This is a genomic window from Streptomyces sp. ISL-94 (genome assembly GCF_018614075.1).
GTDB lineage: Bacteria > Actinomycetota > Actinomycetes > Streptomycetales > Streptomycetaceae > Streptomyces.
In genome coordinates this window covers 1-57,063 of sequence record NZ_JAGGOZ010000119.1, presented here as the reverse complement: position 1 = coordinate 57,063, position 57,063 = coordinate 1, and the positions used below count along the sequence as shown (strand labels likewise).

General features: G+C 72.8%; 44 protein-coding genes. 17 read left to right on the top strand and 27 right to left on the bottom strand.

Features of this window, described 5'->3' with window-relative positions; translation table 11 throughout:
* Window positions 1-49: 49 nt before the first annotated feature.
* The gene (locus tag J7E94_RS31245) at window positions 50-454 is read right to left on the bottom strand and encodes a globin (protein ID WP_215020184.1); all 405 of its coding nucleotides are present in this window, start codon (window positions 452-454) and stop codon (window positions 50-52) included.
* 122 nt (window positions 455-576) lie between these two features.
* Here J7E94_RS31245 and J7E94_RS31240 point away from each other — a divergent pair, with 122 nt between their 5' ends.
* Window positions 577-1,614 carry a methyltransferase domain-containing protein gene (locus tag J7E94_RS31240; protein WP_215020183.1) on the top strand — a complete coding sequence of 346 codons (1,038 nt, stop codon included), beginning with the start codon at window positions 577-579 and terminating at the stop codon, window positions 1,612-1,614.
* Here the strand turns inward: J7E94_RS31240 and J7E94_RS31235 are convergent.
* The 14 genes from J7E94_RS31235 to J7E94_RS31170 all read right to left on the bottom strand — a co-directional run bounded on the left by J7E94_RS31235 (window position 1,595) and on the right by J7E94_RS31170 (window position 20,670).
* Window positions 1,595-2,617, bottom strand: coding sequence for an FHA domain-containing protein (locus tag J7E94_RS31235; RefSeq protein WP_374224521.1), 1,023 nt, complete (start codon window positions 2,615-2,617; stop codon window positions 1,595-1,597). The genes J7E94_RS31240 and J7E94_RS31235 overlap by 20 nt on opposite strands.
* Window positions 2,618-2,631: 14 nt before the next feature.
* A complete protein-coding gene (locus J7E94_RS31230) occupies window positions 2,632-3,957 on the bottom strand; it encodes a VWA domain-containing protein (RefSeq protein ID WP_215020182.1) in 1,326 nt (441 codons plus the stop codon).
* An 84-nt stretch (window positions 3,958-4,041) separates the two neighbouring features.
* Window positions 4,042-5,859: a protein phosphatase 2C domain-containing protein gene (locus J7E94_RS31225; RefSeq protein ID WP_251057493.1), complete on the bottom strand. Its 1,818-nt coding sequence runs from the start codon at window positions 5,857-5,859 to the stop codon at window positions 4,042-4,044.
* 3 nt (window positions 5,860-5,862) lie between these two features.
* Complete coding sequence (locus tag J7E94_RS31220; protein WP_251057492.1) at window positions 5,863-8,742, bottom strand: serine/threonine-protein kinase; 2,880 nt, start codon at window positions 8,740-8,742, stop codon at window positions 5,863-5,865.
* A complete protein-coding gene (locus J7E94_RS31215; RefSeq protein ID WP_215020188.1) occupies window positions 8,739-9,998 on the bottom strand; it encodes a hypothetical protein in 1,260 nt (419 codons plus the stop codon). Before J7E94_RS31215 ends, J7E94_RS31220 begins: the two co-directional genes overlap by 4 nt.
* A gap of 86 nt (window positions 9,999-10,084) precedes the next feature.
* Entirely contained in the window at window positions 10,085-11,092 is a 1,008-nt protein-coding gene (locus J7E94_RS31210; protein ID WP_251057491.1) for a glutamate ABC transporter substrate-binding protein, read from the bottom strand.
* 71 nt (window positions 11,093-11,163) lie between these two features.
* Window positions 11,164-12,561 (bottom strand): hypothetical protein, encoded by a 1,398-nt coding sequence (locus J7E94_RS31205; RefSeq protein WP_308345555.1) that lies wholly within the window; start codon window positions 12,559-12,561, stop codon window positions 11,164-11,166.
* A gap of 179 nt (window positions 12,562-12,740) precedes the next feature.
* Window positions 12,741-13,730: a BadF/BadG/BcrA/BcrD ATPase family protein gene (locus J7E94_RS31200; RefSeq protein WP_215020181.1), complete on the bottom strand. Its 990-nt coding sequence runs from the start codon at window positions 13,728-13,730 to the stop codon at window positions 12,741-12,743.
* Complete coding sequence (locus tag J7E94_RS31195; RefSeq protein WP_215020180.1) at window positions 13,721-14,995, bottom strand: 6-phospho-beta-glucosidase; 1,275 nt, start codon at window positions 14,993-14,995, stop codon at window positions 13,721-13,723. The genes J7E94_RS31200 and J7E94_RS31195 overlap by 10 nt, the downstream gene beginning before the upstream one ends.
* A gap of 5 nt (window positions 14,996-15,000) precedes the next feature.
* Window positions 15,001-15,840, bottom strand: a complete 840-nt coding sequence (locus J7E94_RS31190) for a carbohydrate ABC transporter permease (protein ID WP_215020179.1) — start codon at window positions 15,838-15,840, stop codon at window positions 15,001-15,003.
* On the bottom strand, window positions 15,837-16,778 hold the full coding sequence (locus tag J7E94_RS31185; protein ID WP_215020178.1) for a carbohydrate ABC transporter permease: 942 nt from the start codon (window positions 16,776-16,778) through the stop codon (window positions 15,837-15,839). The genes J7E94_RS31190 and J7E94_RS31185 overlap by 4 nt, the downstream gene beginning before the upstream one ends.
* Window positions 16,779-16,784: 6 nt before the next feature.
* Window positions 16,785-18,119, bottom strand: coding sequence for an ABC transporter substrate-binding protein (locus tag J7E94_RS31180; RefSeq protein WP_215020177.1), 1,335 nt, complete (start codon window positions 18,117-18,119; stop codon window positions 16,785-16,787).
* A 114-nt stretch (window positions 18,120-18,233) separates the two neighbouring features.
* Window positions 18,234-19,451, bottom strand: coding sequence for an ROK family transcriptional regulator (locus J7E94_RS31175; RefSeq protein ID WP_215020176.1), 1,218 nt, complete (start codon window positions 19,449-19,451; stop codon window positions 18,234-18,236).
* Between the two features lie 136 nt (window positions 19,452-19,587).
* Window positions 19,588-20,670: a mechanosensitive ion channel family protein gene (locus J7E94_RS31170; RefSeq protein ID WP_374224520.1), complete on the bottom strand. Its 1,083-nt coding sequence runs from the start codon at window positions 20,668-20,670 to the stop codon at window positions 19,588-19,590.
* Window positions 20,671-20,933: 263 nt separating this feature from the next.
* On the opposite strand from J7E94_RS31170, the gene J7E94_RS31165 reads away from it, so the two are divergent.
* On the top strand, window positions 20,934-21,470 hold the full coding sequence (locus tag J7E94_RS31165) for an HNH endonuclease (RefSeq protein WP_215020175.1): 537 nt from the start codon (window positions 20,934-20,936) through the stop codon (window positions 21,468-21,470).
* Window positions 21,471-21,780: 310 nt separating this feature from the next.
* Here the strand turns inward: J7E94_RS31165 and J7E94_RS31160 are convergent, their stop codons facing one another.
* Window positions 21,781-24,786, bottom strand: a complete 3,006-nt coding sequence (locus tag J7E94_RS31160; protein ID WP_215020174.1) for a beta-N-acetylglucosaminidase domain-containing protein — start codon at window positions 24,784-24,786, stop codon at window positions 21,781-21,783.
* Window positions 24,787-25,001: 215 nt separating this feature from the next.
* Between J7E94_RS31160 and J7E94_RS31155 the strand changes: the two genes are divergently transcribed.
* Together J7E94_RS31155 and J7E94_RS31150 are read left to right on the top strand one after the other, a co-directional pair.
* The gene (locus J7E94_RS31155) at window positions 25,002-27,272 is read left to right on the top strand and encodes a 4-alpha-glucanotransferase (RefSeq protein ID WP_215020173.1); all 2,271 of its coding nucleotides are present in this window, start codon (window positions 25,002-25,004) and stop codon (window positions 27,270-27,272) included.
* A gap of 56 nt (window positions 27,273-27,328) precedes the next feature.
* A complete protein-coding gene (locus J7E94_RS31150; protein WP_215020172.1) occupies window positions 27,329-27,568 on the top strand; it encodes a hypothetical protein in 240 nt (79 codons plus the stop codon).
* A gap of 168 nt (window positions 27,569-27,736) precedes the next feature.
* On the opposite strand, the gene J7E94_RS31145 is transcribed toward J7E94_RS31150, so the two are convergent.
* A complete protein-coding gene (locus tag J7E94_RS31145) occupies window positions 27,737-28,234 on the bottom strand; it encodes a MarR family winged helix-turn-helix transcriptional regulator (RefSeq protein WP_215020171.1) in 498 nt (165 codons plus the stop codon).
* A gap of 105 nt (window positions 28,235-28,339) precedes the next feature.
* On the opposite strand from J7E94_RS31145, the gene J7E94_RS31140 reads away from it, so the two are divergent.
* The 4 genes from J7E94_RS31140 to J7E94_RS31125 are packed head-to-tail and all read left to right on the top strand — an operon-like array spanning window position 28,340 to window position 32,573.
* A complete protein-coding gene (locus J7E94_RS31140) occupies window positions 28,340-29,728 on the top strand; it encodes an MFS transporter (RefSeq protein ID WP_215020170.1) in 1,389 nt (462 codons plus the stop codon).
* A 35-nt stretch (window positions 29,729-29,763) separates the two neighbouring features.
* Window positions 29,764-30,699 (top strand): EamA family transporter, encoded by a 936-nt coding sequence (locus J7E94_RS31135; RefSeq protein WP_215020169.1) that lies wholly within the window; start codon window positions 29,764-29,766, stop codon window positions 30,697-30,699.
* 40 nt (window positions 30,700-30,739) lie between these two features.
* The gene (locus J7E94_RS31130) at window positions 30,740-31,666 is read left to right on the top strand and encodes a DMT family transporter (RefSeq protein WP_374224519.1); all 927 of its coding nucleotides are present in this window, start codon (window positions 30,740-30,742) and stop codon (window positions 31,664-31,666) included.
* Window positions 31,667-31,676: 10 nt separating this feature from the next.
* A complete protein-coding gene (locus tag J7E94_RS31125; protein WP_215020167.1) occupies window positions 31,677-32,573 on the top strand; it encodes a LysR family transcriptional regulator in 897 nt (298 codons plus the stop codon).
* A gap of 207 nt (window positions 32,574-32,780) precedes the next feature.
* Here the strand turns inward: J7E94_RS31125 and pepN (J7E94_RS31120) are convergent, their stop codons facing one another.
* Window positions 32,781-35,384, bottom strand: a complete 2,604-nt coding sequence (gene pepN / locus J7E94_RS31120; protein ID WP_215020166.1) for an aminopeptidase N — start codon at window positions 35,382-35,384, stop codon at window positions 32,781-32,783.
* A gap of 148 nt (window positions 35,385-35,532) precedes the next feature.
* On the opposite strand from pepN (J7E94_RS31120), the gene J7E94_RS31115 reads away from it, so the two are divergent.
* A complete protein-coding gene (locus J7E94_RS31115; RefSeq protein ID WP_215020165.1) occupies window positions 35,533-35,763 on the top strand; it encodes a ribbon-helix-helix domain-containing protein in 231 nt (76 codons plus the stop codon).
* On the top strand, window positions 35,750-36,097 hold the full coding sequence (locus tag J7E94_RS31110) for a type II toxin-antitoxin system PemK/MazF family toxin (RefSeq protein ID WP_215020164.1): 348 nt from the start codon (window positions 35,750-35,752) through the stop codon (window positions 36,095-36,097). The genes J7E94_RS31115 and J7E94_RS31110 overlap by 14 nt, the downstream gene beginning before the upstream one ends.
* 54 nt (window positions 36,098-36,151) lie before the next feature.
* On the opposite strand, the gene J7E94_RS31105 is transcribed toward J7E94_RS31110, so the two are convergent.
* The 3 genes from J7E94_RS31105 to J7E94_RS31095 all read right to left on the bottom strand — a co-directional run bounded on the left by J7E94_RS31105 (window position 36,152) and on the right by J7E94_RS31095 (window position 41,668).
* A complete protein-coding gene (locus J7E94_RS31105) occupies window positions 36,152-37,180 on the bottom strand; it encodes an aspartate-semialdehyde dehydrogenase (RefSeq protein ID WP_215020163.1) in 1,029 nt (342 codons plus the stop codon).
* Window positions 37,181-37,524: 344 nt separating this feature from the next.
* Window positions 37,525-40,845, bottom strand: a complete 3,321-nt coding sequence (locus J7E94_RS31100; RefSeq protein WP_215020162.1) for a S8 family serine peptidase — start codon at window positions 40,843-40,845, stop codon at window positions 37,525-37,527.
* A 262-nt stretch (window positions 40,846-41,107) separates the two neighbouring features.
* Window positions 41,108-41,668, bottom strand: coding sequence for a CGNR zinc finger domain-containing protein (locus J7E94_RS31095; protein WP_215020161.1), 561 nt, complete (start codon window positions 41,666-41,668; stop codon window positions 41,108-41,110).
* 123 nt (window positions 41,669-41,791) lie between these two features.
* On the opposite strand from J7E94_RS31095, the gene J7E94_RS31090 reads away from it, so the two are divergent.
* Both J7E94_RS31090 and J7E94_RS31085 read left to right on the top strand, forming a co-directional pair.
* A complete protein-coding gene (locus J7E94_RS31090; protein ID WP_215020160.1) occupies window positions 41,792-42,250 on the top strand; it encodes a VOC family protein in 459 nt (152 codons plus the stop codon).
* On the top strand, window positions 42,250-43,158 hold the full coding sequence (locus J7E94_RS31085; protein ID WP_215020159.1) for a pyridoxamine 5'-phosphate oxidase family protein: 909 nt from the start codon (window positions 42,250-42,252) through the stop codon (window positions 43,156-43,158). Before J7E94_RS31090 ends, J7E94_RS31085 begins: the two co-directional genes overlap by 1 nt.
* Here the strand turns inward: J7E94_RS31085 and J7E94_RS31080 are convergent.
* Together J7E94_RS31080 and pepN (J7E94_RS31075) are read right to left on the bottom strand one after the other, a co-directional pair.
* The gene (locus J7E94_RS31080; protein ID WP_215020158.1) at window positions 43,134-44,096 is read right to left on the bottom strand and encodes a hypothetical protein; all 963 of its coding nucleotides are present in this window, start codon (window positions 44,094-44,096) and stop codon (window positions 43,134-43,136) included. The two genes, J7E94_RS31085 and J7E94_RS31080, sit on opposite strands and share 25 nt — an antisense overlap.
* A gap of 516 nt (window positions 44,097-44,612) precedes the next feature.
* A complete protein-coding gene (gene pepN, locus J7E94_RS31075; RefSeq protein ID WP_215020157.1) occupies window positions 44,613-47,174 on the bottom strand; it encodes an aminopeptidase N in 2,562 nt (853 codons plus the stop codon).
* A 139-nt stretch (window positions 47,175-47,313) separates the two neighbouring features.
* Between pepN (J7E94_RS31075) and J7E94_RS31070 the strand changes: the two genes are divergently transcribed.
* Entirely contained in the window at window positions 47,314-47,964 is a 651-nt protein-coding gene (locus tag J7E94_RS31070; protein WP_215020156.1) for a DsbA family protein, read from the top strand.
* A gap of 256 nt (window positions 47,965-48,220) precedes the next feature.
* Here J7E94_RS31070 and J7E94_RS31065 read toward each other — a convergent pair whose 3' ends face one another.
* Complete coding sequence (locus tag J7E94_RS31065; protein WP_215020155.1) at window positions 48,221-48,880, bottom strand: superoxide dismutase; 660 nt, start codon at window positions 48,878-48,880, stop codon at window positions 48,221-48,223.
* 202 nt (window positions 48,881-49,082) lie between these two features.
* Window positions 49,083-50,495, bottom strand: coding sequence for an amino acid permease (locus J7E94_RS31060; RefSeq protein ID WP_215020154.1), 1,413 nt, complete (start codon window positions 50,493-50,495; stop codon window positions 49,083-49,085).
* Between the two features lie 286 nt (window positions 50,496-50,781).
* Between J7E94_RS31060 and J7E94_RS31055 the strand changes: the two genes are divergently transcribed.
* Window positions 50,782-51,366: a biotin transporter BioY gene (locus J7E94_RS31055; protein ID WP_215020153.1), complete on the top strand. Its 585-nt coding sequence runs from the start codon at window positions 50,782-50,784 to the stop codon at window positions 51,364-51,366.
* A 79-nt stretch (window positions 51,367-51,445) separates the two neighbouring features.
* On the opposite strand, the gene J7E94_RS31050 is transcribed toward J7E94_RS31055, so the two are convergent.
* Window positions 51,446-52,879 carry an amino acid permease gene (locus J7E94_RS31050; protein WP_215020152.1) on the bottom strand — a complete coding sequence of 478 codons (1,434 nt, stop codon included), beginning with the start codon at window positions 52,877-52,879 and terminating at the stop codon, window positions 51,446-51,448.
* A 218-nt stretch (window positions 52,880-53,097) separates the two neighbouring features.
* Here J7E94_RS31050 and J7E94_RS31045 point away from each other — a divergent pair, with 218 nt between their 5' ends.
* Both J7E94_RS31045 and J7E94_RS31040 read left to right on the top strand, forming a co-directional pair.
* A complete protein-coding gene (locus J7E94_RS31045; RefSeq protein WP_215020151.1) occupies window positions 53,098-53,583 on the top strand; it encodes a ribose-5-phosphate isomerase in 486 nt (161 codons plus the stop codon).
* Between the two features lie 69 nt (window positions 53,584-53,652).
* A complete protein-coding gene (locus J7E94_RS31040; RefSeq protein ID WP_215020150.1) occupies window positions 53,653-54,456 on the top strand; it encodes an Fpg/Nei family DNA glycosylase in 804 nt (267 codons plus the stop codon).
* 34 nt (window positions 54,457-54,490) lie between these two features.
* Here J7E94_RS31040 and J7E94_RS31035 read toward each other — a convergent pair whose 3' ends face one another.
* The gene (locus tag J7E94_RS31035; RefSeq protein ID WP_215020149.1) at window positions 54,491-55,726 is read right to left on the bottom strand and encodes a GNAT family N-acetyltransferase; all 1,236 of its coding nucleotides are present in this window, start codon (window positions 55,724-55,726) and stop codon (window positions 54,491-54,493) included.
* Between the two features lie 117 nt (window positions 55,727-55,843).
* On the opposite strand from J7E94_RS31035, the gene J7E94_RS31030 reads away from it, so the two are divergent.
* Window positions 55,844-56,986 carry a PP2C family protein-serine/threonine phosphatase gene (locus J7E94_RS31030; RefSeq protein WP_215020148.1) on the top strand — a complete coding sequence of 381 codons (1,143 nt, stop codon included), beginning with the start codon at window positions 55,844-55,846 and terminating at the stop codon, window positions 56,984-56,986.
* Window positions 56,987-57,063: the final 77 nt, after the last annotated feature.

Here is a 57,063-nt window from a genome sequence, read left to right as displayed (position 1 = left end):
ATGCACCGCACCGGACGCCGCGCCCCGGCAAACCTTCCCGGCCACAGCACTAGCCTGCGGTGTTGATCATCGAGGCGGCGGCGTACGTCAGGTACTTCCAGAGCTGCGCCTCGTGCTCCTGCGCCAGGCCCAGCTCGTCCAGGGCCACCCGCATGTGCTTTAGCCACGCGTCGTGGGCGGCCGCGTCGACCTGGAACGGGGCGTGCCGCATCCGCAGGCGCGGATGGCCGCGGTGCTCGCTGTAAGTGGTCGGGCCGCCCCAGTACTGCATCAGGAACAGGGTGAACCGCTCCTCCGCCGGACCGAGGTCCTCCTCCGGGTACATCGGGCGCAGCAGCGGGTCTTCCGCGACCCCCTGGTAGAAGCGCCGGACGAGGCGGCGGAAGGTCTCTTCCCCGCCCACCTGCTCATAAAAGGTCTGCTCTTGAAGCGTGCCCCGCGGAATCTCATTCACCCGACCATCGTCTCAGACGCCCGGACGGAAGACCTGGGTCCCAGGACCCCGCGGGACCGGACAAGGACCGGGCAGGACCCACCGCATTCGCACACGCGGGCCGCCCGCAGGACAGTGGAGGCATGGGCGCACACACGCCACGTGCACCCCGTACGGCGCGCACCGGGGTGCGGGACCTGCGGGAGACCGCGCACGCCGCCCAGGTGCGGGAGCTGACGGCGGCCGGGGTGCTGGAGGACCCGGTCTGGCGGGCGGCGTTCGCCGCCGTGCCCCGGCACCTCTTCGTCCCCTACTTCTGGACCAGCCGCGGCGCCGGCCACGAACGGCTCTGGGAGGAGGACCAGGACCCCGAGCGGCGGGCCCGCTGGCTGCGCGGCGTCTACGCCGACACCCCGCTCGCGACCCGGCTGCGCGACGGCCGGCTGGTCTCCTCCAGCAGCCAGCCCTCCCTCATGGCGAAGATGCTGGCCGCGCTCGACGTGCGCGCCGGCGACAACGTGCTGGAGATCGGCGCGGGCACCGGATACAACGCCGCCCTGCTCTGCCACCGCCTCGGCGACGGCCTCGTCACCACCGTGGACCTCGACGAGGAGATCACCGAGTCCGCGCGCACACACCTGGCCCGGCTGGGCTACCACCCCGAGGTGGTCACGGGCGACGGGGCGCGCGGCTGCCCCGCCCGGGCCCCGTTCGACCGGATCATGGTGACGTGCACGCTTCCGCTGATCCCGCACGCCTGGCTCGGCCAGTGCCGGCCGGGGGCGCGGATCCTGGCACCGCTGTCGACCGGGCTGATCGCGCTCACGGCCCGGGGACCCGATTTCGCCGAGGGCCGCTTCCTGCACACCCCGGCCTACTTCGTCCCGCTGCGCGGGGCCACCGCCGCGCCGCCGCAGGAGCCGGCCGGGCTGCCGCCAGGGCTCCCGTACGAGCTGGTGGAGAACGAGCGCTTCCAGTTCATGCTCGTGCTGACCGAGGGCACACTGCACCCCCGCGAGGCCCTGGACCTGTGGCGTCGCGAGAACCGGCCCGCCCGGGAGCGCTTCGGGGTCACCGTCACCGACGAGGGCCAGTGGGCGTGGCTCGACGATCCCCAGGGCCCGTACGTATGGCCCCTGGGGGAGCCGGACCGGCCCGGGGTCAGCCGCGGCGGATGGTGATCGTCGTCCAGGCGCCGACGTGGACCCGGTCGCCATCGCCCAGCGGGACCGGCACGTAGGGCTGGATCGGCTCCTCGCCGCCGTTGATGGTGGTGCCGTTGGTGGAGTTCTGGTCCACCACCGCCCAGCTGAGGTCGGGCTGCTGGACGAGCACCGCGTGCTGGTGGGAGACGCCCGGGTCCTCCGGGGGTACCGACAGGTCGATGTCGGGGGACTCGCCGGTGGAGGCGCGGCGCCGGCCGATGGTGATCTGGCCGCCGGAGAGCGGGAGGTGCTGCTCCGGGGAGTACGCGGGCAGGTTGAGCCCGGCCGCCTCGGGGCCGCTGCGCTGCATCATCGCCATGAAGTACGAGCGGTCGGGGCCGATCGTCGCGCTCCAGGTGCCGCCCTGGGGCGCGAAGGACTGGTGCTGCTGCTGGGGCGGCTGCTGCTGCTGGTACGGCTGCTGCGGCTGCTGGTACTCCTGCCGCTGCTGCGGCGGGGGCTGCTGCTGGTACCGCGGCTCCTGCTCGGGCTGCTGCTGGTACTCCTGCCGCGGCTCGGGCGAGGGAGGCGGCAGCAGCCAGTCGTCCTCGCGCTGGAGCGGCTCGGCGGCCCGGTTGACCCGGGAGGGCCGCGAGCCCTGGTACTCGAAGTGGTCCTGCGAGTACGCCGGAGGCTTCTGCAACGGCGGCGGAGGCGGCGTGGCACCGGTCGCCTGCGGGCCCCCGTCCGGGCTGAGCGGAGTGTAGGAAGTAGGCGTACGCGTCAGGAAGTTGTACCGGCACTCCTCGCAGAACGGAGCCATGGCCTCGCGGGGGGTCCGGCACTGCGGGCAGAGCTCGGCCTGCGCGGTCGGCTCACCGGCGGTCGGGGGGTAGCCGTAGCCGTAGGAGGGCGCCGGGCGGGCGCCTTCCGGGGCCATGCGGTGGCCGCAGACCTCGCACCAGTCTTCGGAGGCGGACTGGTGCCCGTTCGGGCAGGTCGGCATGGCGGCGCTTCCCCCTTCATCTCCCTGCGTCATCACGTCAGGTCTTCTCAGGTCTTCTTCACTCGGACGGTCTGCGTCGATCGCGTTTCAAGAGTCATCTCGTCGGCATCGGCAACCTTGGCTTTCAGCCGCACAGTACCCGCCACCGCGTCCACGACATCCACCACCTTCGCCAGCAGTCTGGCAGTGTCGGCGTTCCCGGAAACACTCGCCAGCTGTACGGCGCGTCCCAGTTTGGCCGTGGCGCCGTCGACATCGCCCAGTTTGCGGGCTTCCAGGCCCTGCTGGATAGCCTGCGCGAGCTCCGCCTGCCCCGTGTAGTGGGCGACCTGCGGGTTGATGGCGGTGGAGGCGGCCAGGTCGTCCGTCCACACGGCGCGCACCAGACCCTGGGCCAGTACGGCGGCGGGCTCGCCCGCCGCTCCCGGCAGGACGAGCGAGGCGCGGGCGGCGAGCATCTCCTGGCCCAGCGCCGCACTCGGCACGCGGACGCACACGTGGTACTCGCGGGACTCGTCGCCCCATGATCCGGTCGGGTAGTCCCCGGCGCGCGGGCCCGCCTCGGTGCGGCGCCCGGTCAGGTCCTGGACGGTCGGCGCGACCTGCTTGACGTACTGGATCTCCACGCCCACCGGGGTCCACAGGCGCAGCGCGACGTCCGCGACCTCCTTGCCCATGACGTTCTCCATCATGCGCGTGAAGTCCTCGGCGAGGTGGGCCGGGTCGGCCACGATGTCCGCGGAGCCGAGCAGCGCGCTCGCGATGCCGGTGACCTCCTTGACCTCCCAGTCGGTGCCCACCCCGCGGGCGTCGCAGGTGAAGCGGCCCGCGCAGGCGTCGAGGGTGGCGCGCAGCACGGCCGGCTCCTCGTGCTCGTTGCGGCCGTCGGTCAGCAGGATGCCGTGCCGGATCGGGGCGGAGGACTGGCGCAGCAGTCCGTCGGCGAGGCGCAGCCAGGTGCCGATGGCGGTGCCGCCGCCCGAGCTGAGCCCGCGCAGCGCCTCCTTGGCCTGGGCGCGGGTGACCGGGTCGGCGACGGCGAGCCGGCCCTGGCCCGGGTAGACCTCCTTGGCCACGTGCGTACCGGCGACCACGGCGAAGGCGGTGCCGTCGCGCAGGGTGTCGACGGCCGCGGCCGTGGCCTCGCGGGCGCCGCGCATCTTGTCCGGCGGGTACTCCATGGAACCGGAGCAGTCGACCATGATCACGACGGCCGCCGAGCCCTGGGCGGCCGCGGCGCGGGTGGCCTGGGCGCCACCGGTGGAGGTGACCGTGACGATGGCGTGGACGTCCCGCCCGCCCTGGGGGAGGAACTCGTTCTGGTACACCTCCACGCTGAAGCGCGGGGCGCTCGGCTTGGCGAAGTTCGCCATCGGCTGGACTCCTAGGGTCCTAGAGGGCTTTGGGCGGCAGGCTGCGGCCGGGAACCGACCGGGCGGCCGGGGCCGGTCAGGCGGTCAGGCCCGGTCCGGGGCGTCCGCTTCCGCTTCCGGTTGCGGTGGGGCTTGCGGCCCGGTGTCGGCCTGCGGGGTCGCGGCGAACGGCACCACGGCCACGGTGACGTTGTCGTGGCCGCCGCCGTCGAGGGCGTGCCCGACCAGGACCTGGGCGCTGTGCAGGGGCCGGGCGGCGGCGTCCGAGGGCAGTACCTGGGCCATCTCCCGGGCGGACTCGGCGTAGTTCCACAGGCCGTCGGTGCAGACCACGACCACCCCGGGGTGGTCCGGCTTGAAGACCGCGGTGTGCGGTTCGAGGTCGTACGCATCCGCCCCGAGCCAGCCGGTGATGGCGTGGGCGCGGACATCGGCATAGGCCTCGGCCTCGCCCATCAGCCCGGCCGCGACCATCTGGGCCGCCCAGGAGTCGTCCTCGGTGAGGCGGCGGGGCAGCGCGGCGCGGTCGTCCGGGACCCAGTACGCGCGGCTGTCGCCCACCCAGCCGATGGTCAGCAATCCGCCGCTGACCACGGCGCCGACCAGGGTGCAGGCGGGCGCGTTCTGCGCGCCGGCGGCCTCCGGGGCCAGCGCGTTGACGGCGGCGGCCGCGGCCAGGATCGCCTCGCGCATCGCCTCTTGGGGGTGGGCGCCGCGGGGAAGCGCGTCGAGCAGGGCCTCGTTGGCGGCGCCGGCCGCGGCGGCCGAGGCCTCGTCGGGACGGCTGGCGGAGGAGACGCCGTCGCAGACGATGGCGACGGTGGCGGCGGAGCCATCGGGCAGGGCGGTGGCCGCGACGGCGAACGAGTCCTCGTTGCGGTGGTGGCGCAGCCCGCGGTCGCTGACGGCGGCGACGCTCCCGAGCTCCTCCTCCTGGTGGTCCCGCTCCCGTGGCTGGGCGTGCCCGCAGTGCTCGCAGTACCCGTCGGTGTCGACGTGCCCGGCCCGGCAGGCCACGCAGGTCTTGCCGCCGGAGCCCTGCGCGGCTTCGGCGGCCGCCCCCGGGCCGCCCTCGGTCGCGGTGGCGCCGTCCGCCGCGCCCCACGGGGTCCCCTCGGGGGGAGTCGTCGGTCCGGCGGGCAGGTCGTAGCGGGCGGCCGGCCCGTCGGCCGGGTCCTGCGGGGCGGTGCCGTACGGACTCGCCCCGTACGGGGATTCGCCGCCCGGGCTCCACGGGGTGCCCTCGGGGGGCGTGCCGGCGCTGCCGGCCAGGTCGTGCCGGGCCTCGGGCTCGTCCACCGCGGCCTGCGGGGCGGTCCCGAACGGGGTCGTCCCGTACGGGGTCTCGTACGGGCCGCCTTCGTGCGCGGTCTCGTACGGGGCCCCGTGCACGCGGCCGGAGCCCGCCGGGATGCCGCCCCTGCGCCGGGGGGCCCCCTCGGGGGCTTCGGCAGGGCCCGGCTCCGGCGCCGGCGTGGCCCAGTCGGCCGGGTCGGGCACGCGGCCGGAGCCCGCCGGGATGTCGCCCCTGCGCCGGGGGGCCCCCTCGGGGGCTTCGGCAGGGCCCGGCTCCGGCGCCGGGGTGGCCCAGTCGGCCGGGTCGCCGACCAGGGTCGGCGCCGCCGCGGCCACACTGCCCCAGCCGGGGGCGGGCTCGGCTGCGCCGTAGGGCCCCGCGGGAGCCGGGGCCCCGTGGCCGCCCGCGGGGGAACCCGTATCCGCTTCCGCTTCCTGCCCGGCGGCGCCGCGCGGCGAGCCCGTGGGAAGCGGGATCGTCGGGTGGTCCGCGGCCGCAGCCGGGGGAGGGGCGGTGACGGCGTAGCCGCAGACGCCGCAGAAACGGTCACCCTCCTCCAGGGGTTCCGCGCAGCTGGGGCAGCCCGACAGCCGATGCATCGACATCACTCACACCCACGTCCGGGGACGGAAACGGTTTGCCCGCTCCACCAGTTCGATCCTCTCCTCGCCCCGCTGCGCCAGCCGTGCGAGCACGCGGTACGAGCGCTCCAGTCCGAAGCGCAGGCCCCGCTCGTCCAGTTGACTGCCGAGCAGCGAGGTCCGGCCGGGGTCGGAACCCCGGCTACCCGACAGTACCCAGTCGAGGGCCGAGCCCAGAACTTCCGTCGCGAGCCGCTCGTGGCGCTCCGGATCCAGGCCCGACCGCCGCAGCGCCTCCACCTGGTCGGCGGCCGCCACCAGATCGGCGAGCAGCGGCTCCTGCGGGGACCGGTCGCGCAGACGTGCGCGTACGGCCGCCACCCGCGCGGCGGTGTAGTGGATGGACGACTCCGGCACGGATTCCAGCGTGCGCACGGCCTCGCCCCGCTCGCCGGCGGCCAGCTGGACCCGGGCCAGCCCGAACGCGGCGCTCACGAAGCCGGGGTCGGTGGTCCAGACGAGGCGGTAGTACTCGGCGGCGTTGTCCAGCTGGCCCAGGACCTCCGCGCACAGCCCGAGGGCCAGCTTGGGCGCGGGCTCGCCCGGGAAGGCGTCGTAGATCGCGTCGAAGGACAGGGCGGCGATCTCGTTCTCGCCGGTGGCCAGCGAGGCGATCCCGCGGGCCCACACCACCCGCCAGTCGTCCGGATGCCGGGCCTCCAGCTCCGCCAGGGTGCGGCAGGCCGCGGGCAGTTCGCCCAGCTCCAGCCGGGCCCGCAGCTCGCGCAGCCGCAGCTCGGCCGATTCGGCGGGTGCCGAGCCGAGCGCGCCCACGAGGTCGGCGGGCGCGGTGGCCAGCAGACCGGCCAGGAAACCGGCGTTCGGGTCGGCCGGGTCCACCAGCGGCACGGGCAGGGCCAGGGAGGTGTCCCGGGCATCGAGCGTGGTCGTCGCCGCCGGCGCGGACGGGCCGGCGGGCACGGGTGCGGAGCCGGCCCCCGCGCCCCGGGCGGGCACCGCCGCCGGAGCCTGCCGCGGCCCGGGCACCGGCGCTCCCGCCACATGCGTGGCGGTGGTCCCGAGCCCGGGCAACACGGCGCCCACGGCCGGGGGTCCGGGTACGGGCGTACCGCCAGGGGGAGTGCCCGGCCCGCCGGGCCACGAGGCCGAGCCGGACGCGGGACCGCCCATCGGCGCGGCGAACACCCCCGGCCCCCGGCCCGCCGGCGACCCGGGTACGGGGACGCCGCCCGTCAGGACCGGGGGGCCGCCCGGCAGGACAGCCGGGCCGCCGGCCTCCCCGCCGCGGCCGCGCAGGCCGAACCGGCCGCTCGGCCGGGAGACGACGACCCGCTCGCCGAGGAGGGACACCGCCCTCCCCGCCGGGTCGGCGAACAGGCGGTTGTCCGGGACGCGCAGTTCCGGGCCGAAGAGGGTGGACAGCTGCGGCCGCGGCCGGCCCGTCTGGAGGGCGACCACCTCCCGCAGCACGCCCGTCAGCTGGTCCGCCATCTCCTGCGCGGAGGCGAACCGCCGCCCGGGGTCCGGGTCGGTGGCCCGGACGAGCAGCCGGTAGAAGGACTCGTACCGCCGGAACACCTCGATGTGCTCGGGGTCCGGCAGCGAGTCCACGAACACATTGGTGTAGCCCTGGAAGTCGAAGGTGAGCACCGCCAGGGTGCGCGCCACCGTGTACAGGTCGGAGGCGACCGAGGGGCCCAGCTCCGCGACCTCCGGCGCCTGGTAGCCCACCGTGCCGTAGATGGCCGACTCCTCGTCGTCCATCCGCCGCACCGCGCCCATGTCGATCAGCTTCAGCTGGTCCTGCTGCTGGATCGCGTTGTCGACCTTGAAGTCGCAGTACAGGAGGTTCCTGCTGTGCAGGTGGCCGAGCGCCTCCAGCGCCTCGATCCCGTACGCGCACGCCTGCTCCACCGGCAGCGGATCACGCCGGCCGTCCGGCCGCCGCCGTTCGTTCGCGATCTCCTTCAGCGATTTGCCGCCCACGTACTCCATGACGATGTACCCGTCCAGCGAGCCGGTCCGCTGGTCCAGGTGCTCCACGAAGTTGTAGATCCGCACGATGTTGGAGTGCTCGATCTCCGCGAGGAACCGCCGCTCCGATATCGCGGCCTCCATCGCGTCCTGGTCCCCGGTGTCCAGCAGGCCCTTGAGCACCACCCACCGGTTGGAGACCGCTCGGTCCACCGCCAGGTACACCCAGCCGAGCCCGCCGTGCGCGAGGCAGCCCGCGACCTCGTACTGGCCGTGCACCACATCGCCCGCGTTCAGCTTGGGCACGAAGGAGTACGGGTGCCCGCACTTGGTGCAGAACCCTTCCGTCCGCCCGGGCCGCTCGCCCCGGGCCCGGCCCACCGGAGCCCCGCAGTCCGAGCGCGAGCAGAACCGCTTGCGCTCCGGGACCTCCGGGTTCTCCAGGACCGCCGCCGAAGGATCCGGACGCGGCACTTCCGGCATGGTGACCAGCCCGGCCCCGAGCCGGCCGCGCCCCGAGGACGAGGCCGCAGAGCCCGAACTGCGCACCGACACCGACCGGGTGGACGCCGTACCCGACAGCGAGCGCGACAGCCGGCCCGACACGGAGCGCCGGGACGACGACGAACGCGACGAACGCGACGAGCGCGAGGACCGTGCCGAGGCCGAGGACCGCGCCGAGCCGTGCGACCCCTGCGAGCCCATCGACCCCCGGGACCCGCCGGACCCCAGGGAGCCGCCGCGCGCCGCGCTGGTCATCCCCGTCGGCGGCGACACCAGCTCCTCCGCACCCGCCGAGACCGCGCCGATCGGCGCCAGCCCGCAGGTGTCGCAGTACAGCTCGCCGCCGCCCATGTCCTCGTACGTCCCCGGGCAGCCGGGGCGAACGCACGCGGTTCCGATCAGGCTCATGCGTCCTCCTTTCCAGGCGTTCCCGCGCCACTTCCCGTGCCCTGCAACGACTCCGCCGCCTGCTGCTGGTAGCGCAGCACGGCCTGCTCCGCGGCCCGCAGGTCGCAGGGCGCGCTCCACAGCATCCGCCGTGCCGTGTCGTACCGCTCCATCAAAAGCGGGTCCTCGGCGAGCCCGTGCCGGGCCACCTTGGCCTTGTACGCGTCCAGCCGCCCGCGCAGCTCGGCCCGGACGGCCAGCGGCGCCGTCACCGCGGTCAACGATTCGCGGGCCCTGCGCAGTTCCTCCTCGGCCCGCTCCTCCAGCGATTCCAGCAGCGGGGAGAGCCGGTGCCAGCGGGACTGGCGCCGGTGCTCGGCCGCCGCCGCCAGCTGCTCCTGCAAGACCGTCGGCGGGCCGCTCACCGCGGGCACCTCCGAGGCGGCGATCTTCGCCAGCACCTCGCCGCGCGCCGTCCGCGCCTCCGCCAGCGTGCGGTCGGCCCGCGAGAGCACGTCCCGCAGGGCGATCAGCCGCTGCTCGGCGTCCTGCCGTACGTCGAGCACGGCCTCGACCTCCCGCCGTACGTCCTCCAGCGCGAGCGCGGCCCGGTCGTAGCGCGCGGTGTCCGGACGCCCCCCGCCCGGCGCCGAACTCCCCGCCGCCGGCAGCCAGAACGCCAGCGGGTCGGCGATCACCTGCGCCCGCAGCTCCGCCAGCTCGGCGGTGATGGACTCCAGGTCGTCGCCCGAGGGGTGCTCACCCGGGCGCACCCCCACCGAGTGGGCCAGCGAGCGGGTGCGGTGCAGCTCGGCGGCGAGCAGGTCGATCCGGGCGGGCAGCGCCGACCACACCGCGTCGGCGGCGACCACCACGTCCAGCGAGCCGGCGTACAGCGCGTTCATCCGGGACACCAGCTCGGCGAGGGAGAGCCGTTCGGCCAGCGCGGCGCCCTCCACGGCCGCCCCCGCGATCAGCACACCGGGCCCGCGCAGCCGCTCGGTCAGCTCGACCAGGTCCTCGCGGTTCGGCCAGCGGCGCCGGTCCCGGATCTTCCGGGCGGCGGCCAGGGCCCCGCTGTAGGCGTCGAAGTACGTCCACAGCCGGGTGATGTCGGCTTCGGCCGCCGCCCACCGCTCCTTGGTGACCCCGGTCAGCCCGGCGCCTTCCAGCAGCCGGCGACCGGCGTGGTCCTGGAGGGCGAGCAGCGAGGTCTCGACGGCCTCGTGCTCCGCGCCCAGCCGGGCCAGGGCACGGTCGACGCCGTCCCGGTCCATCACTGCCGACTGCGCCCCCGGCGACCCTGGCTCCACCGACTGTGCCTCCGCTTCCGATTCTGTGTCCGCACCGGAACCCACCGGCCTCAGCCGTCCCGGTACTTGGGCGGGGGCGGCGCGGTCACACCGGGCAGCACCGGCTGGAGGTGCTTGAGGTACGACTTCATCCACGGGCTGTCGTTGCCGCCCGCGCGGTAGCCCTCCAGCACCTTGTTGACCCGGCGTACCAGGTCGGCGGAGTCCTTGTTCATCGCCACGCCGTAGAACTCGCGGGTGAAGGGCGAGCCGACCAGCTGCACCGAGGGGTCCTGCGCGGCCTGGCCGGCGGCGAGGGCGTTGTCGGTGATGATGCCGTCCACCTCGCCCAGTTGCAGGCGGACCAGGCAGTCCAGCTGGTTGGGCACGGTGACCGGCACCGAGTTGTACGACTGGGCCTTCAGCGTGGCCTCCGCCGTGGAACCGGCGGCGAAGCAGATCCGCTTGTCCTTCAGCGAGGTGTCGTAGCCGGTGATCGGCGAGCCCTTGGGCGCCAGCACCTGCTGCCCGGCCTCGAAGTAGGCCGTCGAGAAGGCGACGTCCTCCAGCCGCTTGCAGTTGATGGTCATGGTCCGCACGACGATGTCGACGCGGCCTTCCTGGAGCGCCGGGATGCGCTGGCTGGTGGGGATCGCCCGGTAGATGACCGCGTTCGGGTCGCCCAGGATGTCCTGCGCTATGGCCTTCACCAGGTCGATGTCGAAGCCGTCGAGGCGGCCGCCGTCGGACTGGTTGCGGTACCCCCAGCGGAAGCTGTTCTGGTCCACGCCCGCGACGAGCTTGCCCGCCGCCTTGATCCGCGCGATGGACGCCCCGTCCAGCCCGGACGGGCGCAGGCTGGCCTCCGGGTCCTGGCAGGTGTCGGCCGGAGCCGCCGGAGCCGCCACCATAGAGGCCGGCTCGCGGACCGTCACCGGGCGTCCGGTGTCCGGCGTCGCCCGGGCCAGCGGCAGCAGCACCGCCGCAGCCGTCATCGCGCAGGCGGCGGCCATCGCGCTCACACCGCCCCAGCCGCGCAGCCGCCGCGTCAGGCGCAGCATGCCGACCGCGACAGCCATACCTCCGCTCTCTTTCTCGTTCCCGTCCCCATGGCCTTCGGAGGTTCGCATCGCCCGTATCCGCATCGCTCTCACCTGTACTCCGAAAGCCTGCGCCCGATGCCGAGCAGCGCCGCCGCCGCGCCGACGACCGCGAGGGCCGCCGCACCTGTCACCAGACCGCCCAGGGCCCCGAGCCCGTCGCGGGCGGCCCGGGTGAACTGCTGCTGCTCGTGGGCCACGGCCTGCTCCAGCGAGGCGTCCACCGTGTCGAAGGCCGCCCCGCTGCTGTCCTTGTGGTCCTTGTCCCCGACGACCTGGGGCAGCGCGGCCTCGTAGTCGCCCTTCAAGTCCGCCTCCCGGGCCGCCGTGTGGCGCTGCTTCCACTGCTTCACGCCCTCCGAGGCACGGGTCAGGGGCGCCCGGCCGGCCGAGTCGTCGGCCAGCCGCAGCGCGGCCACCAGCCCGGAGTCGAGCTCCTTCATGTTCTTGGTGAAGTCCACGTCGTACTTGTCGGACTTCTTGTCCTCGGCCAGGACGGCGCCCCGCGCGACCAGCGTCAGATTCTCACCGGCCCGCGCCTGGAGCGAGGCGATCCGCGCGTCGTTGAGCACCTTCAGGGACTCCTGCCCGTTCGCCCGGGCCTCACTCAGCGAGGACCGCGCCACCGTGTGCCCCACGGCCAGCCACAGCAGTACCACCACGGACGCGGCCGTCGCGGCCAGCAGCCCGTGGTTGAAGACCCGGTTCGTACGCCGGTAGTTGCGCCGCTGCGCCCACACCAGGGCGGCCAGGGCGAACAGGCCGGCGGCGAGCGAGGCCAGCGGCCAGGACCGGGCGTCGTCGTAGTCGGTGTAGAGCCGGCCGGTCTCCGCCTCGTACAGCCGCTGCGCGGCGGGCAGCAGCTGGGTGGTCATCTGCTCGTTGGCGTACCGGAGATAGGCGCCGCCCAGCGGCAGACCCTGCCGGTTGGCGGCCCGGGCCTGCTCTATCAGCCCGGTGTAGCGCGGCAGCTGCTCGCTCAGCAGGGCGATCTGTGCGCGGGAGTCCTTGCTGCCGCCGGTGTTGGCGGCTGCGCTCACCAGCAGCCTGGAGGCGTTGGCGATGTCCTTCTCGTACCGCCGGCGCACCTCGCGCGGCTCCTGGGCGCCCAGCAGGAACCCGCTGGAGGAGGTCGTGTCGGCGTCCGCGAGGGAGCGGTAGATGCTGGCCGCGTCCGCGCTCAGCGGCTGGCTGTGGCCCACGACGTCCTCGGCCGCGGTGGACCGGCCGGAGATCTCCCCCACGCTCACCGCGCCGAACAGCACGATCAGGGCGGCCAGCGCAGCTCCGATGATCCGCAGCCGGCCGGGCTCCGTCGTCGCCGCCTCGCGCAGCCGCTCCACGCCCTCGGCCCAGGCGGTGACCCGCCTCGGCGGCGCGGCCGACGGCGCCGGGGGCGGTACGGAGACACCGCCCTCCGGCGCGGGCGCGCGTGATGTGATGGCCACCGTGACCTCCCCCTCGGTCTCATGCTCCGCAGCAGTATGGCCGTAGCGACGGTCGACCACACCACCCGGCGCCCCGATCTCGGGTGATCCACCCCCTGCCGCCGCCCCCGCCACCCCTTCAACGTCAATACGTCCGCACGCCCCCCACGGTTCCAGACCGACCGCATTCCGGCCCAGGTTCACCCGAAATGGGCACGGACTTTCTCTCGGGCCCCGGGCGGGGAGCCGAGCGCGTCCAGGCCCAGCAGCGCGGCACCCAGCACCGGCGGGGCCGTCACCACCGACACGCGGGCGCGCGGGGCCCGTTCGGCCAGCAGTTCCTCGACCCGCCCGTTGAGCTGCGGATGCCGGGCCGCCAGCACGCTGCCCCCCAGCACCACCGGGACCTCCTCGGCCAGCAGGTCCAGGCGGCGCAGCGCCACCGTCGCCATGGTCGCGATCTCCTCCGCCTGCCGGTGTACCAGGGACTGCGCCACCGGGTCCCCGGCGGCCGCCACCGCGAACAGCACCGGGGTCAGCTCGTGCCGTCGCCCGCCCGGGATCCGGTCCAGGTGCAGGGCCTCGACCAGCGCGTACATCGAGTCGAGGCCGAAGTGCGCGGGCAGGGCCCGGGCCAGTTCCGTCGCCTCGCCCCGCCCGTCCTCGGCGCGGGCCGCGAACCACAGGGCCTCCTCGGCCAGTCCGCCCCCGCCACCCCAGTCGCCGGAGATCCGGCCGATCGAAGGGAAGCGGGCGGTCCGCCCGTCCGCGGTCATCCCGACGCAGTTGATGCCCGCCCCGCACACCACCGCCACACCGTGCGGCCCGGCGTCCGTGGGGAGCCCGGCCCGCAGCAGGGCGAAGGTGTCGTTGTGCACCGCCGTGGCACGGCCCCAGCCCCGGCGCTTGATCTCGCGCGCCAGCTGCCACTCCTCCGCCGGGAAGTCGGCGTTCGCCAGACAGGCCGACACGTGGTCGACGAGGGGCCGGGCCGGCCCCCCGCCGTGCATGCCCGCGGAGGCCATCGCCTCCGCGATCACGTCGACGGCCGCGGCCACGCCCGTCCGGAAGGGCTGGAACCCCCCGGCCCGCCCGGTGCACATCACCGAGCCGTCCGGGGCGACGAGCGACACGTCCGTCTTGCTGTTGCCCGCGTCGATCGCCAGTACGGAACAGAGCGTCACGCCCACGGGAGGTACTCCTTGTTGTGCGCGAGCAGCCGGTCCGTCAGCCCCTCGGCGAGGTCGAACTGGCCGACCAGCGGGTGCGCCAGCAGCGCCTTGAAGACCCGCTCCCGGCCGCCGCGCAGCGCCGCGTCCAGCGCGAGGTCCTCGTACGCCGTCACGTGCGAGATCAGGCCGGCGTACAGGGGGTCCAGGCGGGGCACCGCCAGCGGCACCGGGCCGCCGGCGCCGCCGATGCGGGCCTGCACCTCGACGACCGCGTCGTCCGGGAGGAAGGGCAGGGTGCCGTTGTTGAACGTGTTGACCACCTGCACCGCCGGACCGCCGCTGCCGTCGCCCAGCAGCGAGGCCGCCAGGTCCACGGCCGCCTCCGAGTAGAAGGCACCGCCCCGTTTGGCCAGCAGCGCCGGCTTCTCGTCCAGCGCGGGGTCCCCGTACAGGGCGAGCAGCTCCCGCTCCATCGCGGCGACCTCGGCGGCCCGCGAGGGCTTGGTCGCGAGCTCCCGGACGACCTCGTCGTGGGAGTAGAAGTAGCGCAGGTAGTAGGAGGGCACGGCGCCGAGCCGGTCCAGCACCGCGCGCGGCAGCCGCAGCTCCGCCGCGACAGCCTCCCCGTGCGCGGCGAGCAGGCCCGGCAGCAGGTCCTCGCCGTCCGGGCCGCCCCGGCGCACGGCCAGCTCCCAGGTGAGGTGGTTGAGCCCCACGTGGTCCAGGTGGATGTCGGCCGGCGCCAGGCCGAGCAGGGCCGCGAACTTCCGCTGGAGGCCGATGGCGACGTTGCAGAGCCCCACCGCCTTGTGCCCGGCCCGGAGCAGGGCCCGGGTGACGATGCCGACCGGGTTGGTGAAGTCGATGATCCACGCGTCCGGGCCGGCCCGGCGGACCCGCTCGGCGATGTCGAGGACCACGGGGACCGTGCGCAGCGCCTTGGCGAGGCCGCCCGCGCCCGTGGTCTCCTGCCCGACGCAGCCGCACTCCAGCGGCCAGGTCTCGTCCTGGAGCCTGGCCGCCTGACCGCCGATGCGCAGCTGGAGCAGGACGGCGTCGGCGCCGTCCACGCCCGCGTCGAGGTCGGAGGTCGTGGTGACCAGCCCCGGGTGCCCCTGCCGGGCGAAGATCCGCCGGGCCAGGCCGCCGATCAGCTCCAGCCGCTCGGTGGCCGGGTCGATCAGCACCAGTTCGCTGACGGGCAGGGTGTCGCGCAGCCGCGCGAAGCCGTCGATCAGCTCGGGGGTGTAGGTGGAACCGCCGCCCACCACTGCCAGTTTCATCGTGATCAGCCTTTCACGCCGGTCAGGGTGACTCCCTCGACGAACGCCTTCTGGGCGAAGAAGAAGAGGACGATCACCGGTGCCATGACCAGTACGGTCGCGGCCATGGTCAGGTTCCAGTTGGTGTGGTGCGCCCCTTTGAAGGACTCCAGCCCGTAGCTGAGGGTCCATGCGGCGGGGTTGTCGGAGGCGTAGATCTGCGGGCCGAAGTAGTCGTTCCACGCGGAGAAGAACTGGAACAGCGCGGCGGCGGCGATCCCGGGCTTCGCCATCGGCAGCACCACCCGCAGCAGGGTGCGCAGCTCGCCGCAGCCGTCGACGCGGGCCGCGTCCAGGTACTCCGCGGGGATGGTCAGCAGGAACTGGCGGAGCAGGAAGATGGTGAAGGCGTCGCCGAACGCCATCGGGATGATCAGCGGCCACAGGGTGCCCGACAGGTCGAGCTGCTTGGCCCAGAAGAGGTACATCGGGATGACCACCACTTGCGGCGGCAGCATCATCATCGCGATCACCAGCAGCAGGGACAGCCGCCGCCCGCGGAAGCGGAACGTGGCGAGCGCGTAGGCGACGGGCACCGAGGACACCACGGTCAGCAGGGTGCCCAGCCCGGCGTACAGCAGGGTGTTGCGCCACCAGGTCAGGAAGCCGGGCGTGTTCCACACCTGGACGTAGTTGTCCCACTCCCAGGTGTCCGGCCACAGATCGCGGGTCAGCGCCTGCCGGTCGCCCATCAGGGAGGTGAGGAGGAGGAAGGCGAAGGGGAGGACGAAGAACAGGGCGGCGGCCACGCCGAGGGAGTGCACGCCGATCCAGTGCAGTACGGCCCTGCGGCTGTGCGTACTCACTCACCTGCTCCGATCAGTCCGCCACGGCGGCGCATCAGGAGCGCGGTGAAGGCCATGGAGAGGGCGAACAGGACGAGCGCGACGACACACGCGGAGCCGTAGTCGAAGCGCTGGAACCCGAGGTTGTAGACGAGCTGGGGCAGGGTCAGCGTGGACTTGTCGGGGTAGCCGGGCTCGAACTGCTGGCCCGAGCCGCCGATCACCCCGGCCGCCACCTTCCCGGCCACCAGCGGCTGGGTGTAGTACTGCATGGCCTGGATGACCCCGGTGACTACGGCGAACAGGATGATCGGCGAGATGTTCGGCAGGGTGATGTGCCGGAACCGCGCCCAGGCGCCCGCCCCGTCCAGCTCGGCGGCCTCGTACTGCTCCTTCGGTACGTCGAGCAGTGCGGCCATGAAGATGACCACGAGGTCGCCCACCCCCCACAGGGCGAGGGCGGTCAGCGCGGGCTTGGACCAGTCGGCGTCGGTGAACCAGCCGGGTGTGGGCAGCCCCACCGAGTCCAGCAGGCTGTTGACGGGGCCGGTGCCGGGGTTGAGCAGGAAGACGAAGGCCAGGGTCGCGGCGACCGGCGGGGCCAGGTAGGGCAGGTAGAACAGGGTCCGGAAGACCCCGGCCGCCGTTTTGATCCTGGTGATGAGCAGGCCGGTGCCCAGGCCGAAGACGACCCGGCAGCTCACCATCACCAGGACCAGCCACAGGGTGTTGCGCATGGCCGGCCAGAACAGCGGATAGTCCGTGAAGACGTAGCTCCAGTTGTCCGGGCCGTTGAAGGCGGGCTGCCGGAAGCCGTCGTACTTCGTGAAGGAGAAGTACAGGGTGGACAGCATGGGGTAGGCGAAGAAGACCGCGAACCCGATCAGCCAGGGGGAGATGAAGGCCGCGGTCCGCAGGGCGGACCGGCGGTGCTTCGCCCGCAGTGTGTGGGTGGTCATCGGGGGCTACTTGGCCTTCGCGATGTCCGTGTCGATCTGCTGGTCGGTCTTGGCGAGACCGGCCGGGATGTCGGTGACATCACCCTTCTCGACCCCGTACGCGAAGTCCTGGAAGGTCAGCTGGTAGGTGCCGCCGTCGGCCTGGGCCGGGGTGGTGCTGGACTTGGGGTGCCGGGCGATGTCGAGGAAGGTCTTGAACTCCGGGGACACCTGGAGGCCGGGGGACTCCAGGGCCGCCAGGGTGGAGGGCACGTTGTGGATGGCGTTGGCGAAGGCCACCACCGCCTCGGTGTCGGTGGTCATGAACTTCACCAGTTCCCAGGCCGCGTTCTGCTTCTTGCTGCCCGAGGCGATGCCCATGATCGTGCCCGAGAGGTAGCCCTTGCCGTAGTCGGCGGCCTGGTCGTCGGGGACGGGCAGCGGCGCGGTGCCGATGTCGAAGGCGACACCGGCCTCCTTGGCCATCGAGGCCCGCCACTCGCCGTCGATCTGCATGGCCACCTGGCCGGTGTGGAAGGGGTGCTCGGCGCTCCACTCGTCGCCGAAGGTGTTGCGGAACCTCTCCAGCTTCTCGTAGCCGCCGAGCTTGTCGACCAGGTCCTTCTGCGCGGTCAGCATCTTCGCGAAGGCGGGGTCCTTGACCAGGTTGGACTTGCCGTCGGCGCCGAAGTAGGCGGGGCTCCACTGCGCGGCCAGCCGCATGGGGGTGGTCTCGTAGCCGTGGTAGGTGGGCATCAGGCCGAGCTGCTCGTATGAGTCGCCCTTGAGCTTGGTCAGCTTCTGCGCGACGTCGGTGAACTGGCTCCACGTCCTGGGGGGCTCGGTGATGCCGGCGGCCGCGAAGGCGGTCTTGTTGTAGACGAGGCCGTACGCGTCGTTCAGCAGCGGCAGGGTGCACTGGTTGCCGTCGAACTGGGTGTACTCCAGCAGGGTCTTGGGGAAGACCTTCGTCTTGTCGATGCCGGACTTCCGGAGGAAGGGGTTCAGGTCGGCGAACGCCTTGGAGTTGCAGAACGTGCCGACGCTGTCCGTGGTGAAGGAGGAGACCACGTCGGGGGCCTTGTCCCCGCCCGCGCGCAGCGCCTGGTTGATCTTGTCGTCGGTCATGTTGCCGGTGACGTCGACCTTGATGTTCGGGTGCGCCTTCTCGAACCGCGCGATGTTCTCCTCGATCGCCTTGGCCTCGCTCGGCGCCGACCAGCCGTGCCAGAAGGTGAGGGTGACGTCCGCCTTCGGATCGTCGGAGGCCGTGTCGGCGCTCTGGCCCGTACACGCGGTGGCGAGTACGGATATGGCGGCCAGGGCGGCGGCCGTGGCGGTCAGGCGTGCGGTTCTGGGCATGGCGGGGCTCGCTCTCTGCGTGAGGAACTTCCGTAGGGGTGCCAGTGGGGGCGCGCGTGAGGGTTTGGCTCGGTGCTCGGTGCTCAGTGCGTGGGGCTTGGAGGAACGGGCGGATCAGCGGGAGGTGTCGAACACTTCGTCGCGGGTGGCGGCCAGCGCACTCTCGAGCGCGCCGTGCAGCACCGGCCGCTCCTGGACCTCGCCGGAGACCAGGCGGGGTCGGGAAGGGGCCAGTTCGGCGAGTTCCGCCTCCAGCAGGCGGCGCAGCGGGTCGCCGCCCGCGGCGATCACGGCCCCGGACAGCACCACGATCTCCGGGTCCAGCACGGCGACGAGCGAGGCGAGACCGGTGGCGAGCAGGGTGGCGTAGGACTGGAGGAAGCGCAGGTGAGGGCCCTCGGGCGCGGCCGCGGCCTGCGTGAGCAGCGCGACCGCGGCGGTGACCTCCGGGCCGTCCGGGCCCTCGGCGGCGGACGGCGGCGGGGCCTGGACGCCCAGCTCCGCGGCGAGTCCGGGAACCACCTGCGCGCCGGCCAGCTCCTGGTAGCCGCCGGTGTTGGCCCGGGTCACCTGCCGGACCAGGGGGTGCCCCGGCACGGGCAGGAAGCCGACCTCGCCGGCGCCGCCGGTCCAGCCGCGGTGCAGCCGGCCGCCGAGCACCAGGGCGGCGCCGAGGCCCTCCTCGTTCCACAGCAGGACGAAGTCCTCGTGACCGCGCGCCGCGCCGAGGCGCTGCTCGGCGACGGCGGCGAGGTTGACGTCGTTCTCGTACTCGACCGGCATCGGCAGGGCCGCCGCCAGCTCGTCGAGGAGGGTGGGGGAGTGCCAGCCGGGCAGGTGGCTGGCGTAGCGCAGCCGGCCGGTCTGCGGGTCGAAGGCGCCCGGGGTGGCGATGACCACCCGGTGCAGGTCGGAGCGGTGCAGCCCGGCCGCCTTGACGGCGCCGCCGAGGGCCTCGGTGACCTGCTGGACGGCCTCGGTGCCCTCGGCGTACGGGACCTCGTGGGTGCCGAGCACCGTGCCCGTGAGGTCGGCGACGGCCGCCAGGACGCGCCCGGGGGTCACGTCGAGCCCGCCGACGTACGCCGCCCGGGGGTTGACCGCGTACAACTGGGCGCTCGGGCCGGGGCGGCCGCCGTCGGTGCCGGTGGCCAGGACGAGTCCTGCGGCCTCCAGGCGGGCCAGCAGCTGGGAGGCGGTGGGCTTGGAGAGCCCGGTCAGGTGGCCGATCCGGGTCCGGGACAAGGGGCCGTGAGTCAGCAGGAGTTCGAGCGCGGCCCGGTCGTTCATGGCGCGCAGCAGGCTGGGCGTTCCGGGGATGGCGGCGGGCATGGCGCGGTTTCTCCCTCACCGAGGTGAACGGTCGACTGAACTGTTAGGTAAGTTTCCTATCACCGTTCGGGCCGTGTCAATGGCGCTGCCCCGCAGGATGTGACCTGCGGGGCAGCGGAGGGCGGGGCGGTGGGCGCTACTTGGCGATCCGGGGGCCGGCCGGGGACGGGATCGGGGTGGCGGCCAGCGACTGCGGGGAGGCCGGGTTCGCCAGTGCGGACGGCGGGGCGACCGCGGCCGCCGGGTCCGCCGGGGCCTCTTCCTCGTCGGCCGGGGCCGGGGCTCCGCCGATGATCCGGATGCCCGCCGCGTCGAAGGCCTCCTTGATCCGCCAGCGCAGCTCCCGTTCCACCGCGAACTGCTGGCCCGGCATCGTCTTCGCCGACACCTTCACCGTCATCGAGGCGAGCAGCACCTCGTCCAGGCCCAGCACCTCCACCGGGCCCCACAGGCGCTCGTCCCACGGGGTCTCCTTCACCAGGGCGCCGGCGACCTCCTGGACGACCTCGCGGATCCGGGCCAGGTTCTCGGACGGCTTGACCTGGACGGCCACGCCCGCGGTCGCCCAGCCCTGGCTCAGGTTGCCGATCCGCTTGATCTCGCCGTTGCGGACGTACCAGATCTCGCCGCTGTCCCCGCGGAGCTTGGTCACCCGCAGACCGACCTCGATGACCTCGCCCGAGGCCACGCCCGCGTCGATCTTGTCGCCGACGCCGTACTGGTCCTCCATGATCATGAACACGCCGGACAGGAAGTCCGTCACCAGGTTCCGGGCACCGAAACCGATCGCCACACCGGCCACACCGGCACTCGCCAGCAGCGGGGCCAGATCGATCTTCAGCGCGGCGAGCACCATCAGCGCGGCCGTGCCGAGGATCACGAACGACGCGACCGAACGCAGTACCGAGCCGATCGCCTCCGAACGCTGGCGGCGCCGCTCGGCGTTGACGAGCAGCCCGCCGAGCGCGGTGCCCTCGACCGCCTCGGCGCTGGTGTTCATCCGGTTTATCAGCTTGGTCAGCGCCTTGCGGACCGCCGAGCGGAGGGCGGCCGCGATCACGACGATCAGCAGGATCCGCAGACCGATGCTCAGCCAGGTGGCCCAGTTCTCCTCGATGAAGCTCGCGGCCTCGGTGACGCTCGCCTGGGCCTCTTTCACCGAGGGGGGTGCGTCGGGTACGTCGGCTGCGAGCGGCAGCAGAACGGCGGGCCAGGGCACGACAGGAACCTCCCGGTTTGGCGGCTGCGCGCGGAACGGATGATGTGCGGGCAGACCAACCACACTAACGGGGCATTCCCTTCACCCCGGTGCGGTGTTCGAGGGAGAGACCAGGCTCACCCGGGGATGAAGGGGAGTGTGGTTGAAAACACCCCGAGCCCGTTACTGGCTCGTGGTGGCGCTTCGACCAGCCGTAAGGAGAGACTGGAGAGCAGATCGTCCCGGCGCGAGCCACGCGCCGCCGGCGTACAAGGAGGCAGTCCGTGCCGCACGTCCTGGTCCTCAATGCGTCGTACGAGCCCCTCGGCGTCGTACCGCTCCGCCGCGCGCTCGTCCTCGTCTTGGAGAACAAAGCGGTCTCCCTGGAGGAATCCGGCGCCTATCTGCACAGCGCGACGAGAGCCGTCCCCGCGCCCAGCGTGGTCCGGCTCAAGCGCTTCGTGCGGGTCCCCTACCGGGGGCCCGTTCCGCTCACCCGGCGCGCTCTGTTCGCGCGGGACGGCGGCCGCTGCATGTACTGCGGCGCGGTCGCCACCAGCGTCGACCACGTCATCCCGCGCAGCCGGGGCGGGCAGCACGCGTGGGACAACGTGGTGGCCGCCTGCCGCCGGTGCAACCACGTCAAGGCCGACCGCCACCTGCTGGAACTCGGCTGGCGCCTGCGCCACCAGCCGGCTCCGCCGTCCGGGCTGGCGTGGCGGATCATCGGGACGGGGCACCGGGATCCGCGCTGGATGCCGTATCTCCAGCCGTACGGGGCCGAGGACGCCTTGGACCGCATCGGGGCCGCGGCCTCCTGACCCCTGGGCTCCCGCCTGGAGGCCCTGCCCACGCCCTGGCTGCGGCGCCGCTCCTGGGGGCTCGCCCCAGAGCCCGCGCCTCAAACGCCGGCGGGGCTGGATGGTGCGGCTGGCTTGCCCGGAGGGCAATTCCAGCCTCGCCGGCGTTTGAGGCGCGGGCGCGGAGCGCCGGGTAGTGAGGGGCGGCGAACGGGGCGGAGTCCGGAGTCTCAGCCCCGGCGGGCACAGTCGGCCGCGCCGGCGTTTGGGGCGCGGGGCCGGGCAGAGCCCGGTTTCGGGAAGGGGCGGGGTGGGGGAATGCCCCGCAGGGTTACGGGGCCGTCACCGCATACGCCTCCGCCGACCACAGGGAGCATCCGTACCGCGTCGCGCGGGCATCGCAGGTGATGCGGACGAAGCGCGTGTCCGGGGCGTCCACCCGGAGGGACTCGTGGCCGCCGCGGGACGACGGGACCGCGGCGGCCGGCTGCCAGGTCACGCCGTCCGCGGAGGTCTGGACCCGGTACGCCGAGGGATAGGCGTCCTGCCAGTGCAGCTCCAGGCGGCCGAGCCTGGCCGGGGCCGGGAGTTCCGCCTGCCACCACGCGCCGTCCACCGGCGGGGAGGACCAGCGGGTGGCCGGGGAGCCGTCCACGGCCGCCGAGGCCGGGAAGTCGGGGGTCTCGTCCCCCGAGGAGCTCGCCCGCGCGGTGCGCAGCAGGTCCGGGCCGCCGGTGCGCGGCACGGCCCGTACCGTCAGCGTGCGGGACTCCCCGTTGAAGGCAACCGGGATCTCGTAGCTGCCCGGCGGGGTCGTCGGTGCGACCACGACCTCGAACGGGACCGACACCCGCCCGCCGCGCGGCACCACGGCCTGGGCCGGCAGGCGGACCTCGATGCCCGCCGGCGGCTGAGCCGACAGCGGGCCGCGGACCTCGCCGGGGCCGAGCGCGGACAGCTCCGCCGAGACCCGCCGCGGGGCGCCGCCGATCTCCGCGTCGGCCCGGGCCCCGTCCGCCAGCTCGAAGCGGGCCTGCGGGCCGTCCCCCAGCCAGGGGACCACCTGGTGCACCGTGGGCGCGGCCCCGGCCGCCGCCCAGGACAGCCGCACCGCGTCGGCCCGTAGCCCCGCCGTGTCCACCTGGGTCCAGCCCGAGGCGGCCGCCTCGGCGAGCTTGCGCCAGCCCTCGCCCGGCACGTGGGCCTCCACCGCCGCGCCCCGCGTGCCCGCCGGGAGCGGGTCCGTCATCACCGTCACCGCCGACACCGGCCGTTCCGCGTCGAGCCGTACCGTCCAGGCGCCCGCGTCCTTCGTCACCGTGCCCGTCCGGCGGGCGGCCCCGGTCCAGGCGTCCGCCTCCGCCGCCGCCTGCTTCAGGAAGGGCTCCAGGACGGCCTGGTCCACCCGGGCCGCGGCCGGCTCCGCCAGTGCCTGCCGGGCGCGCGCCAGCTCCTGGGACGCCTGCCAGGCGACCGCCCCGTCCCCGCGGGCCTGGGCCTGGAGCACATCGACCGCCAGCTCGCCGGCCGCTCCGTACCGCGACAGCCGCTCCAGCCACGGCCCCGCCTCGTCCGCCAGGGCCGGCAGCCGGGCGGGTGCCTCGCGCAGCACCGTGAAGGCCCGCCGCAGCTCGGCCCCGGCCGCCGGGTCGCCCGCGGCCCGGGCCTTCCAGAACCGGTCGACCAGCGGCCCCAGGTACGCCGACTCCTGCTGCTTGAGCCCCGACGCGGCCGTGTTCCCGGCCAGCGCCGCCACCGCCTCCCGGGTCCGCGGATCGCGGCCCGCCAGCTCCCGCACCGCCGCCGCCCACGACTCCCCGGCCCGGTAGCCGCCCGGATTCCACGCGAAGTCCGCCGCCGTGAACAGCGGGATGCGCGACAGGGTGCCCTGCGGCATCGCGTTGGCCAGCAGCGCCGCCGAGCCGCCCGCCACCGCCGGCTCGCGGCCCGCGTACGGGCCGAGGAAGATCCGGCCCGGGTCCCAGTCGTTCACCGGGTAGTTGTCCATGGTGACCAGCGAATGCCCGAGGGCGGAGCGGGCGCCGGCCAGCTCCTTGCCGGTGATCGTGCGCGGCACCACGCCCACGCCCGTCCAGGCCACCTCGACCCGCCCGTCCAACGCGCCCGCCAGGGCCGTCCGGTAGGCGGTGGCGCCCTCCTGGTAGAACTCCGTCGGCAGCAGCGACAGCGCGGCCGCCCCCGGATGCCGTGCGGCCAGGTGCGCCGCCAGCTCGCCCGCGACCTCCGCGTGCGCCCTCGCGGCCGCCGCCGGACCCTTCCCGAACCGCTCCCGGTCCGCCCTGCAGCCCCATTCGGTGTAGCTGATGTCTTGGAACTGCACCTGGAAGGCCCGAAATCCCAGCTCCCACATGGCGTCCAGCTTGCGCGCCAGCGCTGCCCGGTCGGCGGCCGAGGAGAGGCACATCGACTGGCCGGGGGTGACCGCCCAGCCCAGAACCACCCGGTTGGCGGCGGCCCGTTCGGCCAGCGCGCGGAACTCCTCCTGCTGCTCCCCGGGGTACTCCTCGCGCCAGCGCGTCGTCCGGTACGGGTCGTCCCCGGGGGCGAGCAGCAGCCGGTTCTGCTTGGTGCGGCCCATGAAGTCCAGCTGCGCGAGGCGCTGTTCCCGGGTCCACGGCTGCCCGTAGAAGCCCTCGAGGATCCCGCGTACGGGCGCGGCGGGCCAGTCCCGCACCTGCACCCCGGGCACCTTCCCCGCACCCGCTTCGAGGAGTTGGCGCAGCGTCTGCGCCGCGTGGAACAGCCCGTCCTGCCCTATGCCGGCCAGCGCGACCGTGTCCCGGCCGCCGGCCCGCCCCACGGCCAGCCGGTAGCCCCCGTCCGGCAGATCGCCGGCCTCGGCCGCGCCCAGCGCCCGCAGCGCCTCCTGCGCGTCCGGGCCTTGGAGCCGTACGACGGTGCCGCGTTCCGGCAGCGGCTGCCCGGGGGCCCGCTCGTGGAGGGTCCGTACGCCCGCCCCGCGCAGGGCGTCCCGTACCACCTGGACGGCATACGGATCGGCGTCCGACGGGGCCACCAGCACGGCCTCCGCCGCCGTGGGGACCTCGCGCGCCGGGTCGGCCGCCATCGAGCGCGGCCGCGGCCACACGGCCGGACCTTCGGCCGCCGTGCGCGGGGTGTCGGCTCCGGGGTCGGGCACGGGACCGGGGGCGGGGCCCGTGCCGGGTGCCGGATCCTGGGCCGGGCCGCCCGGCGCGGCGGGTGCGGAGGGTGCCGCGAAGGCCCCGGGAGGCGCGGCGGCCACGGCGCCGCCGAGCAGCGTCCCGATCACCGCGACGGCCGCGGCCGTCGCCCGCTTCCTGCCCCTGAGCTGCACAGAGCCTCCCCGTCCCGAGACGTCCCCCGCTCGTACGAACGAGCCCGAGCCCACCACCAGTGCGGGCGGAGTGTCAATGCGCATGGGTGATCTGACCTGGATCGGCCAGGAATGCGATGCCTCCGAGTGGGTATGGCTCGGGTGTTTCCCGGCGGCGTCCGGCCCTTCTGCACCACCCTTCTGATCCACCCTCACGCACGAAGGAGTGCCCGTAGATGGACGACCTCGCCCGGCTCGCGGCCCTGCACGGCATCGCGACCGCCCACCATCCCGCCGCGGACGTCACCGTCCCGGTGCCGCGGGCCACGGTCACCACCGTGCTCGGGCTCCTCGGGGTGGCCGCCGAGACGCCGGAGGACATCCGGGCGAGCCTGGCCGAGGCCGAACGGGCGGCTGCGGCGCGGCTGCTGCCGCCCGTGCTGGTGCGGTGGGCGGGCGAGCCGCCGCCGGCCGCACTGGCCGTCCTGCCGGCCGGGACCCGGATCCGGCTGGAGCCGGAGGCGGCGGAGCCGGACCGCTGGGACGCGGGGCCGGACCACGTGGGCGCGGGGCCGGACTTGGCCCAAGCGGACCCGGGGGCTGCGGGCGGGGGTGCCGTCGGGGTCGACCCCGCGGCGGGGCCCGTTCCGGCGGGGCCGGGCGCGTGCCGGGGCACCTCCTCGGGCGCCGAACGTGGCCAGGGGGCGGACAGTGATGCGGTACTGCGTTCGGCGCCCTGCGGGGGCGCCCCGGCACACACCCGGCCCCGGCGGCACTCGACCGAGGGCCTTGCGGGGGCCGCAGCCGCGCCGGTGGAGTGGTGCGTCGGGGTCGGCGGGGTGCTGCCCGAGGGGTTGCCGCTGGGGGTGCATCGGATCGGCGTCGCCCTGCCCGACGGGCGTACCGCCGAGGCGACGCTCGTTTTGGCCCCGGACCGGGCCCCCGCCGCACCCGACCGGGCCCACGGGCTGCTCGTCCAGCTGTACTCGCTGCTCTCCGAGCACTCCTGGGGCATGGGGGACCTCGGCGACCTCGCCGCGCTCGCCCGCTGGGCCGGCCGCACCCACGGCGCCGGTTTCATCCAGGTCAACCCGCTGCACGCGGCGGTGCCCGGCACCCCGACCGACCCGTCCCCCTACCGCCCCTCCTCCCGCCGCTTCCCCGACCCCGTCCACCTGCGCGTCGAGGACGTCCCGGAGTACGCCGGCTGCCCCGAGCGCGAAGCCCTCGCCGAACTCGCCGCCCGAGGCGGTGAGCTGCGCCGCGAGGTACTGGAGAAGGGGGCGCTGATCGACCGCGACGCCGTCTGGGACCTCAAGCGCCAGGCCCTGGAGCTGCTGTACGCCGTCCCGCGCACGCCCGACCGCGAGGCCGCCTACGTACGGTTCCGCGCCGAGCAGGGGCCGGCGCTGGACCGGCACGCAGCGTGGTGCGCCGCAGCCTCCGGGGAGGACCCGGAGGAGCGCGGCGACTTCCACCGGTGGCTGGTCTGGCTGACCGACGCCCAGCTCGCCGCCGCCCAGCGGGCCGCGCGGGAGGCCGGCATGGCCGTGGGCATCGTGCACGACCTCGCGGTCGGCGTGCACCCCGAGGGCTCCGATGCCCGGACCGGCCCCTTCCACGCCCGGCGCACCTCGGTCGGCGCCCCGCCGGACGCCTTCAACGCGCGCGGCCAGGACTGGGGCCTGCCGCCCTGGCGCCCGGACCGGCTGGCCGCCACCGGGTACGCCCCCTTCCGTGCCCTGCTGCGCGGGGTGTTCCGGTATGCGGGCGCTCTGCGGATCGACCACGTGATGGGCCTGTTCCGGCTCTGGTGGATCCCGGAGGGCTGCCCGCCCGCCGAGGGCACGTACGTCTCGTACGACGGCGAGGCCATGCTGGCGATCCTGGTGCTGGAGGCCCACCGCGCCGGGGCCCTGGTCGTCGGCGAGGACCTCGGGACGGTGGAGCCGCGGGTCCGCCGCGCGCTGGCCCGGCGCGGGGTGCTCGGCACCTCGGTGCTCTGGTTCGAGCGGGACTGGGACGGCGCCGGGGGCCCGCTCGCGCCGCAGGCCTGGCGGGCCGACTGCATGGCCACCGCCACCACCCACGACCTGCCGCCGACGGCCGCCAAGCTGGCCGGGGGCCATGTGGAACTGCGCGACCGGCTCGGGCTGCTGACCCGCCCGGCCGAGGAGGAACGGGCCGAGGACGCCGCCGATACCGCCGAATGGCTGGCGCTGCTGGACCGCCTCGGGTTGGAGACCAAGGGCGAGGAGGCCGCCGTACGGGCCCTGTACGGGTTCCTGCTGCGCACCCCGGCCCGGCTGGTCGGCGTATGGCTGCCGGACGCGGTGGGGGACCGGCGGCCGCAGAACCTGCCGGGGACGTGGGACCAGTACCCCAATTGGCGGCTCCCGGTCGCCGATGCCGGGGGGCGGCCGCTGACCCTGGAAGAACTGGCCGCCTCGCCGCGGGCGAACGCCCTGCTGAGCGCGGTGCGGGCGGGGGCCGCCGGGGGAGGGTGACCCCGGACGGCACCCCCGGGCGCGCGGGTCGTTTGGGTGTTCGCTACGTTTGCACCGTGGACAAGAAGAACGCTCTGCGCGCCGGCGCCGTCACGGCCGGAACGACGCTGATGATGCTGCTGATGACGTCTCCCGCCCTCGCGGTGGCCCGCGACGACGGCGACGACCCGGGTAAGGGCCTGAGCATTGGCGAGACGCTGGGCCTGTACGTGGCCGCGCCGATCGTGCTGTTCCTCGTCATCGCGGGCCTGGTGATGGTCGGCGACAAGTCGCGCAAGCAGCAGACCGAGAGCTGACCCGCCCCGCCGGGGCGGCACACTTCAAGACTTCCGGGGCGCCGGGGGTCCGCACGGCCGATCTGTTCGGCCGTGCGGACCCCCGGCGCCTTGTCGTGTTCAGGGGGCGGCCCGCGGCCGGCCGGGCGCCTGCCCTGACCGGTCGCACACCCGCCCGGCCGGCAGGCCCTACGGCATGTCGGCCAGCAGTTTGCGGAGCAGGTCGCCGAGGACCCGGACCTCCTCCTCGCTCAGCCCGGTGAGCGCGGCGCGCTGAACCTCCAGCCCGGCGGTGACGGCCTCGTCGATGAGGGCGAGGCCGCGGTCGGTGATCGTCACCTGGAGCCCGCGGCGGTCGTGCGGATCGGGCCTGCGGGTGAGCAGCCCGGCCTTCTCCAGCTTGTCCAGACGCCCGGTCATGCCGCCCGTGGTGAGCATGAGCGTGGCGGACAGCTGGCGGGGCGAGAGGGTGTACGGGGTTCCGGATCGGCGCAGGGTGGCGACGACGTCGAACTCCCCGCGGGAGATCCCGAAGCGGTTGTAGGTCCGCTCCATCTCGTCGCCCATGGCCTTGGTGATCCGGTAGATACGGCCGAAGACGGCCATGGGGGCGGTGTCCAGGTCCGGTCGTACCGCGTACCACTGCGCGGTGATCGCATCGACGGCGTCCTTGTTGGCCTCGGTCATGAGCGCAGTATCCGGCTTCCGCTTGTTCGTTCGCAAGAAAGTTGCTTGACGATAAGTAGCTTAGCGGTAAGCTACTCTCCAGTGACCTACTTCGGGGGAGGCGTGATGAGCACGGTCAAGGTGAGTGCGGGGGCGCGGGTGGCGGGCGAGCGGCCGCTCCTCGTCGGCGTCGGGCTCAGCGCGATCGGGATCGGCATGTACGTCCCGTTCTCGCTCGTCTTCTTCCACCACGTCACGGGCCTCTCCTTCACCCTGGTCGGGCTGGTCATGACCGTCACCGGGGTGGCCGGACTGGCCTTCATGCCGCTGGCCGGCGCGGCCGTCGACCGGTTCGGCGCAAAGAAGGTCAACCTCGTCCTCTACGGGATACGGGCGCTCGGCTTCGCCCTCTACCCCCTGGCCGGCAGCCTGCCCGCCTTCGCCGCGGTCGCGCTGGTCACCGCCCTCGCCGACCGCTCCTTCGCCGTCGTCCAGCAGTCCCTGATCGGGGAGGTGGCGCGCGGCGCCGCCCGAGACCGGCTCCAGGCCTCCCTCCGGGCCCTGCAGAACGCCGGGATGGGTGCGGGCGCCCTCCTCGTCTCCGGAGTGCTGGCGGTGTGGGGGACCGGGGGATTCACGTACACCGCCTGGGGCAACGCACTCGCCTTCGCCCTCGCCGGACTGCTCGTCAGCCGGGTCCGGCCGGTCCGCGACACCGCCGCCACCGCCGCCACCGCCACCGCCACCGCCACCGCCACCGCCCTTGCCACCGCCACCGCCCCCGCCCTTGCCACCGCCCCCGCCGCCGGCTCCGCCAAGCGCCCGCCCGCCGGCTACCGGATGGTCCTGCGGGACCGGCCCTTCCTCGGTCTCACCGCGGCCAACTTCCTGACCGCGCTGGGCTACTCCGCCCTCTCGGTCCTCTTCCCGCTCTACCTCTCCACGTGGCTGACGGCCCCCGACTCCCTCACCGGAGCCGCCTTCACCGTCAACACCGCCCTGTGCGCCGGCGTCGGCGTGCTGGTCGCCGGCCGGGTCCGCCGCTCCGGAGCCCGCCGCACCCGCTCCGCGGCCCTCGGCGCCCTGCTCTTCGCCGCCGCCTTCGTGGGGCAGATCGTGCTCGGCACGCTGCGCCCCGGCCAGACCGGGACCCTGGTCGCCCTGCTGGCCATCGTGGTCGTCTACACCCTCGGGGAACTGGTGCACAGCCCCTCCGGCGGCGCCCTGTCGGTCTCCGCCGCCCCCGAAGCCGTCCGCGGCCGCTACCTCGCCACCTACCAGCTCTCGTACTCGCTGGCCAGCGCCCTCGCCCCCTCCCTCTTCACCGCCCTGCTCGCCGTCGACGGCCGGCTGCCCTGGGCCGTCCTGACCGTCACCGCGCTCGGCGCCGCCCTGGCCCTGGTCCGGCTGGAGCGCCACCTGCCCGCCGAGGCCGTGTACGCCGAGCCGCCGGTCCCGGCCGCGGTCGCGGCGGCGGCCCCGGCCCCGCGCCCCTCGGCGCCCGCCGCCGTCTGACCCCCGTTCCTCACCTGCCCGAGGAGTAACCCGCCGTGAAGCGCATCGCCACCGTCGCCCTGACCGCCCTCGCCCCCGTCTCCTGGGGCTCCACGTACGCCGTGGCCACCGAACTGCTGCCGCCCGACCGGCCCCTGTTCACCGGCGTGATGCGGGCCCTGCCCGCGGGACTGCTGCTGACCGCCCTCGCCCGGACCCTGCCCAAGGGCGAGTGGTGGTGGAAGTCCGCCGTCCTGGGCACCCTCAACATCGGCGCCTTCTTCCCGCTGCTGTTCCTCTCCGCCTACCGCCTGCCCGGCGGGGTCGCGGCCGTACTGGGCGCCGCCGGCCCGCTGTTCGTCGTAGGACTCGCCGCCCTCGTCCTCGGGGAGCGGGCGAGCCTGCGCACCGTACTCGCCGCCGTCGTCGGGGCGTTCGGCGTGAGCATGGTCGTCCTCACCGCCGAGGCGAAGCTCGACCTCGTCGGCATCGTCGCCGGTGTGATCTCCTCCGCGTCCATGGGCGCCGGTACGGTCATGACCAAGCGCTGGGGCCGCCCCGAGGGCGTCGGACCGCTGGCCATGACCGGCTGGCAGCTCACCGCGGGCGGACTGGTCATCATCCCCGTCGCCGCCCTCGTCGAGGGGGCGCCGCCCGCGCTCGACGGCAAGGCCTTCCTCGGCTACGGCTACATGATGCTGATCAACACCGGGATCGCGTACTGGCTCTGGTTCCGCGGCATCGGGCAGCTCACCGCCACCTCGGTCACCCTGCTCGGCCCGCTCTCCCCGCTCACCGCCGCCGTCATCGGCTGGGCCGCCCTCGGGCAGGCGCTGAGCCCCGTGCAGCTGGCGGGCATGGCGATCGCCTTCGGGGCCACGGTCGCCGGCCAGCTCGCGGCCGCCCGCGCCGCCTCCCAACCATTCAGTTCTACTGAAAAGATTGATCGAAACATTTCGATGGACCTGAGCGATGAGCAGGTGCGACGGTAGTCCCACGCCCGACCGACCGACCCCGAGGGGGAGACACACAGTGGCCGTCATGGACCGCGTCCGTACCGTTTCGCAGGCACAGCCCGGCACCACGGGGAAGAAAGGAGCCGCCGGACTCGGCGTCCTCCTCGCCCTGCTCGCGACGGTCGTCTGGTCCGGCAGCTTCGTCGCCACCCGGGGGATGGCCGACTCGGTCCCGCCCGTCCAGGCCGTCTTCTGGCGGTGGATCATCGCCACCCTCGCCGTGGCCCCCTTCGCCGCCCGGCAGGCCTGGCAGCAGCGGGCACTGATCCGCAAGCACTTCGGCTTCATCGCCCTCGCCACGCTGTTCGGCGTCGCCCTCTACAACACCCTGGTGCACCAGGCCGGACTGACCACCTCCGCCTCCAACATGGGCATGATCATGGCCGCCTCGCCCGTCATCATGGCGCTCTACGCCCGCCTCGGCGGCGAACGGCTCGGCGCCCGGCGCACCTTCGGACTGCTCCTCGCCGCCTTCGGCGTGCTGCTGCTGGTCGGGAACGGCTCCCTCGGCTTCGACTTCGCTGCCGGCGACCTGTGGATGTTCGGCGCGGCCCTCTCCTTCGCCACCTACAGCGCCCTGCTCAAGCGCAAGCCCGCCGAACTCGGCGGACTGGCCTTCCTGCTCACCACCTTCGTGCTGGGCGCGCTGATGCTGGCCCCCGCCTACGCCGTCTCCCTCTCCGTCCAGGGCGGCTTCGAGATCGGCGCCGGAACGGTCGGACCGCTCCTCTACGTCGGAGTGTTCTCCTCGGCCGTCGCCTTCTTCGCCTGGAACAAGGCCGTCTCGATCATCGGAGCGGCCCGCGCCGGAATCGTCTACTACCTCCAGCCGGTCTGCGTGGCGATCCTCGGCTTCGTGCTCATCGGCGAGCAGACCGGACCGGCGCAGCTGCTCTGCATGGCGCTGATCCTCGGCGGTGTCGGGCTCGGTGCCCGGCGGTAGGTTCGGGCCCATGACCGAGTGGGACATCAAGAAGCTGCGGATCCTGCGGACCCTCGCCGAACAGGGGACCGTGACCGCGACGGCCGAGGCGCTGCACATGACGCCCTCGGCCGTTTCGCAGCAGCTGACCAATCTCGCCCGCCAGTTGGGGGTGGTGCTCCTGGAGGCCCAGGGCCGCCGGGTCCGCCTCACCGACGCCGCGCACCTCGTACTGCGGCACGCGGGGGCGGTGTTCGCGGAGCTGGAGCGGGCCGAGGCGGAGCTGGCCGGGTACCTCGCCGGGGACGCGGGGGAGGTGCGGATCGGCGCTTTCTCCACCGCCGTACCCGCCCTCGTCGTCCCGGCGGTGGCGGCCCTGCGGCGGACCCACCCCCGCGTGGAGGTCCGCGTACGGGAGACGGAGGCGGCCGAGTCCTACGAGCTGCTGTCCGCCGGCGGCGTGGACCTGGCGCTGTCCCTGGCCGCCCACGCGCCGACCGCCCGCGACCCCCGGTTCACCCGGGTGACGCTGATGGAAGACCCGCTGGACGTGGCGCTGCCGCCGGGCCATCCGCTGGCGGCCGCGCCGGACCTGCGGCTGGCGGACCTGTCCGGCGACCGGTGGATCTACGGGGGCAGCGGCCCCTGGTCGGAGATCGCCCGGGGCGCGTGCGAGGCGGCGGGCTTCGTCCCGGAGCAGGCCCACTCGGCGTCGGGCTGGACCGCGATCCTGGCCATGGTCGAGGCGGGCATGGGAGTGGCCCTGGTGCCGCGGATGGTGTCGAGCCGAGCCTCGGGGGTGGCGGTCCGGGTCCTCGCCCACGACCGCCCGACGCGGCACGTGATCGCGGCGGTCCGCCGGGGCGCCGAGTCCGCCCCGGCGCTGGCCCGCGTCCTGGAAGCCTTGCGCTCCGTCGCCGGGGGGTAGGGGGGCCGGTGCGGTGCGGTGCCGCTGCACGGAGCCGTCCCCTACCCGCCCTTCCACCGTTCCCCGGGCTCTGCCCGGACCAGCGCCTCATTCGCCGGCGGGGCTGAAACCTCCAGCCCCGCCGGCGTTTGAGGGACTGGGGCGCCCCGGACGAAGTCTGGGGGAGGGTCCGGGCAGAGCCCCCGGCAGCGGCGCCGCACGCGACCCTTAGGCCCGAGCGGCGGCGGAATCGGCCGCCTGGGCCTTCAGCGCGCGCTCGACGCCCGCGCGGGACTCCGACACCAGCCGGCGCAGCGCCGCGTTCGGCTCGGCCGACGCCAGCCAGGCGTCCGTCGCGGCCAAGGTCTCCTGCGAGACCTGGAGGGACGGGTACAGCCCCACCGCGATCTGCTGGGCGATCTCGTGGCTGCGGGTGTCCCAGGCCTCCTTGACCGCCGCGAAGTACTTCTCGGTGTACGGGGCCAGCAGCTCGCGCTGGTCGGTCTGGACGAAACCGCCGATCACCGCCTCCTGCACGGCGTTGGGAAGGTCCGCGGACTCCACCACCGACGCCCACGCCTCGGCCTTGGCCTCCGCCGTCGGGCGCGCGGCCCGCGCGGTCGCCGCGTGGCGCTCGCCCGCCGCGGTCGCGTCCCGCTCCAGCTCGGCCGCGATGGCCGGCTCGTGGGCGACACCCGTCGCGGCGAGCCGCTCCAGGAACGTCCACCGCAGCTCGGTGTCGACGGCCAGGCCCTCGATCTCCGCCGAGCCGTCCAGCAGCGCCGACAGGTACGTCAGCTGCCCCTCGGTTCGGGCCGTCGCCGCGAAGGCGCGTGCCCACGCCAGCTGGTGGTCGCTGCCCGGCTCGGCCGCCCGCAGGTGTTCCAGTGCGGCCTCGGTCCAGGTGGCCAGGCCCTGCTCGCGCCACGCCGGGTCGGCGTACAGGTCGATGGCCAGCTTCACCTGGCGGTGCAGCGACTGGACCACGCCGATGTCCGACTCCTTGCCGATGCCCGACAGCACCAGGGAGAGGTAGTCGCGGGTGGCCAGCTCGCCGTCCCGCGTCATGTCCCAGGCCGAGGCCCAGCACAGCGCGCGCGGCAGGGATTCGGTGAAGTCGCCCAGGTGCGCGGTGACGTTGGCGAGGGAGACCTCGTCCAGGCGGACCTTCGCGTACGACAGGTCGTCGTCGTTCAGCAGCACGACGGTCGGGCGGGTGCGGCCGGCCAGCTCCGGCACCGCCGTCAGCTCGCCGTCGATGTCCAGCTCGAGGCGGTCCGTGCGGACCAGCTTGCCGTCCTGGAGCTCGTACAGGCCGACCGCGATGCGGTGCGGGCGCAGCACCCCGCGCGGCGGAGCCGCATCATCGAACACAGTGCCCTTGGCGCCCGCCGGCAGGGCCGGGGCCTCCTGGCGGATCGCGAAGGAGGTGATGGAGCCGTTCGCGTCGGTCTCGATCTCCGGGCGCAGGATGTTGATGCCGGCCGTCTCCAGCCACGCCTTCGACCAGGCCGCCAGGTCGCGGCCCGAGGTCTCCTCCAGGGCGCCCAGCAGGTCGGACAGGCGCGTGTTGCCGAACGCGTGCGCCTTGAAGTACGCCTGCACGCCCTTGAAGAAGGCGTCCATGCCGACGTAGGCGACGAGCTGCTTGAGCACCGAGGCGCCCTTGGCGTACGTGATGCCGTCGAAGTTGACCAGGACGTCGTCCAGGTCACGGATGTCCGCCATGATCGGGTGCGTGGACGGCAGCTGGTCCTGCCGGTACGCCCAGGTCTTCATGGAGTTGGCGAAGGTGGTCCACGCGTGCGGCCACTTCGAGCCCTCCGCGTAGGCCTGGCACGCGATGGAGGTGTAGGTGGCGAAGGACTCGTTCAGCCACAGGTCGTTCCACCACTCCATGGTGACGAGGTCGCCGAACCACATGTGGGCGAGCTCGTGCAGGATGGTCTCGGCCCGCACCTCGTATGCCGCGTCCGTCACCTTCGAGCGGAAGACGTACTGGTCGCGGATGGTGACCGCGCCCGCGTTCTCCATGGCGCCCGCGTTGAACTCCGGGACGAAGAGCTGGTCGTACTTGGCGAAGGGGTAGTCGTACGCGAACTTCTCCTGGAACCAGTCGAAGCCCTGCCGCGTCACGTCGAAGATCGCGTCCGCGTCGAGGAACTCGGCGAGCGAGGGCCGGCAGTAGATGCCGAGCGGCACGGACTGCCCGTCCGGGCCCTCGTAGGAGCTGTGCACCGCGTGGTACGGGCCCACGATCAGGGCCGTGATGTACGAGGAGATGCGCGGGGTGGGCTCGAAGACCCACACCCGGTCCTTGGGCTCCGGGGTCGGAGAGTTCGAGATGACCGTCCAGCCCTCGGGGGCCGTCACGGTGAACTGGAAGGTCGCCTTCAGGTCGGGCTGCTCGAAGCTGGCGAACACGCGGCGCGCGTCCGGCACCTCGAACTGGGTGTACAGGTAGGCCTGCTGGTCCACCGGGTCGACGAAGCGGTGCAGGCCTTCGCCGGTGTTGGTGTACGCGCAGTCCGCGACGACCCGCAGCTCGTTCGCCCCGGCCGCCAGGTGCTTCAGGGCGATGCGCGAGTCCCGGAAGACGGCGGCGACGTCCAGCGCCTTGCCGTTGAGGACGACCTCGTGCACGGCCGGTGCGACCAGGTCGATGAAGGTCTCGGCCCCGGCCTCGGCCGACTGGAAGCGCACGGTGGTCACGGAGGGGTAGGTGCCGCCCTCCTGCGCGCCGCTGAGATCGAGTTCGATCTCGTAGGAGTCGACGGTGAGCAGCTTTGCCCGCTGCTGAGCCTCTTCACGGGTGAGATTCGTGCCTGGCACGCGGTCATCTCCTTTGATGGTGACGTTGCCCGGCCATCTTTCCACGGGGGGCGGGTCGCTGCGCCGGAGTAATCGACTGCTACCCCTTCCAGGACAAGCGGTCGTGAGAGGTGGCGTCGCGGGTAGCACTCGCGGTAGCCTTCAGGGTATGAAGATTAGCGTGAGCTTGCCGGAGGAGATTGTCGCCTTCGTCGATCAGTACGCGGCCATGACAGAGGCGGAGTCCCGTTCCGCGGTGATACAGGCCGCGATCCGGCTGCTGCAGGAGTCGGCACTGGAGGACGAGTACCTCGCCGCGTGGGACGAGTGGTACGAAAGCGGCGAGGCTGAACTGTGGGACAACACGGTGGGGGACGGGATCGTCGATGAAGCGCGGTGACATCTACCTCGTAGATCTCGACCCGGCCGTGGGCAGCGAGGCCAACAAACTGCGCCCGGCCGTGCTGGTGACCAACGATGCCGCGAACCGTATGGCCGACCGCGCACGGAGAGGCGTCCTGGCCGTGGTGCCAGTGACCTCGAACGTCACCCATGTGCGCACCTTTCAGGTCCTCCTGCATGCAACGGAGACTGGTCTCAACCTGGACTCCAAAGCTCAGTGTGAGCAGATCAGGGCCCTGGACCTCTCGCGGTTCGGGCGGCGGATCGGCGCCGTGCCGGTGCAGTCGATGAGAGAGATCGATCGGGCGCTGCGGCAGCAGCTCGGGCTCTAGAACGGCGAAGGGGTGGCACCGTCGCGGTGCCACCCCTGACGCGTGCGAGCCGGATCAGCCGCGCAGCTCCTCCGCCACCAGCTCCGCGATCTGGACCGCGTTCAGGGCCGCGCCCTTGCGCAGGTTGTCGTTCGAGAGGAACAGCGCGATGCCGTTCTCCACGGTCTCGTCGGCGCGGATGCGGCCCACGTACGAGGCGTCCTTGCCGGCCGCCTGGAGGGGGGTCGGGATCTCGGACAGCTCCACGCCCGGTGCGTCCTTCAGCAGTTCGTACACGCGCTCCACGCTCAGCGGACGGGCGAAGCGGGCGTTGACCTGGAGCGAGTGGCCGGAGAAGACCGGCACGCGCACGCAGGTGCCGGATACCTTGAGCTCGGGGATCTCCAGGATCTTGCGGGACTCGTTGCGGAGCTTCTGCTCCTCGTCGGTCTCGAAGGAGCCGTCGTCGACCAGGTTGCCCGCGAGCGGGACCACGTTGTAGGCGATCGGACGCTTGTAGACGGCCGGCTCCGGGAAGTCCACGGCCCCGCCGTCGAAGGTCAGCTGGTCGGCGGCCTCGGAGACCGCGCAGGCCTGGCCCTTGAGCTCGGCGACGCCCGCCAGGCCCGAGCCGGACACGGCCTGGTAGGTCGTGGCGATCATCGCGGTCAGGCCGGCCTCGTCGTGCAGCGGGCGCAGCACCGGCATCGCGGCCATGGTGGTGCAGTTCGGGTTCGCGATGATGCCCTTGGGGCGGTTCTTGATCGCGTGCGGGTTGACCTCGGAGACCACGAGGGGGACCTCCGGGTCGCCCCGCCAGGCGGAGGAGTTGTCGATCACTACGGCGCCCTGCGAGGCGACCTTCTCGGCCAGGGCGCGGGAGGTGGCGCCGCCCGCGGAGAAGAGCACGATGTCCAGGCCGGAGTAGTCGGCCGTGGACGCGTCCTCGATGGTGATCTCCCGGCCCTCCCATTCGAGGGTGGAGCCCGCGGACCGGGCCGAGGCGAACAGCCGCAGCTCGTCCACCGGGAACTTCCGCTCGGCGAGGATGCCGCGCATGACTCCGCCGACCTGTCCGGTGGCTCCGACGATTCCGACCCTCACGGTGACTCCTTTTGGTACGTACGACGCGGGCGCGCGTGAAGCCATCATGCGTTCGACCCCACGAGCCTTGTCCAATCCATTGTCCGAGGAGCGGACGGTGTCCGGCGTGTGTGCCCGTGTGACGAGTGGGCCGCGGGCGTGCTGCAAGGCCCCCGAACGCTCGTTTTGCCTGGTCGGAGCGGGTGAGCGGCCGATCTGGCGTGATCGTTATGCGGACACGGCCGACCGCAACCCGACCCATCCGACCCATCCGACTCGGGTGGATGCGAGCCGGGGAAAGCCCGAAGGGGCAGTGCTCGTCACGGACGAGCGCTGCCCCTTCGGTGTTCCGCGGTCCTACCGGGTTACGGGAGGACCTTCTCGATCTGCACGCTGCCGGTGCCGGCGGCGGTGCCGCGGGCGTTGAGCAGCTGGACCTGGCCGAAGAACTGACGGCCCTCGGGGGCCGCGCTGTTGACCAGGACGTTCGCCGTGACCTGCGCGGTGGCGCCGGTGGCGAGGTTCACCGCGGCGGCCTCGTCGACCTGGACGGAGCCCAGGGCGGACGAGAAGTACACGTCGCGGTAGTCGTACGTGGTGGAGCCGGACGGGATCGCGTAGCCGAACACCTTGATGGTGTAGGTACCCGCGGCCGGGTTGACCAGGGTCACGGCCTCCTCGGAGTCGCCGTCTGCGGAGGAGCCGACCTTGACGCCGTCCTTGAAGACGTCCAGGTCGAGGTCGGCGGCGGTGTCGGACACCTTGCCGATCGCGATGTCGAGGCGGGAGACGCCCTCGCCGATCGTGACCTCGGTGGTCTGGGTCTCACCGGCGGCGATGGTCGGCTTGGCGACCTTCGCGGAGCCGAGCGGACCGCCCTTGAGCTTGCCGCCGGAGATGGCCGCGGCGTCGTTCTTGACGGTCCACTGGACCGGCGCCGGGGTGCCCTGCTTCACCTCGGGCAGGACCTTGACCGCGGGGTCGAAGGCCGCGCCGAGCACGGAGACGTCCAGCTTGAACGGGTTGTCGAGGAGCGGCGACGTACGGCGCGACTCGACCTCGATCTCCCAGACGCCCGGCTGCGGGTCGGCGTACGAGCGCAGGTCGGGGCGGCACTGGTTCGCCGGGTTGTCGTAGTTCGGGTAGCACTGGGTCGTCGCGCTGTCCTCGACGCCCACACCGTACGGGTGGATCGAGATGAAGCGCGTCTGGCTGCCTGCCGCGAGACCGCCGAGGGCGACCTCGAGGGTCTTGGCGCCCTGCGGCACGGTGACGAAGTACGACTTGTGGCTGTTGCGCTGCACGGAGGAGGTGTCCGAGAGCGTGAACGACGGCGAGGCCAGCGGGGTGGCGGCGACGACGGTCGTCAGGATCTGCTTGTCGATGCCCTCGGTGGTCTCGTCGTCCAGCTGCAGGATGCCGCTGTGGACGCCGCCCGAGGTGGCCTTGGCCTCGACCTTGATGGTGACGGGCTTGTTCAGCGGCAGCGTGACGTAGTCGTAGCCGCCGATGACCTTGAAGGTGCCGTCGTTGTTGCGCCAGCTCAGGTCGTGCCGGGTGCCGTACTTGACGCCCGTGGTGCGGGTGACGACGACGTCGTAGACCTTCTTCTGGCCGACCTTGAGGCCGCCTTCGCGGTCGTAGACGCCGGTGCCGAAGCCCGGGGTCTTCAGGAACTGGTCGATCGCGGTGTCGACCGGCGCCTTGACGGTGAACTCGTTGGCCTTCGCGCCGCGCTGGATGGACTCCCACGCGCCGTTGACGTTGATGAGACCGGCACCCTGTGCGTGGGCCGGGACATCGTCGATCTTCTTCGCGGTGCTGGTCAGAGCCACCCGCAGGGCGGCCGGGTCCAGCTTGATGCCGTGCTGCTTGGCGGCCGAGATCAGCAGGGCGCTGGCGCCCGCGGCCTGCGGCGAGGACATCGAGGTGCCCTGGAGCATGCCGTAACCGGCCGGCAGGCTGTAGCCGGCCTCCTTCACCGGGGCGCCGGGCAGCCAGGTCTGGATGGTGTTGATCGAGGCGCCGGGGGCGGTGATGGTGGGCGTGAACCCGCCGTCCTCACGCGGACCGCGCGAGGAGAAGGGGAACATGTTGTACTTCTTGGTCACGGCGGAGCCGTAGTTGGCGGCCCAGGTCTCCTGGGAGACCGCGGCGCCCACGGAGATGACCTTGTCCGCGAGGCCGGGGTCGCCGATGGTGTTGATGCCGGGACCTTCGTTGCCCGCCGAGATGACGAGCTGGACACCGTAGGTGTCGATGAGGTTCTTGTAGAGCTCGGAGCGCGCGTTGTTGCCGTCGTTCAGCGCCGGCAGACCGCCGATGGACATGTTGACGATGTCCACGCCGCGGTTGACGACGAGGTCGATCATGCCCTCGGTCAGCGCGATGTTGGTGCAGCCGCCGGACCAGGAGCAGGCGCGCGAGGAGACGATCTTCGCGCCGGGCGCCTCGCCGTTCATCGCCCCGCCGAAGAGGCCGTTGGCGGAGGTGATGCCGGCGACGTGCGTGCCGTGCTCGGACTCGATGATGCCGACGTTGACGAAGTCGGCCTTCTTGCCGACCCAGTCACCGCCCAGCGGGTCCATCGGGACGTCCTTGCGGATCTCGATCACGAACGGAATGCGCTCGGCGACGTCGGTCGCCGGGTTGTCCGTGCCGAACCAGCCGATCTGGTAGCCGTCCTTGTACGGCTTCATCGGCTCGTTGTTCGTGAAGTCGCCGTCCTGGTCGGTGTCGACGCGGACGGTGCCGGCGGCGACGTCGTAGAGCATGCCGAACCGGTCGGTGGTGTCCCCGTCCCGGTTGACGTCGCCCTTCATGTCGCCGTTGGCCGTGATCGCTTCGCTGAAGCGGCTCCACTGGAAGCTGCCCGCAGGGGCCTTCCAGCTCTGGCCGCCCGCCGTGAAGGTGCCGCCCGCGGCGGTGACCGGGGTGATCTGGGCGCGCCAGGTCCCGTCGCCGTCGGTGATCGGGTCGGTCGCCGTCACCCAGTCGACGATCTTGCGCTCGCCGGTGGTCGTCTTCTGCAGGGCCGGGTGGCCGAGGTCGACGCCCGAGTCCATGATGCCGATGGTCACGCCGCGGCCGTCGGCCTGCGGGTTGTTCTTGACGAAGTCGACCGCGCCGGTCTCGAAGGACGGGTTGTACGGGTTCTTCGCCGGGGTGTTCTTGTCCGGCGCCGGGTACGAACCGGGCGCGGGCGTGGCCGTTCCCGTCTCCCGGCCGGCGTCGGGGCGCGGGTCCGGCAGCTGGATCTCGTGCCGCAGGTCGATGCCGTGCACGGAGGACAGCTTGGCGGCCGCCTTCAGCGCGGCCTCCGCCTTGCCGGTGGGCAGGGTGGCGCGGACGTAGCCGAGCTTGTCGTACGTCTGGCCCACCGAGGCGCCCTGGACGGCGTCGAGCTGCTCGGCCACCTGCTTGGTCTGCCCGGGGGCGGTGGCGACCATGACGGTGACGGTCGCGTCACCCTTGGCCTTGGCCTCCTGGAGCAGCTCGGCGTCGGCCGAACCGAGCTTCTGGTCGGCCGACTTCACGGCCGGGGTGGTGCCCGGGGTGTCGGCGCCGGTCGCCGCGAAGACGGTCCCGGAACCGGTGGCCGCGAGGGCGGCAACCAGTCCGGCCGCGGCCGCGACGCGGGCCACGCGTCTGGGCCCGGATATGGAGCTGGGGGATTCGAGGGTCATCAGCATCCCTGGTAAGTGAAAGAAACGGTCCGGATTTCGGTGCCGGATGACCGGTCAGCTTTGCGCAAACGGTCGCTCTTTGGGGAGAGTTGTCATTGACCGAGACCTGCCATGGCGGACTCTCGCCAGTGCGGGGCTTGCGCCATCGCGACCGTACCGGGGCAGACCGGTGCGAACCGAGGGTGCTGAAGAGTGGATTTGTAGACTTACCCGCCTTGCCGTGAGGAACGGTCTCAGATCGGGTGTGACAGATTTCGGGCGTTCAGCGCTCGCGCGTGCGCGCGTAGTGGCGCGAGGCCTTCGCCCGGTTTCCGCAGGCGGCCATCGAGCACCAGCGCCGGGTGCCGTTGCGCGAGATGTCGTGGAAGTGCAGCACGCACGTCTCGGAGGCGCACTTGCGGATCCGGTCGGGTGCGGAGCCGAGCAGTTCGAGGTAGTCCCGCGCCGCCGTCCAGGCCGGCCCCCAGGCCGGATCGGCGAACTCGGCGCGCTCGCCCGGTCCTTCGGCGGTCAGCGTGGCGCGGATGCGGCCGTGCTCCAGCACCGCGTCGACCAGGGCGCGGGCGCTCTCGTCGGCGGGGTCCGCGACCGCGCGGGCCAGCGCCTCGCGGGCGGTCAGCAGGTGGACGAGGGTCGCGGCGTCGGCGCGGAAGCGGTCGGCCAGGCCGGTGCTGTGGAGCCAGATCGCGAGCCCCTCGATCCGGGTCAGTCCGAAGGCCCCGGCGAAGAGGTCGGTGAGCTCGCCCTCCCGCATCCAGCGGGTGTTCAGCAGGTCCAGGGAGACCGGCTCCCCGGTCAGGGGTCGTGGGTCCGCCGCCGCCATGTCCGCCTCCTGGTGCCCGCTAACCCCTCAAGAGTACGTGACCGGTTGACGGTCTCAGCTCTAACCTCTAACCTCAATTTAGAAGGTTAGACCACACGGGAAACCTCTGGGGAAGGGACCGTCATGACGTCCGTCATCAGCAAGCTCCGCACCGGCCACCTGGGCCTGAACGTCACCGAGCTGGACCGATCGCTCGCCTTCTACCGCGACGCCCTCGGCTTCCAGGTCATCGGCGAGGGCAAGGAGGAGGGCCGCCGCTTCGCCTTCCTCGGCCACGACGGCGAGCTCACCTTGACCCTCTGGCAGCAGGCCGACGGCGCGTACGCCCCGGCCTCGGCCGGACTGCACCACCTCGCGTTCTCGGCCGGAGCGATCGAGGAGGTCCGGGAGTACGAGGAGCGGCTGCGCGCGCTGGGCGTGGAGTTCGCGTACGAGGGAGTCGTCGCCCACGGCGAGGGCGCGGCCTCCGGCGGGATCTTCTTCCACGACCCGGACGGCACCCGGCTGGAGATCTCCGTCCCGACCGGCGCCGAAGGCGCACCCGCCCCCACCACGGGGGCGCCGACCTGCGGGTTCTTCTAATGACCGGGGCGTACCACGCGGGCTCGCTGGCCGTGCAGGAGCGGGTGGGCGTACGGGGGCTCGCCGAGCACGTGGGCCGCTCGATCGGCGTCGGCATCCGGGACGTCGCCGCGGCCTTCCTGGGGCTCCAACCCCACCTCGTCGTCGGCGCGGCCGACGGCGCGGGGCGGATGTGGGCCTCCCTGCTCACCGGTACGCCCGGTTTCGTACGGGCCACCGGGCCGGACCGGATGGCGGTCGCGGGCGGGCTCCCGGCCGGCGACCCGCTCGCCGAGGCGCTGGCCACGGCCGGGACCAGGGTCGGCGCCATCGCGCTCGACCCGCGCACCCGGCGCCGGATGCGGCTGAACGGGACCCTCGCGGTGACGCCGGCGGGTTTCGCCGTCGAGGCCGAGCAGGTGTTCGCCAACTGCCCGAAGTACCTCCAGAAGCGGGAGCCGCTGGACCTCGCCGCCGACGGGGCCGGCGTCGTACGGCGGGGGGACGCGCTGACTCCCGGCCAGGAACGGGCCGTCCGCGGCGCCGACACCTTCTTCGTCGCGACCACGGCGGAGGCGGACGGGGTCGATGCCAGCCACCGGGGCGGGTTCCCGGGCTTCGTGGAGGTGCTCTCGCCGGTGGAGCTGGCCTGGCCGGACTACGCGGGCAATGCCATGTTCCTCACCCTGGGGAACCTCGCGGCCGATCCGCGGGCCGGGCTGCTCTTCCCGGACTGGGAGAGCGGGGCGGTGCTCCAGCTGAGCGGCCGGGCGCAGACCGAGTTCGGGGCCGACGGGGAGCGGCGGGTCCGCTTCCGGCTGGAGTCGGTGGTGGAGAGCCTGCATCCGGGGCGGCTGCGCTGGAGCGCCCCGGAGTACTCGCCGGCCAACCCGGCGCTCGGTGCTCACCTGGGCAGGACCACCAGGTAGGCGGCGGGCTCGCGGTCGCCGGACGCCGTCAGGGCGGTCCGGATGACCGCGGCCTGCTGCTCGGGCCAGTCGCGGAGCTTGCGCGGGGTGATGTGGATGACCGTCACCCCGAGTCGCTCCAGGGTCTCGCGCTTGCGCACGCACTCGGACCACTCCTCGTCCTCGTCCTGGCGCGGGGCCCGGATGTCGATCTCCACGGCCACGGAGTGCTCCGGCCAGAAGGCGTCGACGCCGCCGAGGTGGGGGCCGCCGGGCAGCCGCAGGTCCACGTTCCAGACCGGTTCGGCGAGTTCGTAGCCCCGTACGAGGTGGTACAGCCGGTCCTCGGCGATGGCGCGGCCCTCTGCCAGGAGGGACTCGACGGCGTCGAGCACGTACGGCCGGTTCAGCAGCCGGGCCACCGTCAGCTCGCGCACGAGGGCGGCCGGTTCGCAGTGGCCGCCCCGGACGGCCTCGCTGAGCAGGCGGCGCACGGTGCCGGCGTCGTCGAGCTGGGCGACGGCGTCGGCCACGGCCCGCGCGACGGGGGCCACGGGGAGCCCGGTCACCTCCTGCGGACGGGGCGGGGTGTGGCCCCGGACGATCCGTACGTCCCCGATGGACCGCAGCCGCCGGGTGCCGGGGACGAGGACGTCGATGTGCGGGAGGGCGAGCAGCGCGGGCGCGGAGGCGAACCGGTACAGCGCGAGCGCCGTCAGCCCGGTGATCATGGCCTCGCCACCGCCGCGGCGCCCCGCGTAGAGCAGGGCGGCGTGCAGGCGCTCCTCACTGGTCGCGGGCCCGGAGTGGAGCAGGAACACCCCGGGCAGGATCTGCTGCCAGGGCCGCTCGGCGGCGTCGGATGCGGTGACGCCGTGCTCGCGCAGCTGGGCGAGGGTCAGCACGCGGGGGCGGCTGCCGGTGAGGTGGGCGAGGGGGAGGGGTGCGTTCTGGTTCATGACGCGGTGATTCCCTCAGGCCATGGCCTTGCTAACCCCTGTTACACGCTCGTCGGCAAATCGGGACAAGCCGGGGCTAAAGTACGGACGTTCGACGGCCGATAGGCTGCCCCGCCATGGGGGTGGCGCGCCTGAGCGGGCGAGTGCGGGCACAGGACCGGGGCTCCGCCCCGCACCCCGCGCCTCAAACGCCGGCGAGGCTGGATTTCGGCCGGCGCCGGCCCGGAAGCGCGCGCAGCGCAAACGCGCGAGGTGGAGCCCCACCTCACGCGCGGCGAAGCCCCACCTCGCGCGCGGCGGGGCTCAAGCTTGCGCTCGGACGGGGCTCAAGCTTGCGCTCGGACGGGGCGAACCTTGCGCTCGGCGGGGCGCAGCCTTGCGCTTGGCGGGGCTGGATTGCCCGGAGGGCAAATCCAGCCCCGCCGGCGTTTGAGGCGCGGGGTCTGGGGCGGAGCCCCAGCAACGGCGCCGCAGGCTGGTGATGGGCCCCCGCAGCGCAGGCTGGCGCGGGGCGGGCTAGTTGGCGGCGGCCGCCGCGTCGCAGGCCTGGGCACGGAGGGCGCGGGCGAGGTCGTCCCGGGACTCCAGGACCAGCCGGCGCAGGGCCGGCGGAGCCGACGGGTGGGCGGCAAGCCAGGCGTCGGTCGCCGCGACCGTGGACTGCGAGTCCCGAAGGGCCGGGTAGAGGCCCTTCACCACGTCCATGCCGATCTGGATCGACCGGTCCGCCCACACCCGCTCCAGCACCGCGAAGTACGGCTCCGCGTACGCCGCCAGCAGGCCCCGCTGCGAGGGCTGCTGCATCCCGTCGATCGTGGCTTCGACCAGCGCGTTCGACAGCGCGTCCGACTCCACCACCGCCGCCCACGCCTGGTCCTTGACCGCCGCCGACGGCCGCGCCGCCAGGCACCGCACCTGGTGCCGCTTGCCCGACGCCGTGTCGTCCCGGGCCAGTTCGGCCCCCAGCGCGGCCTCGTCCACCGCCCCGTGCGCGGCCAGCGGCAGCAGGAAGTCCCACCGCAGCTCCTGGTCCACCTCCAGTCCGTCGATCCGCGCCGACCCGTCCAGCAGCCCCAGCAGCAGCTGGAAGTCGCCTTCCGTCGCCGCGCTCGCCGCGAAGAAGCGGGCCCAGGTCAGCTGGTGCTCCGACCCGGGCTCGGCCAGCCGCAGCTCGTGCAGCGCGCCCGCCGCCAGGTCCCGGCCGCCCTGCTCGCGCCGGTCCGGCGCCGTGTAGTGGGTGACCGCCGTCAGCGCCTGCGCGTGCAGCATCTGCAGCACGCCGACGTCCGTCTCCCGCCCCGCGTGCGCCAGCACCAGCGCGAGGAAGTCGCGCGCCGGCATCAGCCCGTCCCGGGTGAGACCCCACAGGGCCGACCAGCTCAGCGCCCGCGCGAGAGGATCCGTGAGGTCGCCCAGGTGCGCCCGCAGCGTCGCCAGCGAGCCCTCGTCGAAGCGGACCTTGCAGTAGGTGAGGTCCTCGTCGTTGACCAGGACCAGATCGGGCCGCTCCCGCCCCGCCAGCTCAGCGACCACGGTCCGCGCCCCCGCCACGTCCACCCCCGCCCGCGCGTAGCGGACCAGCGTGCCGTCCGACTCCAGCCGGTACAGGCCGACCGCGACGCGGTGCGGGCGGAGCTCGTCGCCCTCCTGCACCACCGCCAGTTCGCTCACGCGCCCGCCCGCGTCGTACGTGACCACCGGGGTCAGCACGTTCACGCCCGCCGTCTGCAGCCAGGCCCGCGACCACTCGGCCATGTCCCGCCCGGAGACCTCCGCGAGCACCGACAGCAGGTCGTCCAGCGTCGTGTTGCCGTACGCGTGGGCCTTGAAGTAGCGCCGCGCGCCCTCAAGGAACGCGTCCCGCCCCACATAGGCGACCAGCTGCTTGAGCACCGCCGCGCCCTTGGCGTAGGTGATCCCGTCGAAGTTCAGCTTCGCGTCCTCCAGGTCACGGATGTCGGCCGTGATCGGGTGCGTGGACGGCAGCTGGTCGGCGCGGTAGGCCCACGCCTTGCGGCTGTTGGCGAAGGTGACCCACGCCTGGTCGAAGCGGGTGGCCTCCACGAGGGCGAAGGAGCCCATGAAGTCCGCGAAGGACTCCTTCAGCCACAGGTCGTCCCACCACTTCATGGTGACCAGGTCGCCGAACCACATGTGCGCCATCTCGTGCATGATCACGTTGGCGCGCCGCTCGTACGAGGCCTGCGTGACCTTGCCGCGGAAGATGTACTCCTCCCGGAAGGTCACCATCCCCGGGTTCTCCATCGCGCCCAGGTTGTACTCCGGCACGAAGGCCTGGTCGTACTTGCCGAAGGGGTACGGGTAGTCGAACAGCTCGTGGAAGAGGTCGAAGCCCTGCTTGGTGACGAGGAAGATGTCGTCCGCGTCGAAGTGCCGGGCCAGCCCCTTGCGGCACATCGCGCCGAGCGGGATCGTGAGGTCCCCGCGCGTGTAGGAGTCCGTCACGTAGTGGTAGGGGCCCGCCACCACGCAGGTGATGTAAGTCGAGATCGGCTCGGTCTCCGCGAACCGCCAGACGCCGCCCTCCCGTGACTCCTCCGCGCCGTTGCTCCACACCTGCCAGCCCTCGGGCGCGGTCACCTCGAAGCGGTAGGGCGCCTTCAGGTCCGGCTGCTCGAAGTTCGCGTACACCCGCCGCGCGTCCGCCGGCTCGTACTGGGTGTAGAGGTAGACCTCGCCGTCCTCCGGGTCCACGAAGCGGTGCAGGCCCTCGCCCGTCCGGCTGTACGCGCAGTTCGCGTCCACGACCAGGACGTTCTCGGCGGCCAGCCCGTCCAGGGTGATCCGCGCCCCGTCGAAGACGGCGGCCGGGTCCAGAACGCGCCCGTTGAGGGTCACGGAGTTCACCGAAGGGGCGATCAGGTCCGCGAAGGTGGAGGTGCCGGAGCCCGCGGCCCGGAAGCGGATCGTCGTCACCGAACGGAAGGTCCGCGGGCCTTCGGCCGGCTCGGCCTCGTCCACCGCCGAGCGGACGTCGAGGACCACCTCGTATCCGTCGACCGACAGCAGCTCGGCCCGCCCACGGGCTTCGTCGCGGGACAGGTTCTCTCCGGGCACGTGCACTCCTTCGTGCGTGATCGCGTTCTCGTGACGAATCCTCCCACGGTGGGAATGTGTGCGGCTCCTGTCTGGTTGGCGACGGGGAACGTGAGCGTGATGCCCTTTTCCGACTGAGTTCCGAGGACTGAGGAGAGACATGAGCGACACCCAGGTGCGCGAGAAGACCCCGGTCGACTTCTGGTTCGACCCGCTCTGCCCCTGGGCCTGGATGACCTCCCGCTGGATGCTGGAGGTCGAGAAGGTCCGCGACGTCGAAGTCCGCTGGCACGTGATGAGCCTGGCCGTCCTGAACGAGAACAAGCTCGACGAACTGCCCGAGCGCTACCGCGAACTGCTCGGCCCCAAGGGCTGGGCGCCGGTGCGCGTGGTGGTCGCGGCCCAGCAGAAATTCGGTGACGAGATCACCGGCAAGCTCTACACCGAACTCGGCACCCGCATCCACAACGAGGACAAGGGCGCGACCCGCGAGGTGATCGCGGAGGCGCTGGCGGCGCTCGGCCTGCCGGCCGAGCTGCTCGCGTACGCCGACTCCGACGAGTACGACGAGGTGCTGCGCGCCTCCCACAACGACGGCATCGACCGCGTCGGCCAGGAGGTCGGCACCCCGGTGATCTCGGTGCCCGGCGCCGACGGAGAGGACGTGGCCTTCTTCGGCCCCGTCGTCACCCCGGCCCCGCGCGGCGAGGCCGCTGCCCGCCTGTGGGACGGCACCCTGCTCGTCGCCTCCACCCCCGGCTTCTACGAGATCAAGCGCACCCGCACGGAAGGCCCGCGCTTCGACCAGTGATCCCCGCGTGTGCGGGGAGCAGGACATCAACCGCACGAGCACAAAGGGGCCCAGCGGGTCATCCCCGGCGTGGCGGGGAGCACACCTGGAAAACGAGCGGGACCGTTGAAGGTGACCCGGCGCACGGAAGACCCCCGCGAGTCACTCCCCCAGCTACCGCTGGGAGGTGCCCCCACTCGCGGGGGTCTTCCGCTGTACACGCCCGCCGGCGAAGGGTGAGAAGACGATCACGAGGCGGACGGGCTGGTGGGGCTGATCAGCCCTTGTTCGCGGGGATCAGCAGCCGGGTGTTGGCCTTGGCGTCGGCGTAGCGCTTGGCCACGTCCTGCCAGTTGACGACGTTCCACATGGCCTCGATGAAGTCCACCTTCTGGTTCTTGTACTGAAGGTAGAAGGCGTGCTCCCAGGCGTCGAAGACCAGGATCGGCACGGAGGCCTGGCAGACGTTGCCCTGGTGGTCGTAGATCTGCTCGACGATCAGGCGGCCGCTGAGGGGCTCGTACGCGAGCACGCCCCAGCCGGAGCCCTGCGTCGCGGAGGCCGCGAAGGTGAGCTGCTTCTTGAAGGCGGCGAAGGAGCCGAAGGACTCGGTGATCGCGGCCGTAAGCTCGCCCAGACCGTCCTTCTCGTCCGGGATGCCGCCGCCGTCGCCGGTCTTCGGGCTGGCCATGTTGTGCCAGTAGATGCTGTGCAGGATGTGGCCGGAGAGGTGGAACGCGAGGTTCTTCTCCAGGCCGTTCAGCGCGCCCCAGTTCTCCTTGTCGCGCGCCTCCTCCAGCTGCTCCAGCGTGGTGTTGGCGCCCGCGACGTAGGCCGCGTGGTGCTTGTCGTGGTGCAGCTCGATGATCTGCGGGTTGATCACCGGCTCCAGCGCCGCGTAGTCGTAAGGAAGCTCAGGAAGCGTGTAGATGGCCATGCGTGTATCCGGTCCCCTCGGCGTGCCAATCGCTTATTGCAACCAATGTGCAACTGCACGCTAGCAGCATCTATTCCACCTCACGAGTAAGGGTCGCCTCTCCTGCGGACACCTCCGCAACGCGCGAGGCCGGGCCCGCGCTCTCGCACGGGCCCGGCCTCTGACGTGCCGTCGGGTGGGGGTCTTACGCCGCTTCGCCCGGTCAGGGCCGGCGGTCCCGCAGCTCCCGCCCCCACGCCACCAGCAGGACCACGGCCGCCGCGCCCGTCGACCACAGCAGCTGCGGCCGCGCCGAGTCGTCGAACAGCATCAGGACCAGCACCGCGGCCATGCCGAGCAACGCCGCCCACGTCGCGTACGGGAACAGCCACATCGGCAGGGTCAGCCGCTCCGGCATGTCCTGCTCGATCTTCCGGCGCAGCTTCAGCTGCGAGACCGCGATCAGCGCCCACACGAACAGCAGCACCGCGCCGACCGCGTTGAGCATGTAGAGGAAGATCGTGTCCGGCCATAGCAGGTTCAGCACCACTGACACGAAGCCGAACGCCACCGAGGCGAAGACCGCGCGGCGCGGCACCCCGCTCCCGGAGACCTTCAGCAGCGCCTTGGGCGCCTCGCCCCGCTCGGCCAGCGAGAACACCATGCGCGAGGACCCGTACAGGTTCGCGTTGAGCGCCGACAGCAGCGCCACGAAGATCACGACGTCCATCAGCCGGCCGGCCTGCGGGATGCCGATCCGGTCGAGGACGGCGACGTACGGGCTCTGCCCCGGCTCCAGCGAGTCCCACGGCAGCAGGGTCACGATGACCAGCATCGAGCCGACGTAGAAGAGGAGGATGCGCCACACGGCGCTGCGCACCGCGCGGGACACGGACCGTGCCGGGTCGTCCGACTCGGCGGCCGCGATGGTGACGACCTCCAGACCGCCGAAGGCGAAGACGACGGCGAGCATGCCGGCGACGACCCCGCCGATGCCGGCCGGGAAGAAGCCGCCGTGGCCGGTCAGGTTGGCCATGCCCACCGGGTCCCCGGAGGATTGGGACGCAGCCGGGAGCAGGCCGAAGACCGCGAGGGTGCCGAGGATCAGGAACAGCACGATCGCCCCGACCTTCAGGGCCGCGAACCAGAACTCGAACTCGCCGAAGTTGCGCACGGCGGCCAGGTTGCTCGCGGTGAAGACCACCATGAAGAGCAGCACCCACACCCACTGGTCGACCGACGGCAGCCAGCCGTTCGCGATCTTCGCGGCGCCGGTGGCCTCCACCGCGAGCACCACGACCAGCAGGAACCAGTACAGCCAGCCCGCCGAGAAGCCGGCCCAGCGGCCGAGGGCCTTCTCCGCGTAGACGGAGAAGGAGCCCGAGGCGGGCATGGCGGCGGACATCTCGCCGAGCGCCCGCATCACCAGCATCGCGAGCACGCCCGCGAGCAGGTAGGAGCAGATGATGGCCGGTCCGGCGATGCCGATGCCGGCCCCGGAGCCGACGAAGAGCCCGGCGCCGATCACGCCGCCGAGGCCCAGCATCGTCAGGTGACGCTGCTTCAGGCTGTGGCTGAGGGGCTCCTCGGACAGGCCGTTCGACGTGGGGGGTGCTTCGGGCAGGCGGTCACGCATGAGGGGATGCTCGTACTCTCGTTCGGCCCAGCGGCGGTGGGGGCTCCGCATCAGGATTGGCGGGACCCTACAGTCTCACTGAGCGGCGGCCTTGCGTGCAAAACGGACGTGTTGTCAAATCCTCCCCGTGATGCGGATCACGCCGCATCGGGTGTAGGGCGCGACCTTTGTGCGATCCCCACCAAACCGGGGAGTACGGCTTTGTGCCGGGTGGCGGTGGGGCCCCGGCGGGCCGCGGACTAACGTCGGTGACCGTCCTGCCACCCACGATCCCGCGGAGCCCCCGATGAGCACTGCTTCCGTCACCTTCCGGCCCGGCGCCGTCCTCGCCGACCTGCTGCCCGCGAGCCGCGTCCGCGACATCGCGCTCGTCGTCGGCGGAGCCGCGCTGACCGGGCTGGCCGCGCAGCTGGCGGTGCCCGTTCCCGGCTCCCCGGTCCCGGTCACCGGCCAGACCTTCGCGGCGCTGCTCGTCGCCGCCGCCTTCGGCGCCCGCCGCGGCTTCCTCTCGCTCGCGCTGTACGCCCTCGTCGGCATGGCCGGAGTGCCGTGGTTCGCGGGCGGCACCTCCGGAGCGGGCGGCGCCTCCTTCGGCTACGTGCTCGGCATGCTGCTCGCCGCCACCCTCGTCGGCGCCCTCGCGCGGTTCGGCGCCGACCGCTCGGTCCTGCGTACGGCGGGCACGATGGCGCTCGGCTCCGCGGTGATCTACGCGGTGGGCGTGCCGTACCTCATGGCCGCCACCGGGATGTCCCTGAGCGCCGCCGTCGCGGCGGGCCTGACCCCGTTCCTCATCGGCGACGCGCTGAAGGCGGCCCTGGCGATGGGCGCCCTGCCGGCCGCCTGGAAGCTGGCGGGCCGCCGCGGCTGAGCCCCCCGCCCCGTTCGTACAGCAGCCCCGGACCACCACGCTGTGGTCCGGGGCTGCTGTACGTTGCCTCGCGTTGCCGTCAGGCGCGCAGCGCGGCCTTGCGGCGCAGGTCGCGTACGACGCCGATGACCAGCACCACGGCCGCCACCAGCAGCGACAGCAGGACGACCTCGCGGTTGGCGTCGTCGAAGAGCATGTAGCCCAGGACGAAGACGATCATCGCGGCGGTGGCCCACGTCAGGTACGGGAACAGCCACATCTTCACGGTGACCTTCTCCGGCGCCTCACGCATGAGGATTCCGCGCATCCGCAGCTGGGTCAGGCAGATGACCAGCCAGACGAAGAGCGCGATGGCACCCGAGGAGTTCAGCAGGAAGTTGAAGACCGTGTCCTTGAAGGCGTAGTTGAAGTAGACGGCGACGAAGCCGAAGACGACGGAGCCCAGGATGGCGGCGGTCGGCACACCGTTCTTGCTGACCTTGGCGAAGGCCTTGGGGGCGTCACCGCGCTCGCCCAGCGAGAACGCCATGCGGGAGGCGGTGTAGAGGCCCGAGTTCAGGCAGGAGAGCACGGCGGTCAGGACGATGACCTCCATGATCGTGCCGGCGTGTGCGATGCCGATCGAGTCGAGGGCGGCGACGTACGAGCCCTTCTCGGTGATCGACTTGTCGTTCCACGGCAGCAGCGTCAGGACGATGAAGATCGAGCCCAGGTAGAAGACGCCGATGCGCCAGATCACCGAGTTGGTGGCCTTGGTGACCGCGCGGCGCGGGTCCTCGGACTCACCGGCCGCAAGGGTGACGATCTCGCTGCCCATGAAGGAGAAGACGACCATCAGCACACCGGTGAGGATGGAGCCCCAGCCGTTCGGCATGAAGCCGCCGGCGTCGGTGAGGTGGGCGAAGCCCGCACCCGGGTTGTCGGAGCCCGGCAGCACACCGAAGACGGCCAGCATGCCGATGATCACGAAGGCGCCGATGGCGACGACCTTGATGCCCGCGAACCAGAACTCGAACTCGCCGTAGGAGGCCACGGAGCCGAGGTTGGTGACGGTCAGGACCGCCATCACGATCAGCGCCCAGGCCCACTGCGGGACGGCGGGGATCCAGCTCTCCAGGATGGCCGCACCGGCGGTGGCCTCCACGGCCAGCACCACGACCCAGAAGAACCAGTACAGCCAGCCGATGGAGAAGCCGGCCCAGCGGCCGAGCGCGCGGTCGGCGTAAGCGGAGAAGGAGCCCGAGTTCGGGCTGGCGGCGGCCATCTCGCCCAGCATCCGCATCACGAAGACCACCATCGCGCCGACCAGCGCGTAGGAGACCAGGATGGCGGGGCCGGCCTTGGCGATGCCGCCACCGGAGCCGACGAAGAGTCCGGCGCCGATGACACCGCCGATGGCGATCATGGACAGGTGGCGGTTCTTGAGACCGGCCTTCAGACCGTCGGAGGACTGGGCGGAACCGGGTTCACCGGTCGGGTCGCCTGCCTTCTGAAGGGTCGTCGTGGAGCTCATGGACGGATCCTTAGGTTCTCGGGTTGCGAGCCCGGGCATTCAAACCTGAGATGAACGCAGGGCGGAAGACCCCAATCCGGAACGTTGCCATTGGACGAACGGCCAGGACCTTGGCCCGCCCCGTCCCATCTGCGGTCTTTGGGTTTACTTGAGCTTTAGAAGTGACTTACGCGACACCCGCTGCGGTCCGGCGGGTGCGCTCGTGCCACACTCGTCCCATGCGCGTGTACCTCGGATCCGACCATGCCGGCTTTGAGCTCAAGAACCACCTGGTGGACTGGCTCAAGAACAACGGCCACGAGCCCGTCGACTGCGGGCCCCACATCTACGACGAAGTGGACGACTACCCGCCGTTCTGCCTGCGCGCCGCGGAGAAGACCGCCGCGGACGCCGACAGCCTCGGCATCGTGATCGGCGGCTCCGGCAACGGCGAGCAGATCGCCGCGAACAAGGTCAAGGGCATCCGCGCCATCCTCGCCTGGAGCGTCCAGACCGCCGAGCTGGGCCGCGAGCACAACAACGCCAACGTGATCTCCGTCGGCGGTCGCATGCACACCCAGGACGAGGTCGTCAGCTTCATCGACGCCTTCCTGAAGACCCCGTACTCGGGCGCCGAGCGCCACATACGCCGCATCGACATGCTCACCGCCTACGAGCAGACCGGCGAGCTCCCCCCGATCCCGGCCCACCACCCGCAGGGCTGATCTTTTGCCGTGCCGTGCCGCCGGGTTCCCCGGGGGCACGGCCGTTTTTTCGTTTCAAGGAGAGCAGCCGTGCCCGAGGGGCATACGATCCACCGCCTCGCCGAGGACCACGCCGAGCGGTTCGCGGGCCGACGGGTCCGTGTCAGCAGCCCCCAGGGCCGCTTCGCGGAGAGCGCGGCCCTGCTCGACGGGCGCGAGCTGGAGAGCGCCGAGGCGCACGGCAAACACCTCTTCCTGGAACTCGGCGACGCCTGGATCCACATCCACCTCGGCCTCTTCGGCAAGCTCGGCTTCGGCCCCGCCCCGGCGCCGCCGGCCGCGGACACGGTCCGGCTGCGCCTGCGGAACGAGGGCCACTACGCCGACCTGCGCGGCCCCACCGCCTGCGCGCTGATCGGCGAGGGCGAGAAGAAGGCGATACACGACCGGCTCGGCCCCGACCCGCTGCGCCCGGCCGACGACCCGGACCGGGCCTGGAAGCGGATCTCCCGCTCCCGCACCACGATCGCGGCCCTGCTGATGGACCAGAAGATCGTCGCGGGCATCGGGAACGTCTACCGCGCCGAGGTCCTCTTCCGGCACGGCATCGACCCGTACCGGCTCGGCAAGGACCTCACCCGTACCGAGTGGGACGCCATGTGGGCCGACCTGGCCGCCCTGATGCGCGAGGGCGTCCGGAAGAACCGCATCGACACGGTCCGCGACGAGCACCTGCCCGAGGCCATGGGTCGCCCGCCGCGGATGGACGACCACGGCGGCGAGGTCTACGTCTACCGGAGGGCGAGCCTGCCCTGCCACATCTGCGGGGGCGAGATCCGCACCGCCGACCTCGCCGCCCGCAACCTCTTCTGGTGCCCGTCCTGTCAGACCTGATGACCCCGATGACCCCGATGACCCCGACGAGGCCTCAGAAGCCGTGCGGGAGCCAGGGGGCCACGTCCCCGGCGAAGGCCCGGGAGGCCTCCGCCACCGCGCCCGGGCGCAGCTCCCGCACGCGGCCCGCCCCCGCGAGCGAGGTCAGGGTGATCCCGCCCAGGTAGGCGGAACCCAGTTCCCGGACCGACAGTTCCAGGTCCGCCCGCTCCGCGGTCCGCACGCACCGCACCCCGCCCTTGCCGTCGGCCATCAGCCGCCACCGCCCCTCGTTCCACGGGCAGAAGGCGTCCTCGACCTCCACGACCAGGTCGAGCGGGGCCCCGTACGACCGCGCCTCCAGCGCGGCCAGCAGGTCGACCAGCCGTACGTACAGCGAGTCCTGCGTGCTCGGCTTCGACCTGCGGACATCGCTGACCAGGTGGAGCACCGGGTCGTCCACCGGCCGCCGGTGCGCCCGTACGCTCCACGTCAGGTCGATCCCGAAAAGGTAGCGCCACAGGGCCGCGCACGCCGCCGGGTCCAGCGCATCGAGGTCGACCACGTCGACCTTGCCGTCCGAGCCGCTGTGGTTCCACTCCGGCCTGACCCGGTAGCGGGCGTAGCCCACCACCTCGCCGTCCTCCCGCTCGGCGACCACGCACTTCAGCGGGGACCCGCCGTTGCGCATGGCGGGCGGGTCCTGCAGCGCGAGGCGCTCCCAGCCCGGCTGCCGGGCCGGCATGCCGGGCCGCCGCGGGACCAGCGCCGCGTACACCCGCTCGCAGTCGGCCAGCGCCTGCTCCGGGTCGACCAGGCGCAGCCGCACCTCGTCCGTGCCCGGCGGCACGGAGAGTGCGACGCGGGTGGTGTCGATGTCCACCGCGAGGGCGTAGGTCGCGGTGCCGTAGCCGAAACGCCCGTAGATCGCCGGCTCCGAGGCCGTCAGCACGGCGAGCGCTTCACCACCCGCCCGGATGTCGTCCAACTGGCGGCGCATCAGCGAGCTGAGCACCCCGCGCCGCCGGTGGGTGGGGGAGACCCCCACCATCGTGATCCCGGCCGCCGGGACGAGCGCCCCGCCCGGCACGGAGAGGCGGAAGCTGAAGGCCCCCGCGGAGCCCACGCAGGTTCCGCCGTCCCAGACGCCGAGGGAACGTTCCGTCTCCGTCAGCTTCCTGTAGAGCTTTCGCTCCTGCGGGGACTCGGCCACACCACCGAACGCCAGTTCCAGCTGGTCGTACCAGACATCCCACTCATCAGCTTGCAATATGCGCATCTCAAGAGCCATATGGCGATGCTTACCAGGGCATTGCGGCCCAGTCGACCTTTTTTCGGGCGCCGAAGGACGACAGGTCCAGGGGTCCCCCTGCGCATCCACCGTGAGGATGGATAGGGTCCCGATGCAATGGCCGGAGCCCGCGTGGAAACCCTCCTGGCCCGGACACGCCTGGCGTGGCACCGGGCCCGCACCGCCCTGCGCAAATCCGCCGTCGACTACTTCCGCGGCGACGCCTCCGACTGGCTCGCCTTCGTCGGCCTGCTGCTCACCATCCCCGGGTTCGCCTGGGGCACGCTGATGCTGCCCGTCTGGTTCTCGCCCTCCGCGCTCGTCCTGCCGATCGTGGCCGGGGGCCTGCTGCTGCGCCCCGCGTCCCTGCTCGCGCTGTACGCCGCCTCCGCGGCCGCGCTGATCGTCGAGGCCCTCGTCCTCGGCCCCTATACCCAGGGTCCGGCGCGGGTCACCCCCGGGACCGTCCTGGTCGTCGCCGCCTGCGGATTCTTCGGGCTGGTCATCGCGCAGTTCCGCAGCCGTGTCGGCGTGCCCTGGCGGCGCGGCGGCACCATGCTCTTCGACCTGCGCGAACGGATCCGGGTCCAGAGCAAACTGCCCTCCCTGCCGCGCGGCTGGCACCGCGAGATGGCCCTGCGCCCGGCCGGCGGCCAGTCCTTCTCCGGCGACTTCGTCGTCGCGGCCCGTACGAACGGCGGCCGGACGCTGGAGATCGTCCTGACCGACGTCTCCGGCAAGGGCATGGAGGCCGGCTCCCGGGCCCTGCTGCTGTCCGGCGCCTTCGGCGGCCTGCTCGGCGCCCTGCCCCCGCACGGCTTCCTGCCCGCCGCCAACGGCTACCTGCTCCGCCAGGACTGGGAGGAGGGCTTCGCCACCTCCATCCACCTCGTCCTGGACCTGGAGACCGGCGACTACGAACTCCTCTCCGCCGGCCACCTCCCCGCCCTCCAGCTCTCCGCGGGCACCGGCCGCTGGCAGGAGAAGTCCGGCGAGGGCCCGCTCCTCGGCGTCTACGACGGTGCCGAGTTCCGGTCCGCCCGCGGCAACCTGCGCCGCGGCGACGTCCTCATGCTCTTCACGGACGGCCTCGTCGAGACCGCCGACCGCGACATCAGCGAGGGCATCGACCGCCTCACCGGCGAAGCGGACCGCTACGTGGCCGCCGGCTGGGAGGGCGCCGCCTGGCACCTGATCGAAAAGGTCGCCAAGGACGTCAACGACGACCGCGCGCTGCTGCTGATCCGCCGCTCGCCCTGATCGCAAGCGCCGCCTGACACCTCAGCACCCCACCCCACAGCCCCGGCCCACCCACAGCCCCGGCCCGCCCGGCGGCC

What these genes read in the sequence shown, in the direction of transcription:
- J7E94_RS31220 (WP_251057492.1), bottom strand. Translation starts at nt 8,742, where the DNA reads ATGAGCCTGATCGGAACCGCGTGCGTTCGCCCCGGCTGCCCGGGGACG.
- J7E94_RS31155 (WP_215020173.1), top strand. Translation starts at nt 25,002, where the DNA reads ATGGACGACCTCGCCCGGCTCGCGGCCCTGCACGGCATCGCGACCGCC.
- J7E94_RS31100 (WP_215020162.1), bottom strand. Translation starts at nt 40,845, where the DNA reads ATGACCCTCGAATCCCCCAGCTCCATATCCGGGCCCAGACGCGTGGCC.
- J7E94_RS31050 (WP_215020152.1), bottom strand. Translation starts at nt 52,879, where the DNA reads ATGAGCTCCACGACGACCCTTCAGAAGGCAGGCGACCCGACCGGTGAA.
- J7E94_RS31115 (WP_215020165.1), top strand. Translation starts at nt 35,533, where the DNA reads ATGAAGATTAGCGTGAGCTTGCCGGAGGAGATTGTCGCCTTCGTCGAT.
- J7E94_RS31175 (WP_215020176.1), bottom strand. Translation starts at nt 19,451, where the DNA reads ATGCCCGCCGCCATCCCCGGAACGCCCAGCCTGCTGCGCGCCATGAAC.
- J7E94_RS31240 (WP_215020183.1), top strand. Translation starts at nt 577, where the DNA reads ATGGGCGCACACACGCCACGTGCACCCCGTACGGCGCGCACCGGGGTG.
- J7E94_RS31030 (WP_215020148.1), top strand. Translation starts at nt 55,844, where the DNA reads ATGGCCGGAGCCCGCGTGGAAACCCTCCTGGCCCGGACACGCCTGGCG.
- J7E94_RS31210 (WP_251057491.1), bottom strand. Translation starts at nt 11,092, where the DNA reads ATGGCTGTCGCGGTCGGCATGCTGCGCCTGACGCGGCGGCTGCGCGGC.
- J7E94_RS31230 (WP_215020182.1), bottom strand. Translation starts at nt 3,957, where the DNA reads ATGGCGAACTTCGCCAAGCCGAGCGCCCCGCGCTTCAGCGTGGAGGTG.
- J7E94_RS31215 (WP_215020188.1), bottom strand. Translation starts at nt 9,998, where the DNA reads ATGGACCGGGACGGCGTCGACCGTGCCCTGGCCCGGCTGGGCGCGGAG.
- J7E94_RS31095 (WP_215020161.1), bottom strand. Translation starts at nt 41,668, where the DNA reads ATGGCGGCGGCGGACCCACGACCCCTGACCGGGGAGCCGGTCTCCCTG.
- J7E94_RS31145 (WP_215020171.1), bottom strand. Translation starts at nt 28,234, where the DNA reads ATGACCGAGGCCAACAAGGACGCCGTCGATGCGATCACCGCGCAGTGG.
- J7E94_RS31110 (WP_215020164.1), top strand. Translation starts at nt 35,750, where the DNA reads ATGAAGCGCGGTGACATCTACCTCGTAGATCTCGACCCGGCCGTGGGC.
- J7E94_RS31060 (WP_215020154.1), bottom strand. Translation starts at nt 50,495, where the DNA reads ATGCGTGACCGCCTGCCCGAAGCACCCCCCACGTCGAACGGCCTGTCC.
- J7E94_RS31235 (WP_374224521.1), bottom strand. Translation starts at nt 2,617, where the DNA reads ATGACGCAGGGAGATGAAGGGGGAAGCGCCGCCATGCCGACCTGCCCG.
- J7E94_RS31080 (WP_215020158.1), bottom strand. Translation starts at nt 44,096, where the DNA reads ATGAACCAGAACGCACCCCTCCCCCTCGCCCACCTCACCGGCAGCCGC.
- J7E94_RS31090 (WP_215020160.1), top strand. Translation starts at nt 41,792, where the DNA reads ATGACGTCCGTCATCAGCAAGCTCCGCACCGGCCACCTGGGCCTGAAC.
- J7E94_RS31140 (WP_215020170.1), top strand. Translation starts at nt 28,340, where the DNA reads ATGAGCACGGTCAAGGTGAGTGCGGGGGCGCGGGTGGCGGGCGAGCGG.
- J7E94_RS31195 (WP_215020180.1), bottom strand. Translation starts at nt 14,995, where the DNA reads ATGAAACTGGCAGTGGTGGGCGGCGGTTCCACCTACACCCCCGAGCTG.
- J7E94_RS31125 (WP_215020167.1), top strand. Translation starts at nt 31,677, where the DNA reads ATGACCGAGTGGGACATCAAGAAGCTGCGGATCCTGCGGACCCTCGCC.
- J7E94_RS31065 (WP_215020155.1), bottom strand. Translation starts at nt 48,880, where the DNA reads ATGGCCATCTACACGCTTCCTGAGCTTCCTTACGACTACGCGGCGCTG.
- J7E94_RS31225 (WP_251057493.1), bottom strand. Translation starts at nt 5,859, where the DNA reads ATGTCGATGCATCGGCTGTCGGGCTGCCCCAGCTGCGCGGAACCCCTG.
- J7E94_RS31185 (WP_215020178.1), bottom strand. Translation starts at nt 16,778, where the DNA reads ATGACCACCCACACACTGCGGGCGAAGCACCGCCGGTCCGCCCTGCGG.
- J7E94_RS31055 (WP_215020153.1), top strand. Translation starts at nt 50,782, where the DNA reads ATGAGCACTGCTTCCGTCACCTTCCGGCCCGGCGCCGTCCTCGCCGAC.
- J7E94_RS31045 (WP_215020151.1), top strand. Translation starts at nt 53,098, where the DNA reads ATGCGCGTGTACCTCGGATCCGACCATGCCGGCTTTGAGCTCAAGAAC.
- J7E94_RS31035 (WP_215020149.1), bottom strand. Translation starts at nt 55,726, where the DNA reads ATGGCTCTTGAGATGCGCATATTGCAAGCTGATGAGTGGGATGTCTGG.
- J7E94_RS31180 (WP_215020177.1), bottom strand. Translation starts at nt 18,119, where the DNA reads ATGCCCAGAACCGCACGCCTGACCGCCACGGCCGCCGCCCTGGCCGCC.
- J7E94_RS31070 (WP_215020156.1), top strand. Translation starts at nt 47,314, where the DNA reads ATGAGCGACACCCAGGTGCGCGAGAAGACCCCGGTCGACTTCTGGTTC.
- J7E94_RS31085 (WP_215020159.1), top strand. Translation starts at nt 42,250, where the DNA reads ATGACCGGGGCGTACCACGCGGGCTCGCTGGCCGTGCAGGAGCGGGTG.